Below are 56,211 nucleotides of genomic sequence, written 5' to 3' on the forward strand. Positions count from 1 at the left end.
AAGGCGAGCTTCCAGAACCGGACGGGCCGAGTTTCGTCCATATGGATTTCCGCCCAGCTAATATCATTGTAGATGAAGGCCAGGTTTCCGGCATGATCGATTTTGAAAGTGTGCGCTTCGGGTCGACAGAAATTGATTTCACTAAAATTCACCGTGATTTTTTAAAAGCAGACCCTGTCTTGCTCGACTCTTATGAGGAGGGCTATAATAGCATCCGGCCGATGATCGATTTGCGAGCCGTCTTGCCTTTTTATCGTTTCATTGATGCTTTTAACAGCATCGGCTGGAGCCAAAGGCGGGGCCTAAAGAAGAATTTTACGTTCTATGAAGCCAATTTGCGGATATTGAAAGAGATGCTGCAGTAGTGAACTTGTGTTGCAGAATAGCTTGTCTTAATATGCAAGAATAAACTCACCTTCCGATAATGCAATCAAAAGGAAATAGAGGTGTCGCATGGAAAATCAAACTTTTGTAGATTGGGACGGACAGATTATAAGCCTGACCTGGCAGCCCTATGAACAGCTCAAAGCAAGCGACCTCGTGACAAGTGTTCACGGCTACTGCTTTTTCGATGGAAAACTTGTGCTTGTTCAAGTAAATGGGCGAGGGTTTAATGTTCCCGGCGGCCACATAGAAAAAGGGGAGATTCCTGAACAGGCATTGCGCCGGGAAATATACGAAGAAGCATACATAGAGGGAGATCTCGCTTATATCGGTGCAATTAAAGTGGACCATTCGGAAAACGAGAGATTTATGGAAAATGGTAAATACCCAAAAATCGGATATCAACTTTTCTACCGAGTGGATATTACGAAATGTTTTCCGTTTTTGCGTCAACACGAGACCACCGCGCGCATTTGGGTAGAGCCGGAAGAAGTTCCATATGTGATGAATGACCATGAAATAGCGTTGTTAGTATTAAAAGAAGCGGTGGCGAACAAAAAAATGGGTTCAACTATTGAATAAAGATCAATATTTACAAAACGACTTCGCTCGTCTGTGCAAAGCCTCCATGGGCAATTGCACATTGGACAAAGCTTGAGAAAGATAGAAACGATAATAAAGAGACAGGAGGCAAATCAATGATTAAGGGCCTTTACGAAGCGCATTAACCGGTCCGGGATTTAAAACGGTCCATGCAGATTGTGTTAGAAGGCGAAATGTTTGTCGTTCAAAAAAATACGGAGCACAAGCCATTTGCCGAGTCGCATGCGAGCATCTTGCTAATTGAACCTAAAGGCGTCGTCAATACAGGCGATATTCAAAGTGGATAGACGGCAGAAAATGATGTGTGGATCTAAACGGTTTTTTCATGAAATTTGCGCTTTCGCCTTGTGAAATGCGATAGAATAACAGCATACTTTGATTTAGGACGTGATTTTCTTGCCGGATTGGACTTATCATACGATGTTTGAACCGGCACTTTCCCGCTTGCCGGCAAAAGACGGGAGAGAATTTATCCATAAGGGCATGCACAGAATTGCCTCAATTCCTGGCGGCAGCAAGTTGATTGAATATTTGGGGCACACGGCTCCAGCCAAGCAGCTGGAAACGGAGATTTTTGGGTTAAAGATCGCCAACCCCGTCGGCTTAAGCGGAAAAATCGACCCTTTGCTTTCCGGAACCAAGGCATTCAGCCATTTGGGAATGGGCTTTATCGAGGTCGGTCCGGTGTCGTGGGAACCAGTGGAAGCGGGTTCGCCATCATTCAGCGACTCAAAAGATCATTTGGTTTTTCCATACCATCTAGAATCACCGGGCCTCAAGCGAACGATCGATAAGCTCGAGAAGCTGAAACCGTTCAGTAAGCCGATTTTCATCCGGATAGAAAAAAGCGGTTCTTTGGAACAAACGTGTTCTTTATTGAACAAGCTGTCCGCGTATGGAGAAGCGTTTATCATTGAAGAGCCGTTCAGCGAGGAACAGCGGAAGTCTTTAAAAGAAGCGATTAACGGCAAGCCGATATTATGCGCTTATTCCGTGCGTAGAATCGATGCGGCTATTTTGGAGTTGGCGGTTACTGAGTCATACATAGATGGAATCGTCATCGATGAACTGGGAATAGACACGGGCGAAGGCATTGAATATCCGATCGAACAAGCTGGACTGCTGGCTGAACAAGTATCCGCCATCCGACAGCACAGCAAAGTGCCGGTCATCGTCTCGGGCGGTATCGTTGAGCCGAAAGATGCGCTGGCTTTATACGGGGCTGGAGTGGATTTAATGATGCTCTCTAGCGGGTATGTCAGGACCGGACCCGGATTGCCGAAACGCATCAATGAAGGCTTGCTCGACCAACGAACAGCTTCGCCTCCAGTGTACGATGGCTGGATTTGGCATTGGCTATTCGGATTGTTCATGTTCCTTGGCGGGGCCGCGGCCATGCTTGTCAGCATGACCCTCGTCCTCATGCCTTATGACGAGGCATTTTTGAACTTATCGCGAGAAGAACTTATGGCGATCAATCCGAATATTTACCGTTTCATGCAGCATGACCGAATGACCGTTGCCGGGACCATGGTGTCGGGCGGCATTCTCTATATGCAATTGGCGAGGCACGGGGTCCGTCACGGCCTGCAATGGGCGAAACGCGCCATACACTTTGCAGGCGTATTGGGATTCCTCGGCATTTTACTGTTCATCGGATTCGGTTATTTCGATTGGCTCCACGGCATTCTTTGGCTCATTCTATTGCCGTTTTTTTGGAAAGGCTACCAGGCATCGAAAAATCATAGCGGACATTCGTCTTCGCGCAACCGCACGAACCACCAAGCCTGGAAACAAAGCTTGTGGGGACAGCTGGCGTTTGTCTCACTCGGATTTGCGCTCGCAGCAGCCGGGCTTGTCATTTCGACGATCGGCGTGAACGGCGTATTCGTCCAAACCGACATCGCCTATATCTGCATGAGCCCTGAACAAATTGCTTCCATAAACGAACGGCTCATCCCTGTAATTGCACATGACCGTGCGGGGCTTGGCAGTGCCTTGATCAGTGTCGGATTGCTCGTGTTGATGCTCGCGCTTTGGGGATTCCAGGAAGGGCAGCGGTGGGTCTGGTACACGTTTCTGTTTGGCGGCCTGCCGGCGTTCGGTGCAGCCATCATCATTCATTACGTCATCGGCTATACGAGCTTTATCCATATCTTGCCAGCGTACGTGGCTTTATTGCTATTCGCAAGTGGGTTGATAATGTCCCGCAAGTTCTTTTTTTACCGATTATAATCCCGCACGAAAAAAAGACAGCCCCTTGGCTGTCTTTTTTATACTTCCTAAGCAACGAAAATGTCAAAGAAGCCAACAGGTTCGCAGTCGAAAATCCGCAGCGTTTCAGTCTCCGTTTTCCCGCAACTCTTCACGTTCCTCTTTCGCTTTATCGCGCGTTTCTTCTCTATGATCGTTGCCGCCGCTGCGAAGTTCTTTGCGCAAATCATTGGAAGTTTCTCGCGCAAATTGCCTCATATCGATCGCGGTCGCGCTAATCAGCTTGCGGACTGCCGCCCCGTCGATTTCGGCAGCTTCTTCTAATTCATAACTCAGTTCCTTGAATCGGGTTTCTTCGTCATATGTCGCATTGATGAATTCGGTCTCCTGGTCGTATAATTCGTTGATCCGTTCGGTTTCGGACTTGTACACTTTATTTAGATTCTCGGATTCCCATTGGTACCATTCGTTAATGATTCTCGTCGTTTCCTTCTCAAAAAATGCTTTTAGCTCCTGGTCATTGCGCACGGTAGAATAAGTGCCGTCGCCAGCATCAGCTACATCTTTCAATTGTTTCTGCCCATCATTTTCTACGTCGAAACCGATGATGTTGACTATCGCTTTTGCGCCGGACTGGTTCAATTGCTCCGCCTGTTTCACCGGGTTGCCATTGCACGTCTCCATGCCATCGCTCACCACATAGATCAGGTTTTCAGACTCCCCGCTCTGGTCATCGAAATGATTCTGTGCGGATGCCAAGGCAGAGGCAAGGGGAGTCCAACCCGCAGGTGAGAACGAATCGAGCGCAGCGGTGAACTGCTCTTCATCGAATTCGCCCAATTCGTACACTTCTTCAATCGCTTCGCAGGACTGTTCTTTATCTGCGGCTTTATCTGTCCCTTTATGGCCATATACCGTGAGGGAGACGTTTGCCGAGTTAGGCAGTCCACTAACGAAAGAATCGACTGCCTCTTTTGCGGATTGAATTTTAGGGATGCCGCCGACATCAGCTGCCATGCTGCCGCTGGAGTCAAAAAGAACAGCGATATTAACTTGTTGTTCAGGCGATCCTTGTCCATTCACTTCGCCCGGCTGTGCGCTTGCCGATTCAAAAGACGTATCGACATTGGAGATAAATTCCTCAAATTCCCGGTAATCTTCGCCGGCCAGTGCCAGCATTTCCAAATAAACAGCTTCTGCCGATTGCTTTTCAGTCTGATCTGCCATTTGTTCCAACACGGCGTCTTTCTCATACTGTTCACCGCTATACGGCGCATTTGCCAAATCCAGCTGCAATCGCTCTTCAACCGTTGAAAATTGAAGCGAAGATGTATCGACTTCATTGATTTCTACAGCCGATTCTTCCGTAGCAGAAGGGGAGTCGGCGGCCGTTTCTTCTTTTTGCTGTGCATTGTCATCTGCTGCAGAGCAGCCAGCCAACCAGAGAAGCGTTGCGGAGAGAATGAATAATTTGTTCGTTTTCATGATCATGTGAATAGAAGCACCTCCAGGTCAATGTGAAAAATCCATCAATGCCGCCAATAGAGTGGTGGCAAATATGTACAATTTAAATGGTAATATATTCTTATTATCTTTTTATTAATTTATGTTGTCAAATTAAGTATTGATAAATACATACCCATTTATCCGTAAAGCATTAAAAACCCCCTTTCCGTAATCGAGACGGGAAGGGGGTGAGCTGTTTGCAAAACAATTAATACGTTTTGATTTGTTCTTTTCGGACGGTGGATTCTGGATTATAAGCTTGATCCTGGCTTTTTTTCTTGTCCAGATATCTCATTAAGCCTGCTGCATTATTGCTGTACTGGTTGACTTGAAAACGGTTGGCGGGATCGTCTTCGACTTTTTTGGAAATGCCAGACGTAATGCTGCGGACCACCGAATTCATGTCGACGAATGAATTGATCGTTCCTTTTGCCCCGTCGACCAAGACGGCCACTTTCTCGGATTTTTGCTGGATGTCTTCTTTCAATTCATTTGTCGTGTGCTGCAAATGAGTCGTCTCAAGCATCAGTTTGTCCATGCGGCCTTTCAAGTTGTCTGCCGACCCTTTCATTTCTTTCATCGGCTCCTTGATGCCGGATAGCAGCATGACGACACCGACGACGGCGACAATCAGGCCAAGGACAATGATTCCAAGTGCTATGTAAAGCCAGATAATCGGATCCATATAAACTTCCTCCTTTTTAGTTTGTGTAGTAAGCCATACCCGTTTTAGGCAATCTTTAACACAAAACTTAGGAGAGTGGCCAATCGCTGTGGCAAGGAGCTTCAGGTCTATCGATACTTTTACTTGTGTGGATAGGGAATTCGCTTGCTGGAGCCTTCATTGAATAAAGGTGGGTGACGGCGCTGTTTTTTAGAGCCGGGGTTCAGCGGAAAGGATGAACGCAATATATCCGACGTCTTGGCTAAAGTTCCAATCCATGAAAATTTCATCAATCTCCCTCTGCAAGGAATGGTTCAACGGAGCGGCTTTCAGAAGTTTTTGTTCCAAAGGGCGTTTCGTCAATTTCAGGATTTCAATAAACCCTTCCTCAATTAATGCTTTTTCGATGCCCACCAAAACGCCGCTGCGCTTTAACAGCAAAGTTCGATTGCTCATCCACATGGTTTCGATCGTATCCGGGATGCGCGCAGCTTCTTCGTTGACCCGTTCCACTTGTTTATGGAAAATGTCGCGGTCTGCCTCTTCCGGCCATTCTAGTGGATCTTTAATGTCTTCTTCACCCATTACGCCAATGAACATGCCGCTTTTTAAGGTCAAGTTCCAGTCAGCGTATAGTTCGGTGAATTCCAGCTGGGTAATGGCCCAGAGCTCATTTAAAATTTCTGGTTTCAAGGCATTGAACATGAAATTGCGTGTTTCCAATACTCGTTTGCCTTCTTCTTGATCGAGCAGGATTTTTTCCATGGGGCTGACAAATCCACGGAAATGAATCGTAATATAAGGCCTTTTCATTGTGACGTAAACAGAAGCCGGGCCTTTGCCAAAATGTTGGCGCAGCAGATTTGAAATATACCCCGAAACTTCTGATTGAACAGGTCTTGCATCATGCATAATTACTGGCTCCTTTCCGGCGTATCGCTGCCGGCTAGTTCGTTATACTTTCTCTGTGTTTTTCTAGTCATTTAGAAGGCCTTTGGGAAGCGCTTTTCGAATCCCTGGGAGCTTTCGGCTTGTAAGGGCAAGAGGGATTAGTGGAGGCAGTCGTTGAATTGCATTTAAACGTCTATCCATTTGCTTGCTGCTTATAACATAAAAAAAGACGCCAAAAAGAATGATTCATTCTCTTTGGCGTTATTCCCAGCTCTATTGTCAGGTATATACTCTGCGCAATTCCAATATGGCAGCCTGTGCTGCATTTTTAACTTCCATTCAGCTAGCTGTCATGGAGGCCCGCAGGATGGCCGCGGGATGTGATTTAACTACTGTATAAAGAATTATAGCGAGAATGGGAAAAAATTTCAAGATTTGATTGCAGAATAAGCTCAAGCCACAATGCTTTTTGAAAAGGCTTCGCTATATGAATAGAAAGATAATCATCGTTCATCGATAGAGATCCTGGTATTGCTTCATGAATTTCCTATCAATCAATTGCTTGAGTTTCCAGGCCGATTTGCCATGCATGCTCCATTTGCCGTAAGTCAATAAAGCTTCACCGCCGCCTGTGGAGAGAATCGCAACATAACGTTTTTGCGGAATGAAGGAAGCCAATTGCTCTCCATCGAGAAAATGCAATAGGTTGTCCCATAGCACAGGGCCTTGGCGGACTGCATAGACGCCGTTTTTCGCAAGATCTGGATAGCGGTCGATCGAGACGCAGTCGCCTGCTCCGAAAACTTCCGGGTAACGTGTCGATTGCAGCGTCTCTTTGACAGCGAGAAACCCGGCGCGGTCTACTGGCATACCAGAGTGCTCGAATAGCGCCGAGCTTTTCGGGCTAGTCAGCCAAAGGACGCCTGATTGGGGGTAGGAGTCGCCATTGCTCGCGGTAACGGACATTTCATCAATCTGTTCTATTGTTATATCCGTAAAAAAAGGCAGCGCTTTTTTACGGGCGATTGCCTCCACTTTTTTGGAAGCGGCCGCTCCGTGAGCCGACAGCAACGCGCCGGAACTGAACAATAAAGCAGCAGAAAATTGGCGCGGCATGCGCCAGGCGTGAGTAGAAAAGGCCAACTCCACGCCCGATGCGCCGCCTCCCACAATGACCGGATTGGCGGATTCCCGGAACTTCAGCAATTGTTCCGGGAAATGGTAGTTGGGCTTGATTGGCGAGATGTATTTTTTTAGCGCTTCGGGGATATCGGCCTGTGACCCGATGTCGAAAGACACTGCATCATAAGAATAAGTCACGCCTTGCTGACCTGTTAGTGTGCGGGATTTTGGATCGATGGAACAGATGGTGTCTTGATAAAAAGCTACGCCGATTTTTTTGGCAAGTTGATTCAAGTCAATGCGAATGTCATCCAAACCGTAAACCCCTTCAGTGAAGCCTGAGAACATCCCTGAATAGTATTGATAGGGAGCAGGCGAGATGAGCACCAATTGCACATCTTCCCGCGGCTTTTTTGCGAATTGGGCAAGGCAATGTAAATGGGCGTGGCCGCCGCCGGCCAAGACGATAATTTTCATGTTCAACACTCCTTACGACAAAATCCGTTTGGCTTCGGCCATGCGCTGAAAAATGGTGAAAATCTGGACGGCGATAAACAATAGGGTGGTCGCAGTCAAATAATCTGTCAAGAGGATCATCAAACTAAATAAGATAAACCCTTCTGTCCGTTCTGCAAGACCGGCTTGATAATAGAATGATTTCATGCCTTGCTTTTCGGACAGTGCCCCGACGGTCAAGAAGACGGTCATGGCGACGATAATCGATGCGCTCAGTAACAATAAAGCCCACATCGAATCCGGAAAACGGAAAGCAAGGCCTAAGATGACGCTGATTTCCACCAGCCGGTCAAAACTGATGTCGAGGAGCGTTCCCCATGGGGACGGTTTTGTTTTTCTCGCCATTGTCCCGTCGACCACATCCAAAAAACCGGATAGCCAAAGCGCGATAAGCGCCAAGGCAGGCTGATCCAGGTAGATGAAGACACCTGACGACAAGCCGATGGCAAATGCCGTCTTGGTCACACCGTCAGCCGTCCAGCCTTTTTTCAATAGATAATCGGCAGTTTTATCGACTGCTGGTTGTACATGTTTTCTAGCATATGTATCAAGCATATGATTCACCTTTTCATGTAAAAGATATTCTAAGTATAGAGCATATCATCGTTTATACCCCCGACGGAACTCTTTAAACTGAGAGGATTTTTTATAAGCAGACTATTCAAGGGCAAATAAGGGTAAGTGTATAGAAGTCTTTGTTAAGATGTATTTAATTCACGACTAAGAAAGGATTTGGTAGAAATGGCCAAAAAATATGATATTGCAATTATCGGGGCAGGAGCAGCAGGCCTGACAGCCGCCTTCACAGCAGCTGGATTTTCAAAAAAGACCGTTCTCATCGACAAGAATCTGCCAGGCGGGGAATGTACATGGTCCGGCTGCATTCCGAGCAAATCGCTTATCAATATCGCGAAAGAAGTCCATCACGCCAAAAAGTATTCACCTGAGCTAAAAATCGATACTTCGGAAGTATTGAAAGACATCCAAAAGGTCATTCAAAAAGTATACGCCGGTGAATCGCCGGAAGTATTGAAAAAATCCGGCATCGACTTTCTCAATGCCTACGCCACGTTCACGGGGCCGAATACATTGGACGTGGAAGGGGAAACGATTGAAGCGAAAAAGATCATCCTCTCGACGGGCTCCACTCCGATGGTGCCTCCGATTGATGGCTTGAGCGAAGTCGATTACCTGACGAATGAAACGATCTTCAAACTGGAATCCTTCCCGAAAACGATGACCATTTTAGGCGCTGGCCCAATCGGTGTCGAGATGAGCCAAGCGCTCAACCGTCTCGGCGTTAATGTGACGCTGGTTGAAAAATCGGAGCGCATCCTGTCAAACGACGACGAGGAACTCGCGTTAATGGTCCAGCAGCGCCTTATCAAGGAAGGCGTGACAATCCATGTGGGCGCAGTAGCGGTAAAAGCTGCTCAACAAGGCAGTCAAATTGAATTGACAGTCGAGAAAGATGGCAAACAAATGGCCATTTCAAATGAAGGGCTTCTCGTTGCACTCGGCCGACAAGCGAACGTCTCGGGCTATAACCTGGAAACGGCCGGTGTCGAGTACGATAAGAAACGCATCCATGTGGATGAACATATGGAAACGACTGCCAAAGGCATCTATGCCATCGGAGATGTCGTCGGGCCTTATCAACTATCGCATATGGCGAACGCACAAGGCATCACCGCGACACAAAATGCCATTTTGCCGATCAACCGCAAAATGAATTACGACCATGTGACCTGGTGTACATACACCGACCCGGAACTCGGCCATTCTGGTTTGTCTGAAGCGCAGGCACGCGAACAATACGGCGACTCGATCCGTGTTTACGAACACGATTATGCGGATATCGACCGTGCCAATACGAAACAAGGCTCGATCGGCAAAGTGAAGATCGTACTCGATAAAAAAGGCTATATCCTTGGGGCGAGCATTCTCGGCGACAGAGCTGGCGAAATCATCAGCCAAATTCAGACACTGAAAACACTCGGCATCAATATGGGGAAATTGTCCAGTGTCATTCACCCGTATCCGACGTATAGCGAAGTGCTGGTGAAAATCGGCAAGAAAGTCTATGTCGATAATTTGCTGAATCAACCAGTAGTGAAAACTTTTAATAAAGCAAAAGACGGCGAGTTGCCTGTCGGAAAAATCGGCTTGTATGGAGCGGCAGCGGCGGCTGGGATTGGAATAGCCAATATGGCCATCCAAAATAACGCCAAGCCAAAACTTGGCGTAAAAAATGGCCGCCTCAAGGAAATGCCCTCGACTCCGAATGCCGTTTCCTCCCAGACGACTGACCGCGATAAATTCGTTCCAGCGTGGCCATACAACGGCAGCAAAGAGCAGGCGAAAAAGAACGTGATTGGCATGCTGAAAGGATACGAAGGCGTACGCATTGCGCAAGTGAACGACAATTACATCCATGCTATCGCGACAAGCAAACGGATGAAATTCAAGGATGACATCGAGTTCTACTTTAATGATGCAGCGCAGCAAATCGAGTTCCGCTCGGCTTCGCGCGTCGGCTATTCAGACGCAGGAGTCAACCGCAAGCGCTACGACGAAATGACAAAGCGCTATTCCAGCATTTCGACCCACACGCGTAATTCATGAATTACAAGCGCGTCATCAAATGGTTGCTGTTAGCTGTGGCAATTGCCTTGGCCATTTGGCTCAGCCGTTCGGTCTTTGACGTGGAGGCGGAAGGTCTGCGCAGCTGGATTTTATCGTTCGGGCTATGGGCACCAATCGTTTATATAATTGTGTATGCCATCAGGCCGCTCATCTTCTTTCCGGCCTCGATATTGTCGATTGCCGGCGGCCTGGCTTTTGGGGCTTGGATGGGGACGCTATACACCATCATCGGCGCAACTTTAGGGGCGATGTTGTCCTTTGTTGTCGCTAAAACGATAGGGAAAAGTATCGTAACAAAAGACTGGACAGGGAATGCCGCGAAATTCCAGGCGCAAATGGAACGCAACGGATTTCTGTATGTCCTGCTGTTCCGGTTGATCCCGGTCATCAACTTCGACTTGATCAGCTATATGGCGGCGATCGCTAAAGTGCGGTTCCCATCATTCGCACTCGCGACATTGATCGGCATCATTCCCGGAACGTTCGCCTATAATTTTCTCGGCAGCAGTTTTGTCAGTGGCAACCCGAAAGTCATTGCAGCGGCGGTTGTTGTATTCATCATCTTGACTGCCGTTCCGATTGTGATCCGCAACCGCTGGAGTCGACAAAACGGCAGCATACCGGATGGGCCCGAATGAGTGCGACACTTCGTGAATGCTTGGATGACTTAAAAGAGAAAGATGCAACATAAAAGAAATTAGGACGTGGGACCAATGAAACTATATCCAATAACGGCATTTAGCGTCATGGCGCTTGCTTTGTCAGCCTGTTCATCTGAAGAGGCTGGAAACGGAACCGAGACAGACAGCTTATTGACAGATGACTGGGCAGTGATTCAAGAAGCGGCACAAGGCCAGGAAGTCAATATGTACATGTGGGGCGGAAACGACAACATCAATAATTATTTAGATGAATGGGTCGCCCCGCGCATGGAAGAACAGCACGGAATTGAATTGACCCGTGTGCCGATGAATGACGCGCAAGACATCATCAATCAATTGCTCGACGAAAAAACGGCCGGTAAAACCGATGGCAGCATGGACATCGTCTGGATCAACGGCGAAAACTTCAAAGCCGCAAAAGACAAGGGCTTGCTGTGGGGCGACTTCACCGGGCAATTGCCGAATTTCAACGACTATGTCGATGCGGATGCACCGGAAGTATCCGAGGATTTCGGGGAACCGGTGGAAGGCTTGGAAGCACCGTGGGGCAAGGCGCAATTCGTATTCGTGCATGATGAAAGCCAACACGAAAATCCGCCGAAATCGATGGATGAACTCGCCGACTGGGTGCAAAAACACCCGGGGCAGTTCACGTACCCTGCACCGCCTGATTTTACAGGCAGCGCATTTATCCGCCACGTGTTGTACGAAACAACTGGCGGCCACGAGCAGTACGCCCAGCCCGCTGCAGAGATAGAAGATTTGGAACAGCGCCTCAAGCCGATGTGGCAATACTTGAATAGCATCGAGCCGTATTTATGGCGGGAGGGCGAAACCTACCCGGAAAGCTTGGCGAAACAAGACCAATTGTTTGCGAGCGGTGAAATTGGCATGACCATGAGCTACGACCCGGCACTCGCTGCAAGTGAAGTGTTGAAAGGGCGGTTCCCGGAGTCGACCCGCACTTATCTATTGGACGGGGGACACTTGCGAATACGCATTTCCTGTCGATTCCCTTCAACGCCTCGGATAAAGCGGGAGCGCTTGTCGCGATCAATGAACTGATGTCGCCAGCCGCCCAAACCGCCAAATTATCCCCTGAGAACTGGGGCGACTTGACGGCGCTCGATTTAGAGAAGCTGTCGCCTGAAGAGCAGCAAGCGATGAACGAAGTGGATCTCGGAAAAGCGACACTTCCAATAGAAGAATTGGAACAAAACCGCTTACCTGAATTATCTTCCGATTATATCGACATCATTGAAAAAGGGTGGACGGAACATGTGGCGAAAGAGTAAACCCTATCTTTTGCTGCTGCCGGCTGCCGGTGTAATCATCCTCCTGTTTTTCGGGGGATTTTTGATGGTTTGCTGAAAAGCTTCGGCTATTTTCCTGCGATCGGACAGACCGACTGGAACTTGGCGGCTTACGACAGGCTTTTAAGTTCCGGCGCTTTTTGGGAATCGCTGATGCTCACGCTGCGAGTTGCGGCACTGTCATCGCTCTTGTCTGCTGTCATCGGAGCGCTGGTCGCTATAGCATTGTTTTTCCTGAATGATGCCATGAGAACCAAGTCACCGAAAGCCTGGCATCGCCTGTTCCAATTGCCCTTGACCATACCGCACCTGGTCGCCGGTTATATCATCGTGCTGCTGTTTATGCAAAGCGGTTTTGTGTCGAGAATTCTCGCAGCGATTGGCTGGATCGACGACATCGCGGATTTTCCGGTGCTCGTCAACGACCCATTCGGCTGGGGGATCATTTTTACTTATGCGTGGAAAGAAGCGCCTTTTGTTTCGCTCATGCTGTATCCGGTGCTGTCACGCATCCACGGATCCTGGCGCGAAGTGTCACGTGTTTTTGGAGCGGGCAACTGGCCATTCATCCGTGAAGTGGTGATGCCTGTCATGATGCCGGCATGGACGGTTGCGACATTCATCGTCTTTGTCTTTACGTTTTCCGCTTTTGAAGTGCCGTATCTGCTCGGCGTCACTTATCCGAGTGTGCTGCCGGTTTATTCGTATCAGCTTTATACGAGCGGTACGCTTGCCGACCGTCCCGAAGCGCTCGCTATCAATATGATACTCGCGGCGATGACGATTTTGCTGGGCCTTGTTACGTATTACTTCAGTAAGCGCTGGAATGTGCTGAAGGGATGGGGATAATGAAAAAACATCCGAGGTTCCTGTCCTTGTTTTTATTCATTGGAGTATTCATTTTTGTCATCGTTCCATTTGTTCCCTTGATTTTCACAAGCCTGTCATTCGGCTGGCGCTGGCCGGATGTGGTTCCGCAAGCCTGGAGCCTTCGTGCATGGGAGTATGTCGTGAATGACGGGCGCACATGGCAAGCGGTCGGCATCAGCTTATCGATTGCGCTGATCGTAACGGCCATCAATATCGCACTTGCGATCCCGGCCGCCAACGCCTTGATGCGTTATCCGGTCCGCGGCAAATGGTTGTTTGAAGCGATCATTTTTTCGCCGATCATCATTCCGCCGTTTATCTCGGTCATGGGAATCCACTTAACTTTTTTGCGGCTTGGCTTGACGGAAACCGTTTTGGGAGTTGTGTTGGCGCATATCGCGCCGACCTTGCCGTATATGTTCCGGGCGCTCATGATCAGCTATCAAACCTTATCAACTGATTGGGAAGACCAAGCGCGCATGTTGGGGGCAGGCGCGATGCCGCGATTCTTTCATGTTGTGCTGCCGCATCTCGCCCCCGGCATAGTGGCTGGCGCGAGTTTGAGCGTCTTGATTTCCCTGAGCCAATACTTGATCACCTTCATCATCGGTGCCGGCCAAGTGGTCACTCTGCCCATTTTGCTGTTTCCGTTCATCAGTGGGGGAGATCCTGGCGTAGCGTCAGCTTATTCGTTACTTTATGCAGCGATCGCTATTTTGGCCTTGATCGTCATGGATGCAGCGTTAAGACGCTATTACCAGAGGAATAAAGCTACGAAAGAGCAGGCGAAAGGAGTGAAACCGTGAGCGATTTGCGCATCATCGATATACAAAAGCGCTACATATCCGCACAGGCAAGAGAAGAAAATCCATTCATGCTTCACCCGGTCCGGCTGGCCATTCGTGAAGGCGAGTTCTTTTCGCTTCTTGGCCCTTCCGGCTGCGGCAAGACGACTTTGCTGAAACTGGTCGCGGGCTTATTGGAAGCGGATGGCGGAGAGCTTTGGGTGGGGGATGAAAACTTGACGAACGTGCCCCCTGAATCGAGACGATTCGCCATGGTGTTTCAGCAATCGTTGCTGTTTCCGCATAAAACCATCGAAGACAATGTCGCGTTCGGCTTGAAAATGCAGAAAGTCGGCAAACAGCAGCGCTTGAAAGCCGCGCGTGAAATGCTCGAACATGTCGGTCTCAGTGGATTCGGCAGCCGCTTTCCCGACGAACTGAGCGGAGGGCAGCAGCAGCGCGTGGCACTCGCAAGGGCGTTGGTGGCTAATCCCCGCGTCTTGTTGATGGATGAGCCATTCAGCGCGCTCGATCCAGGACTTAGGCAAGAAATGCGCGAGCTGCTGAGCCGCATCCAAAAAGAATTTCGCGTCACCGTTTTGTTCGTGACGCATGACCGCGATGAAGCATTCGCGTTATCCGACCGGATCGCGGTCATGGGCGAAGGCAAATTGCAACAAGTCGGCAGTGCGCGGGAATTATACGAACGCCCTGAAACGACAGCGGTCGCGTCGTTCCTTGGCTTGCGAAATATCTTGGGCGGTGTGATCGAGAACGGCCATTTCGCCTCTTCCGATAAAATAATGGAAGCCGCTGTACATCTGCCGCTTTCAGACGGCGATTATTTCATGGTCATCAGGCCAGAAGCGATCAAAGCGTCGGAAAACGGTCAATCGGGCCACGCCCGGGTGAGGGGCGTTGTCCAGGAAATGAAGTATGGGCGCGGCATATACAGCCTGATAGTAAAAGTTCGAAAGCAGTTGTTGGAATGTGTGCTGACGACCGCACAAGCTGAAAAAACTGCCGTCGGAGAACCGATCGATTTGTTCGTGGATATGAAAGAGGTTTGGTTTCTGAAAGAATAACGCCAATTCAATCACAAAGCCCTTTGCCAATTCGAATGGCAAAGGGCTTTATAATTCCATCAGTTCAAAAGGCACACCCCATCCGCAATGGGGTGATCCTTCCATGCGTCTCGAGAAATTGGGTTATTTTTACTGATTATTTTTGCAGTAATCAATAGAACAAGTGTTCTGTTTGTGGTAAAATAAAGGTACAGCTGCATGAGGGCGGTTTGGCCATTCCCTATAGAAAGGGGGTGGTAGCATGACCATGGCAGAAGCATTTTCGCTTGTGTTCACGAGTGTCGGGTTGACGATTAGCGCATTGACGCTTGTCCTATCCTTGATTCTGGTCATTCCGAAAAAAAAATAACCGTCCCATTGGCGTGGGCTGACGGTTATTTCGTAAACCTATAGTGTCCAGCCGACCGCCCTCGAAAGGCGGCATGCAGCTGGCCGGATGCATACAGCATCCGGTTTTTTTCGTTACTTTCAGTATACTAAATTACAGCTATTTTGCAACTGTCTCATATCCAACCCCGATCATAAGGCACTGGGGCCTCGATATCGGCTCCAAGCTCACGTGCGGCGGTGTATGCCCAATACGGATTGCGCAGCAACTCGCGTGCCAGGAAGATGAAATCGGCACGGCCGTTCTGGAGAATTTCTTCTGCATGGCGTGGCTCGGTGATCAAGCCGACAGCGCCGGTTGCGATCGGTGTTTCTTTTTTGATCGTTTCCGCAAAGTTCACTTGATAGCCAGGGAACACCGGAATCTGTGCCGGCACGACGGCTCCTGAACTGACATCGATCAAATCGACGTGCTGCTGTTTCATCCACTTGGTCATCTCGACATATTGTTCAGGCGTCATGCCGCCGTCTGTGTAATCCTCTGCCGAAATGCGCACGAATAATGGACCGTCCCAAACGGCATTCACTGCGTCCAATACACGGCCAAGCAGGCGGTAGCGATTCTCGCTTGTCCCGCCATACTCGTCAGTGCGCTGATTGGTCAGTGGAGACAAGAACTGGTTGATCAAATAGCCATGCGCTGCGTGGATCTCGATTACATCAAAACCGGCTTTTTTGGCGCGAACGGCGCCATCCTGGAATGCTTGGACCGTTTCGTCGATTTCGTCTATCGTCATCGCTTTCGGTGTTTTGTATTTATCATTGAAGGCAATCGCACTTGGGGCCTGGATGTCGCCATCGACTGTCGCTTTTCTGCCGGCATGAGCAAGCTGGATGCCGGTTTTCGCGCCATTCGCTTTCATCAGGCGGACGATTTCTCCCTGCCCGTCGATGTGGGCATCACTCCATATGCCGAGGTCGCGGGAAGAAATGCGCCCGATCGGCTGCACGGCAGTCGCTTCGGTGATGATCAATCCGACACCGCCAACCGCACGCGTCGGGTAATGGACACGGTGCCAATCGGTGACATGCCCGTCTTCTTTATCGCTTTGGTACATGCACATCGGCGCCATGACGATACGGTTTTTGAAATGGACGCCTTTGAGCTCGAATTCTTCGAAAAGTTTTGCCACGTGTTATTCCTCCTTCAGTCTCTATACAAGAAATCAGTATACCGGAAAAGTGGTCCCACTTCGATTCGGAAGCCTTGCGCTCCTGGAGCTGCCCGATGCGCAGTTTCGCGAACCGATCAAAAAAAACCGTGAAAGCGGGTGCTTTCACGGGGCATGATGGATCCGTTATTCGAATTCTTTCCCAAGCTCACGGGAGCGGTTGGCAGCCGAAGTGACACAATCGCCGACGATGCGCTTGAAGTCGTTATCGTAAAGCGCCTGAAGTCCGGCAGCGGTCGTGCCGTTCGGGCTCGTGACGCGCTTGCGCAATTCGCCGAAATCTTCCTGCTGGAGCATTTCCGCTGCGCCGTCGAATGTTTGGCGGACCAACTTTTTCGCATCCGCTGAAGACAGTCCGTTATCGATCCCAGCCTGTACCATGGATTCAGCGAAATAATAAAGATACGCCGGTCCGCTGCCCGCGATGCCAGTCACCGCGTGCAATTGGTCTTCTTCCACGACCGTTACGCCGCCGATTGACGACAATAGCTTTCTCAACAAATGCTGCTGTTCTTTCGTGACGAATTTGCTCCAGGCGACGCCTGTAGCCGACTTGCCGATTTGCGCGGATGTATTCGGCATCGCGCGGGCAACGGCGAAATCGCCGACATGCTTTTGGATCGTCTCAATCGAAACGCCTGCCGCGACGGAGACGATAACGGTATCGCCAGTCAATTTCTCGCGGATGCCTTTCAATGCCACTTCGACATCTTTCGGTTTCATCGCAAGCAGGATGAAATCAGCATCTCCCAGTTCGGTCTTGTCGTCACAGACGATGTTGACCCCATATTCATCATGTAAAAATTCCAGTCGGTCCTGGTCCGACCGGTTCATGACAGAGATTTCTTCCGGTTTCATGATTCGTTTATTGATCCAGCCGTGGATCATGGATTCGGCCATCGAACCGGCCCCTACACATACAATTTTCATTCGTTCCACTTCCTTTTCTCAAAATAAAAAGCGCAATCATCCCTGTTATTCCAAGGACGAAAACGCTTGTTTCCGCGGTACCACCTAAGTTTGCACAATGCACAACTCGATATCCTTATCGCGGACAGACGGCCGTGTTTGCACGGCAGCTCAGAAGCAGGTTCAGGAAGGGAGCGGGGGTGCGGCGTTTCAGCGTTGGCTGCACTCTCTTGTGCCCATCACCTTCCGTACTAATCTTCATCTACGCTTACATATGTTATTGAATTATAGTCAATAGAATTTTATTTGTCAAATCAGCCAGCCGGCGTGACGCCGACTGCCATTCAGGGTATGATAAGTGAATAGACATTCAGTTTAAGGGAGTGGGAATGATGGAACCAATCAGAATCACCATCCCGACGCCGTTTGCGGTCGGGGATGTCAATTCTTATCTATTGAAAGGCGACGCGTTGACCTTGATCGACGCCGGGCCAAAAACGCCGGAAGCCTGGGAAGCGCTCAAGGCCGGATTGAAAGCGGCGAATGTTGCTCCTGAAGACATCGAGCAAGTGGTCTTGACCCATCACCATCCGGATCACGCGGGATGGGTCGACGGTTTCGAGGACGCGAAACTCTACGGCCATCCATACAATGACTTGTGGCTGCGCCGGGATGAAGCCTTCTTCGATTATCACGATGCCTTCTATCAGGAGCGCTTGAAGGAAGAAGGGGTTCCGGGTGATTTGATGTTCTGGATGAAGAAAATGAAACGCCCGCTCAACTTGATGGGCAACCGCCCCCTGGATATGGCGATCAATGAGGGGGATGCGCTGCCGGGGCATCCTGATTGGCATGTGATGGAAACCTTGGGGCATGCGCAGAGCCATCTATCGTTTTGGAATGCGGAAGCGCGCACGATGATCGGCGGCGACCATGTCATCGCGAAAGTGTCATCGAACCCGCTCATCGAACCGCCGTATAACCCGGAAGAAGGGCGCCCGAAATCCTTGCTGCAATACAACGCCTCCCTCAGCCGCCTGTTGAAAATGCCGATCAATGTCATCTACAGCGGCCACGGGGAAGATGTGCGCAATGTCCATGAACTGGTTTCCACGCGTCTTGAAAAGCAGCATCAGCGTGCGATGAAAGTATTGGCCATGCTTGACCGGTCACACGAACAGTCGGTTTACGAATTGACACAGCAGCTGTTTCCGCATGCCTACGAAAAGGAACTGGGCTTGACCCTGTCCGAGACGATCGGCCAGATCGATTACCTGCTCGAAGACGGCTTGATCGAAGAGCGGTTGAACGATCGGGGCGTTTTCGTCTACCGACAGGCGTGATGAACAGAGTTGCATGCACAAGCTTCAGCAGGTAAACTGAAAATTAAGAGTTGCAACAAGAATCTAAGCGTAAAGGATTGGGATAAAGTGAAAAAAGCTAGTGTATTTCTTGCAGGCTTCCTGCTATTGGCAGGTTGCTCCGATGATGCCGCACCGGCAGAGCCGACGGAGCCAGCAGGCAACGAAGAAGAACCGGAAATCGCAGTTGAACAGGAAGGCTTGACGGAAGAAGGCTTCATCACGCAAATCGGCAATGGCCGCATCCTTATCAACAATATATACTTCGCTGTACCGGAAGACGTTGAAGTCCAGTTTGCGGAAGGCGGCGAAACGACAGAGGCTGTCATCAGCGACCTCCGCACCGGCATGAAAGTCTCGACGGACTATACAGGGCCGCTCGAAGAATCATTCCCGATGCAGGGGGAAGCGGAAAAGATCACTATTTTGCAGGACGAAGAATCCAAGCGCCAATCGGAAGCTTTGCAGGCGTTTATCAATGAAGAGCAATTATCTAAATTGATCTTGATGGGCCAGCCCCTTGTGCGCGGCGATGAAATCGGGTTTTTATTCAATGATATGGAAACCGGTGACTTAATGGAAGTACGCATCGACATGAATACTCTGGAATATACGATGGGCAATGAGAAAGAGGAAGAACAAACGGAAGACACCGGGGAATAAGAAAGAAAGCGGATCTCGGGTGCGATGAAACCCGGACGGCAATGGGCCGTCCGGGTTTTTGCATGCGAAGAAACAACCGTTTCTTATAGTAGAAACCCGATTTTTGCATATTTCCTAAAAAACATGAAAATTTATGCGTATCTTTCCTTGCGTTATGAAAATTGCCATGTTATCATGTGTATATTCATCGCATATAACGCATAAAAATACAGGAGGTCATATTATATGAACAAGAAAATCGTACTCGCATACTCAGGTGGACTGGATACATCGGTGGCGATTCCGTGGCTCAAATCACAAGGCTATGACGTCGTTGCTGTGTGCCTCGACATCGGAGAAGGAAAAGATTTGGACTTCATCAAACAAAAAGCGCTACAGGTCGGAGCGGTCGAAAGCTATATGATCGATGCCAGAGACGAATTTGCTGAAGACTATGCACTCATTTCGCTTCAAGCCCATACATTATATGAAGGCAAATACCCGCTCGTTTCAGCATTGTCACGCCCGCTCATTTCCAAAAAACTCGTGGAAATCGCAGTGCAAAGCGGCGCGACGGCCGTTGCACACGGCTGCACCGGTAAAGGCAACGACCAAGTGCGTTTTGAAGTGTCCATCAAATCCCTGAATCCGGACCTTGAAGTCGTGGCGCCTGTTCGCCAGTGGGGCTGGTCGCGTGACGAGGAAATCGCTTATGCCAAACAGCATAACGTGCCGGTTCCGGTCAACTTGGATTCGCCATTCTCCATCGACATGAACCTATGGGGCCGTGCCAATGAATGCGGCATCCTAGAAGACCCTTGGGCAACACCGCCAGCAGACGCATACGACATCACCAATGCGTTAGAGGATACGCCGGATACACCGGACATCGTGGAAATCGAGTTCGTCAAAGGCGTGCCGACGAAATTGAACGGCGTCGACTATAAACTGACGGACCTGATCTTCGAATTGAACCATATCGCGGGCAAACACGGCGTCGGCAGAATCGACCATGTGGAAAACAGACTGGTCGGCATCAAATCACGTGAAATCTATGAAGCACCAGCGGCGATGACTTTGATCGCTGCGCATAAAGAACTTGAAGACATCACCTTGGTAAAAGAAATGGCCCACTTCAAGCCGGTCATCGAGAAGAAAATGACGGAATTGATCTATGAAGGGCTATGGTTCTCGCCGTTGCGTGTGGCACTTGAAGCTTTCCTGAAAGAAACTCAGGAATTCGTCAACGGCACCGTGCGCGTGAAATTGTTCAAAGGCCACGCCATCACCGAAGGGCGTAAGTCACCGAACTCCTTGTACAGCGAAGAACTGGCGACGTATTCAACAGATGATACGTTCAACCACGAGTCGGCAGTCGGATTCATCGAGCTTTGGGGCTTGCCGACAGTCGTGAACTCGAAAATCAACAAGAAAGAAGTTGCGGTCACCGCACAAGTCAAAGAGGAGGTACAGCTATGACCAAACTGTGGGGCGGTCGTTTCCAAAAGACAGCTGAACAGTGGGTCGACGAGTTCGGGGCTTCCATTTCCTTTGACCAGAAATTAGTGCTCGAGGATCTCCAGGGCAGCATGGCGCATGTCACCATGCTGTCTTCCTGCAAGATCTTGCCGAAGCAAGACGCTGACTTGATCTTGTCAGGGCTTCAGACGCTGAAGAAAAAGGCGGAGAATGGAGAACTCGAGTACAGCGTATCGAACGAAGACATCCACTTGAACCTGGAAAAACTCCTGATCGATGAGATCGGCCCTGTCGGCGGCAAGCTCCATACCGGCAGAAGCCGCAACGACCAAGTCGCGACGGATATGCATCTGTACTTGAAAAACCGCGTGACGGAAATCATCGAATTGATCGAAGCCTTCCAGTCGGCGATTGTCGAACAGGCGGAAGCGCATGTCGAGACGGTCGTACCGGGGTATACACATTTGCAGCGCGCACAGCCGATTTCATTCGGCCATCATTTGATGACTTACTTCTGGATGTTGCAGCGCGACAAAGAGCGCATGCAGGAATCCTTGAAGCGCATCGACGTCTCGCCGCTCGGTGCCGGGGCGATGTCCGGGACAAGCTTCCCGATCGACCGCGAACTGTCCGCTGAACTGCTCGGCTTCTCAGGCGTCTACCAAAACAGCCTGGATGCCGTCAGCGACCGAGACTTCATCCTGGAGTTCCTCAGCAACTCCTCGATGCTTATGATGCACTTGTCGCGCTTTGCGGAGGAGATCGTTCTCTGGTCGAGCGAGGAGTTCCGCTTTATCGAACTCGACGACACATTCTCGACCGGCTCGAGTATCATGCCGCAAAAGAAGAACCCGGATATGGCGGAACTTGTACGCGGCAAGACAGGGCGCGTCTACGGCAATCTGTTCGGATTGCTGACGACTTTGAAAGGCCTGCCGCTTGCCTATAATAAAGATATGCAGGAAGACAAAGAAGGCATGTTCGACACAGTCCACACCTTGATGGGATCGCTGCCGATCTTTGAAGGGATGGTCCGGACGATGAATGTCAATACCGCATCCATGGAAAAAGCGGTCAACTCCGACTTCTCGAATGCCACGGAACTCGCGGATTATCTGGCGGCAAAAGGCCTGCCATTCCGCGAAGCGCATGATGTCACCGGCAAGCTGGTCTTCACATGCATCCAGCGCGGCTATTATCTGAAAGATCTGCCGCTAGAGGACCTCCAGGCTGCAAGTGCGCTCATTGAAGACGATATTTTCGAAACCTTGCTGCCACAGACGGCCGTCAAACGCCGCAATTCACTCGGCGGTACCGGTTTCGACCAAGTTCATCATCAATTGGGACTAGCCAAGAAACTCATCGGGTGATCATTAGTCCACTTATATGCGCGCCTGTTTCGTTCGGTACAACAAACAGGCACTTGCGCCCGGCTCTCTTCCCCCTAAAGAGAGCCGGTTTTTTTATGGGCGGCAGGAAGGGAAGAAGAAATGTCCATAAAGATTTCACAGGCAATTTGGCGGTTTTTGCGCACCATCTCTGATAAGATAGAGTTCGTGAGAGAGAGGAGCGTGTTCGAATGGCAACCGATATTAATTTACTTTTGGCTTTCGGTGCCGGATTCTTAAGTTTCATCTCGCCATGTACATTGCCTTTGTATCCTGCATTTTTATCCTATATTACGGGCATGACCATGGATGAGATCAAAAATGACCGAAAAGTGATGCAGCGCCGCGGAATGTTCCATACTTTGTTTTTCCTATTGGGCTTTTCCACCATTTTCATCGCTTTAGTCTTCAGTACGTCATTCTTTTATGAATGGTTCGTGCGCTACGATGAATTGATCCGCCAAGTAGGCGCCTTGTTCATCGTCGTCTTCGGGCTGATGATCGTCGGTGTCTTCACACCGAAATTCTTGATGCAAGACCGCAAGTTCTCGTTCAAGAACCGCCCTTCCGGATTTTTGGGCACATTCGTCATCGGCCTCGCGTTTGCGGCTGGCTGGACGCCTTGCACCGGCCCGATTACAGCGGCCATCTATGCGCTTGCTGCGACTAATCCCGGGTCGGGGATCTGGTATATGCTTGCCTATGTACTCGGCTTTGCGATTCCGTTTTTCGTCCTGTCGTTTTTCGTGACCCGCCTTGGCTGGCTCCGCAAGCATCACAATACGATCATGAAAGTTGGCGGATTCATCATGATTGCGGTAGGGGTGCTGTTGTTCTTTGACGGCATGACGTACATCATCCGCATTTTGAGCCCGATTTTCGGGGATTTCCAAGGATTCTAAAAAGTAGGTGACGACATGGAAACCATTTCTACAATGGATCAATTCCAACAGAAAATAGATGGCCGCGAATCATTCCTGCTATTCGTCAAAACCGACCATTGCTCAGTGTGCGAAGGACTGAAGCCGCAAGTCGAAGGTTTGGAGCCCGATTCCACGATTCCGTTCTACCTGGTGAATGCGGCCCGAGTTCCGGAAATTGCCGGCCAATTGATGCTGTTCACGGCGCCAGTGGTCATTCTTTTCAAGCAAGGGAAAGAACAGCTGCGTTTCGCCCGTTTCGTGCGCATGGAAGAATTGGAAAGCCGCCTCGGCGAATTGGAGGCAGAACTGGATGGATGAATTATTCAACAGTATCCCGCCAGGCATCTTCCTTGCGGTGACGACGGTCGGGGCGCTCATCATGGGGACGCTCGCCATCATTGTCCGGTCGAAATCGGCGAAAAAGCCGGCGTCGGTCAAGAAGATCATCTTGCCGCCATTGTTCATGTCAACCGGCGCCTTGATGTTCATTTTCCCGTTTTTCCGGGTGGCGCCGCTGCAAATTATAGAAGCACTGCTCGTCGGGGCTTTGTTTTCGATCATCCTGATCCGCACGTCGGAATTCGAAGTGCGTGATGGGGAAATCTATTTAAAGCGCTCAAAAGCCTTTATTTTCATTTTACTGGGTTTGCTGTTGGTGCGCTTGCTCGCGAAAGTCATCCTCAGTTCTTCGATTGACGTCGGGGAGCTCGGCGGCATGTTCTGGCTGCTCGCGTTTGGCATGCTCGTGCCGTGGCGGCTCGTGATGCTGCGCAAATACCAATCGATTGCAGGACAAAAAAACGCTGTTCCCGAATAGGGAGCAGCGTTTTTTTAGCTTGTCGAGAAAGGCAAGAAGTCGTATTTCCCGAAGCTTGTCGCTCGCTTTCCGTGGGCTCGCGCCCAAGCCTCCTCAGCCGCTATGCGCCTTGCGGGGTCTCGGTCGTCTCGCTGATCCACCGGAGTCGAGCGAACGCTTCTCCAAATACTCGGATAGAGCATTGAGCTTCTAATACAGAATAAGTGATCTCCTTTTTATTCATAGCAAATCACAGATTTCGTTAGTAGTTTTTTATGTGGTCATTGTTCAAAATATTGCTCATAGGGTGTAAGGTCGATTTCCAGTTCCGCCATTTTTTTGCGCAAAAATTTGTGGTCGCGTTTTGGCGTTGCTTGGATATAGCCGCGGATGATATGTTGCATTTCCATTTTCTTGGCTTTTTCCTCAAGCAAAATTTCGCCGATGCGGCCTGCGATTTTCTGTTTCGCTACCGGGCGGAACAAGTCCGGGACCGGCTGCACGAGTTCATTCAATAGCTCTTTTTCTTCGGCTCCCCATAGGTGTATCGTTTTCTCTACATAGTATTCTTCCCAGTTCAAATCCGACAAGCCGTCTTCTTTTGGCATCGATTTCAGGAATTTCCGGAACATAAAATAGCCGCCGATCGCGAACAAGCCGACCAATACCACGACCCAGAATAATATGAACCATAAAAACCAGCCTTCTAATTCCACTTCGTCTCACCTCAATCATTCTCTCTACCATTATAGAAGCCCGCGAAAAAAAATTCACCTGAAATGTATCCTTTTTTCCCGTTTATGTCTATATAGCGAATGAAAGGGGGTGAGCAATATGGCATTCAGCGATTTTAAGAACGCAAGCATGCGCTTGACGTTCGACAACGGGCTTGATGAAAATGGGCGTTTGAAACGCAAAGTGAAAGCGTACCAAAACGTGGCGGAAGCGGCTACTGCCGATGGGATTTTCCAGGCGGCGCAAGTGTTGGAAACATTCGGCACAAAACCGCTTATGGAATTGGAGAAAATCTCCGGTTCAAGCATCTACCAATAATGAAGGGGGGTGGGGCACATGGCAAAGACACTGGAATTGATTTTTGAAACGGCCGCAAATAAAGCGGTCACTTTGACAGTCGATGAGCCGCGCGAAGATTTGACGGCGCAGGAAATCATTACCGGCATGCAGACGATCGTCGATCAAAATGTTTTCGAAGTTGGCGGCTCGCCGTTTGCACTGGCCAAAGGCGCGCGTGTTGTCGAACGCAACATTGTCGACTACGAAATTTAAAGAACAGGGCCTTCCCGCCAATGCGGGGAGGCTTTTTTTCGAAAGAAAGGAGGCGCTTCGATGCAGGAGTGGATGCAATGGATACAGGAACTGGGATTTCCGATATTCGTTTCGTTTTACCTGATGCACCGCGTGGAAGGCAAGCTTGTGGCAATCCACGACGCGCTCATTACGATGAAGGCGCCGTAATTCACAAAGTTGTGATTTCTGAAGCGGGAACACGGATTGTTTTCGCGCCTTTGTTCGGCTATGATATAGGCAGTTACGAGAGTGGGGGCAATTATATGAAGTGGAAATGGGCGGTGCTATTATCGGCACTGATGCTGTTTCTCGCAGCATGCGGCGCGGATACGGTCGAAGAGTTCAATTACACCGACCATCGCGGCGAACAATTGAGCAAAGAAGATTTGGAAGGGACGCCCTGGCTAGCGACATTTGTCTTCACGAATTGTGAGACGGTGTGCCCGCCGATGACGTTCAATATGGCCGATTTGCAGAAGCGAATCGAAGCAAGCGGATTGAGCGACTATAAGATTGTCGCATTCAGCGTAGATCCGAAAGAAGACACACCGGAGAAAATGCGGGAATACTTATCGCATTATCCGATTCCCGATGAAAACAAATGGCATTTGCTGACGGGCTATTCGCAGGAAGAGATTGCGGAGTTTGCCACAGAGAATTTCAAATCCTTGGTCAAGAACGACCCAAACAGTGACCAGGTGATCCACGGCACCTCATTTTACCTGGTTGACCAGCAAGGGAAGGTCATCGGCAATTACGATGGCTTTGAAAACGTACCGGCCAAAGAAATCATCGAGGACATGCAGCAATTGACGCAATGAAAAAAGCCGCCGAATTGAATCGGCAGCTTGAGGAAAAACCGGTCATTGGCCGGTTTTTTCTTTTGACAACAGGTCCCGGATTTCGACCAATAGCTCTTCTTTTTTGTCGAGCACTTCCGGTTCCTCTTCTGCCGGCACATCTTTTTTTCGCTTCATGCGCGTAAACAAGCGGATCACCAAGAAAATCGAGAAAGCAATGATGAAAAAGTCAATGACGGATTGTGCGAATGCCCCGTATCGTAATTCGGCCCCGTTAAAGGTATAAGTCCAATCCTCGACACTGAAGCCGCCAAGCAGTATCCCGACTGCCGGCATGATGATGTCCTCGACAAGCGAAGTGACGATCTTCCCGAATGCGGCGCCAATGACCACGGCGACCGCCAAATCAAGTACGTTGCCTTTTAAGGCGAATTTCTTGAAATCTTCCCACATGATCTATTCCTCCTTTCGCTGGTTATTCCTATAATGAGTTCTCTGCCGAGCGCAGTTTTCCTCCTTTGCAGGCGACTTTCGGACACGCGCAGGGAAGCTGTGGTAAACTGGGGCAAATGAAACTATAGGTGTGAATTTATGAAACCCAAAAAACGTAGAAAACCTTCACCCGTCTTCAAAGCCCTCTTGTTATTGGCGTTTTTTCCGGCGGCGATCGTGGCCTTCACGCTTGTTGCAGTGGTAGCGTATTCCTATTACGGCGATACAGTGAAAGAAACTGTGAAAAAAGGGCAAGAACGCGTATTCGAAGTGCCATTTCCCGAAGAAAACATCATCCTCTACCAGGAAGCGGCAGAGCGCTACGAAATCCCATGGACGCTGCTTGCGGCCCATCATCGCATCGAGACGAAATTCTCCACGATGGCCCCCTTGTTGTCGCCAGTCGGGGCAGAAGGGCATATGCAGTTCATGCCTTGCACATTCGTCGGCTGGAGCCATCCAACCTGTTCGGGTCAAGGTCAAGGAGAAATTCCACAGGCAGACAAGACCAACCCTGAAGTCATCGCGAAATACGGCGGTTATGGCGTAGATGCCAATGGCGACGGTCTGGCTGACCCGTACGACCTGGAAGATGCACTCCACAGCGCTGCTAATTATTTGGCGCAAAACGGGGCAGCAGAAGGGGACTTAGAGCGTGCGATTTACCGCTACAACCACAGCGATGAATACGTGGAAGATGTCCTCCATTACTATGGGCGCTTCGAAGAACAATATAATAATTCATAAAAAAAAAGAGTGGACCGGAGTCCACTCTTTTTTTATGCGCGTTTGCGCCCTTTGTTCATTGACCCAAGAATCAGGCTGAGGACGAAGACGAAAATCAATGCGCCGATCAATGCCGGGATGATCGCTACGTCCCAAATGACTGGCCCCATGTCGCCTAGGAGCAAGCCGCCTAGCCATGCACCGATGATACCTGCAATGATGTTACCGATGATGCCGCCAGGAATGTCTTTCCCGAGGATTAGGCCGGCTAGCCAACCGATGATACCGCCCATGATTAGATATAAAATGATTCCCATGTTTTTTCCAGCTCCTTCAAAATGTTTTATTGTTATGAGTGCTACACTCTAGGTATAACCATATTCAGGACTTTTAAAACATGAAACAGTAAAAATTATCGTATTTGGGCGCCCAAAATAGTTTCAAAGTGCCGCATGGCGTAGCGATGGCCCGCATCATCGAAGCTTGCGACGGCTTGTTCATGGATCACGATTTGAAAACCTTCATTATAGGCGTCAATCGCCGTATGCAACACGCAGATATCCGTACAGACGCCTATGATATGAAGTTCTTCAATATTACGTTCCCGCAACATCAGTTCAAGCCGTGTTCCGGCGAATGCACTATAACGGGTTTTGTCCATCCAGACAATCTTTTCTTGATGGCGGTCGTAAACTTCCTGGAGTCGGCCGTATAATTTGCGGCCATCTGTTCCTTTAATGTTATGGGGCGGGAAGAGCTTGGTTTCGGGGTGATAGGGGTCATTTTTTTCATGCAAATCAACAGGCATGACCACAAAATCACCATTTTCAATGAATTGTTCCGTAATGAAACATAGCGCCTCCTCGATTTCCTGTCCGGGTGCCCCGCACGTCAATGCGCCGTCTTGCGCGACGAAATCCACTGTATAATCCACTACCAGCAATGCTTTTTTCATCTTGATCGCCTCCTCTTTTTTCTAGTATACCCGTTTCTGACTGGCTTATTAAAGGAGGGGGGAAAGGAGCAGCAGGCAAGAATAAATACCTTGCCAATATTCTGAAAACTATATATAATATTTAAACAGAAAAGGGGTGTGTAGCATGCAATATGAAAACCTGGAAAAGCTCAATAGACAAGGTGTATGGTTTACGGTCATCCACACACTCATCATCTTCAGCTTCGCGTTCGATTTCGGCTTCCTTGCCTGAAATCCACTTGGCGCGCGCCGGATCTACAATTAAAGACGAATCCATAAAAATCCGCCCATTCCAAACGGAATAGGCGGATTTTTATGTGGGCGGATGAGCCTGCCGTTTCATGCGCACGAGCGAATCCTTCAGCATGCGGGAAGCGGATTCGAGTGAGACACCGAGAATTTCCTGGATCTCTTCCAGATTCTTGTGTTCAACCGCATATAAATGGTGGACATAGGCAAAACGAATATCTCCCGAACGCATCGGGGCGCCGACAAATTCGGCGAGTGCTTCCGTATAATCCGATAGGGAGCCCATCTGGAAATGGGTGAATTGGTCTTTCACTTTCGACGATAGCAGGAATGACGTGCCCCGCGTTTTCGCCCGTTCGATTCCCTGTTCCATCACGGCTTCTTCGTATTCATCAAAATGCAGCCTGCAATGATAACCGTCTTTCTTTTCGACGTCCAAATGGAGGCCATCTGCGTCATTCAGGAAATTATCGATGTCGATCGCCACCATATCGCGAAGCCGTAAGCCTCTCAAGTAAAAGACGTAAAGCAGTTTGGCATTGAGTGGCAGTTTCACGGATTTCAATACGTCCGGTTTCTTTTCCAAAAGATGCCCGTAATCGACTTCGATGTCGTGGGGCTTTAAATCAAGCTTGTGGTTCAATTTGAATTTCGGCATGAAATCGTTCGGGATCTTGCCGATCTGCCACATATAATCGAACCAGCGGCGGATGTAAATCAATTTGCGATTCAAGGTGCTGTCTTTGATGCCGGCTTCTTTTTGTTCCAATAGGAATCGCTGGATATCGGAAGGGCGGATTTCATGTGGCTCAACCGATTTTTTATAGGTTTTCCGCAAGAAGGCAAAAAGCGCGCGGATCAATTGGACTTCATGGACGACCGTGTTCGGGCTGATGCCGTTATCCAATCTGTATTTTTCATAACCGTATGGCATGGACATTCACCTCTTTAACTAGGTTTTATTCATTATACCAGTTTCAGGGCGTAATAGAACGTACTTTCCCTTATTCTCTGTGGCTCTGAATGAAAAAATCTGTTTTATTCATTCATAAGTAATAAACTACTTAAGGGTATTGGAAAAAAACAAAAAATCGCCAACAACCGGAGCAAATAGCAGCGAAAAACGAGTGATAATCGACAAAGAGGGTATAAAGAAAGATAATGGGAATAGAAATGAGGTGCTACATTTGCAAAATGAAGAAAACGCAAGAATCCGCCATACCATCTTGAAAAAAGTCGAACCATTCAGCGACGAAGACCTGAATGAGAAACCATCTGAGAGCGAATGGTCCGCCATGCAGATCCTGGACCATCTCCAGAAAATCGAAACGACGATTGCAGAAGGCGTCAAAAAGGCAGCAGAGAAAAACGAACGAAAAAAGGCCTGGAAGAAACCGATCCAGTTATCGGTCAGCCGCAAAGTCAAGGTAGATGCCCCGAAGCACACTGTACCGGAAGAACATTATTTCACACTAGATGAAATGAAAAAGAAATTGAATTCATCGAGAAACCGGTTATACGAGGTTTTCGCTTCGGTGGATGACGAAACGCTGAAAAATAATTCGATGCCGCATCCCGTGTTTGGCGATGTGCCGCTTATGCAGTGGTTTCCATTTGTCGGCTATCACGAGAAACGTCATTTGGCGCAGCTGGAAGAGACCTTAAGAAAAATCGATGAGAATAAGAAATAGTCATTCGAAAAACTTATCACAAAGTATAATTTTAATGTAATTTACTTATGCACATTGTTTCGGTATGATGGAAGAGGAGAAAAGAAGCGGTAACACGCCTTTTCAGAAGATTTAAAGGAGGAACACGATTATGGCAAAGAGTAGTTTGCACAACAGCCGCACATCGTTCGAGCTCAACGGCAAGACGTATAATTATTACCGTCTCGCTGCACTCGAAGAAGCGGGGATCGCGAAAGTATCTCGCCTTCCGTACTCTGTAAAAGTACTATTGGAATCCGTATTGCGCCAGCACGACGGATATGTCATCAAAGACGAGCATGTAGAAGAACTAGCGAAATGGGGCAAAGACGCGAACAAAGAAGCGGAAGTTCCATTCAAACCTTCCCGTGTCATCCTTCAAGACTTCACCGGCGTACCGGTTGTCGTTGACTTGGCAGCGCTTCGTTCAGCAATGGCTGAAATGGGTGGCGACCCGGACAAGATCAACCCGGAAATCCCGGTTGACTTGGTTATCGACCACTCGGTACAAGTTGACCGTTATGGCTCTGAAGATGCGCTGCGCGCGAACATGGAACTTGAGTTCGAACGCAACGCAGAGCGTTACCAGTTCCTCAACTGGGCTCAAAAAGCATACGACAACTACCGTGCGGTGCCACCAGCTACTGGTATCGTCCACCAAGTAAACCTTGAGTACTTGGCGAATGTTGTCCATGCTGTACCAAACGAAGACGGCACGTTCGAAGCCTTCCCGGATACACTCGTCGGCACGGACTCCCACACGACGATGATCAACGGGATCGGCGTTCTTGGATGGGGCGTCGGCGGGATCGAAGCGGAAGCAGGCATGCTCGGGCAGCCTTCATACTTCCCGATTCCTGAAGTTATCGGCGTGAAAATGACTGGCGAACTGCCAAACGGCGCAACTGCGACGGATTTGGCACTCAAAGTTACTGAAACTTTGCGTAAAAAAGGCGTAGTCGGCAAATTCGTCGAGTTCTTCGGGCCTGGCGTTACGACATTGCCGCTTGCTGACCGTGCGACCATTGCCAACATGGCACCTGAATACGGCGCGACTTGCGGTTTCTTCCCGGTAGACGAAGAAGCACTTACTTACATGCGCCTCACAGCGCGTACTGAAGAGCAAATCGCGATCACGAAAGAATACTTGAAAGCGAATGACATGTTCTTCACGGTCGACAACGAAGATCCGATCTACACAGACCTTGTGGAAATCGACTTGTCGACAATCGAACCGAACCTATCCGGCCCTAAACGCCCGCAGGATTTGATCCCGCTTTCTCAAATGAAGAAAGAGTTCAACACGGCGATCACGGCTGCTGAAGGCCCACACGGTTTTGCGTTGGATGAGAATGAAATCAACAAAACAGCAACTGTTAAATTCAATGACGGCAAGACTGCCGAAATGAAAACAGGCGCTTTGGCGATTGCTGCGATCACATCTTGCACAAACACGTCAAACCCGTACGTTATGCTCGGCGCTGGCCTAGTTGCGAAAAAAGCGGTTGAATTAGGCTTGACGCCTCCGCCATACGTGAAAACGTCACTCGCACCAGGTTCAAAAGTCGTTACAGGCTATTTGAACGATTCCGGCCTTCTTGACTACATGAACCAAATCGGCTTCAACTTGGTCGGTTATGGCTGTACAACGTGTATCGGTAACTCCGGCCCGCTTCTTCCGGAAATCGAAGAAGCAATCGTCGAAAACGACTTGCTCGTATCTTCTGTATTGTCCGGTAACCGTAACTTTGAAGGGCGTATCCACCCATTGGTAAAAGCAAACTACTTGGCATCCCCGATGCTCGTCGTCGCTTATGCGCTTGCAGGGACAGTGGACATCGACTTCGAAACGGACCCAATCGGACAGGACAAAGACGGCAACGATGTGTTCTTCAAGGATATCTGGCCTTCTAGCCAAGAAGTGAAAGATGTCGTACACAGCACGGTAACGCCTGAATTGTTCCGTAAAGAATACGAGCACGTCTTCACGGAGAACGATGCTTGGAACGCGATCGAAACAAACGACGATTCATTGTACGCATTCGATGAGTCTTCGACTTATATCCAAAACCCGCCGTTCTTCACGGGTCTTTCAAAAGAACCGGCACCGATCCAGCCACTTTCCGGCCTTCGCGTCATGGCGAAATTCGCTGATTCCATCACGACGGACCACATTTCACCGGCAGGGGCAATCGGAAAAGACACACCTGCTGGATTGTACTTGCGTGAAAACGGCGTTGAGCCGCGCAACTTCAACTCCTATGGTTCACGCCGCGGAAACCACGAAGTCATGATGCGCGGTACGTTTGCGAACATCCGCATCCGTAACCAAGTCGCACCAGGCACAACTGGCGGCTTCACAACATTCTGGCCGACTGGCGAAGTGATGCCGATCTATGATGCATGCATGAAGTATCAAGAGCAAGGAACTGGCCTCGTTGTACTAGCTGGTAAAGATTACGGCATGGGCTCTTCCCGTGACTGGGCTGCTAAAGGGACATTCCTTCTTGGCGTCAAAACGGTCATCGCGGAAAGCTATGAACGTATTCACCGTTCAAACCTTGTCATGATGGGCGTCTTGCCACTTCAATTCGTCAATGGCGAAAACGCTGAATCCCTTGGTCTTACAGGCCAGGAAACCATCAGCGTCAACTTGTCTGACGATGTGAAACCGCGCGACGTACTGACTGTCACAGCCACTGCTGAAGATGGCAAAGTAACGGAATTCCAAGTCCTCGCACGCTTCGATTCCGAAGTGGAAGTCGACTACTTCCGTCACGGCGGCATCCTGCAAATGGTGCTGCGCAACAAATTGCTAGAAGCATAATCAAGAAAAGGCTGCCTCCGGGCGGCCTTTTTATGTTGGGGAAATCACCACCTAGAAGATTCGCCCCTCCAAGCACAGAGGCTGAGAAGCCAGACTTTTGTGCTTATCGCTTTTGCATACAAGCCGATTCCAGGGCCTTGTGCTTTTTGATCCCACAGCATGTCCTGTATACTAAGGGGGAGGTGAAGAAAAATGTACATAAGCGAAAAAGAAATTGAAATCCGCTACGCGGAAACGGATCAGATGGGCGTCGTCTATCACGCCAATTACTTGATCTGGCTCGAGCTCGGGCGCACCCAATTAATCGAGGACCTTGGGTTTACGTATGCGGGGATGGAGTCGGAAGGCTTCTTGTCTCCGGTGACGGACATCTCCATCCAATACAAAGCGGCGCTACGCTACGGGCAAAAAGCATTCGTCAAGACCTGGGTGGAGTCCCATGGCCGCTTGCGGACGACCTACGGCTACGAAGTGCTTCACGAAGACGGCACGCTGGCTGCTAAAGCGACATCCGAGCATGTGGTGGTGAAAAAAGACAGCTTCCGGCCTGTCCCATTGGCCAAAGTGGCGCCGGAATGGGATGCGAAATACAAAGAAGTGGTGAGGGGGGCAGACCATGGCGTTCGGAATCCGACGACCTGAACTGGAACGCTGGAAGGAAGACGTGCAAGCCGGCCATATCTCGTTCCTTACCCATTATTGGGTGGACCATCGATTTCCCGGTTGCACAACAGTGACCAAAGTCGGCTGCAGCGACATCGACAAACTGGCCGATTGGGGCAGCAGCTACGGCCTGCAGCGCGAGTGGCTCGATTTGCGCAATGACTATCCGCATTTTGATCTATTCGGGGATCGGCAAGCGGAAATCCTGGAAGCGGAAGGGCATCTGGATCAATTGAATAGGCTAGTCAGCCGCAACCCGAATTTCAATGAATAAAAAAGAAGCATGACGCCGAATCGGCGTCATGCTTCTTTTGATTTGTATGAATAGCTCAATTCACCTAATGTGTCATCGACCGTGACATGGAGGTCATGTTCATCGAAATACCAATGATCGGCTTCTTCTATAAAGTAAAGCACGTTCCCTTCTTCAAGGCGGACAGCGGCTTCATAAGGGCTGTCTTTCGTGACCCCGAGCGAAAATCCCGGCTGCAGCCCGTCCCCGCCATAGCGGACGAAAAACCGCACCGCTTCCCCGGCCTCGACTTCCATTTCCTGATGGAACCAATCCCGTGCATCTTTGCTTAAATGGATTTCCATGCCAATACACCCTTTCCTGTTCTACCACTTGATTTTCGGTTCGGTGCCTGCGCGGATGCGCGCGATGTTCGCGCGGTGCCGGTAAATGATGAATGTGGCAAGTGTCAAAATCACGGCCAAGAATAGATAATCGCCGGTATTGATGGCGTAGATGAGAGTATAGATGACCGACACGACCGCTAGAATGATAGAGGACAACGATACCATTTTCGTGATCTTCAACGCAATCAATAAGACGGCCACGGCAAGTAAAAACAAGGGCCATTGGTAACCAAGCAGGATGCCGCCGGAAGTGGCGACGGCCTTGCCGCCCTTAAAGCGCGCAAACACCGGAAACATATGGCCGACGACCGCGATGACGCCGAGAATCAGCGGGTGAACGTCGGTCGCCATGACGAGTGGCAATAATGTCGCAGCCGTGCCTTTTAAGATATCCAGGACGGTAACGACAAGCCCCGCTTTTGCGCCCAGCACACGGAACGTATTGGTCGCCCCTAAATTGCCGCTCCCTTTAGTCCGGATGTCCGTGTTGTAGAAAAGTTTCCCGATCCATAATGCTGAAGGAATGGATCCGAGTAAATAAGCGATAAGTACCGGAAGAAAAATGTCCATGATTGACTCCTTTGGCGTACACTGATTTCTTTTTCTACAGTTTACCATGACCAAAGAGACGGAAACAATAGATGGCGGATTATTCAACAAACGCACGCGTTTCATGTATGATAGACTAAAAGGACAGGTGATTGTGTTGAAAAACCCGGACCGTAAAGAAATCAAAGAAGTACTCGACAATGCCAAGACCATCGCGGTCGTGGGCTTAAGCCCGAACCCGATGAGAACTTCCTACATGGTATCCAAAGCGATGCAAGATGCAGGCTACCGCATCATCCCGGTCAATCCGATGGCCGATGAAGTGCTGGGGGAGAAAAGCTATGCGTCGCTTGCGGAGATCCCGGAAGCGGTCGACATCGTCAATGTGTTCCGGCGCAGCGAGTTCTTGCCGGGCATTGCGGAAGATTTCCTGAAAATCGATGCCCCGGTATTCTGGACGCAGCTGAACGTCGTCGATGAAGAGGTCTTCAACCGCTTAAATGCTGCAGGATACACAGTCATCATGGACCGTTGCATCAAAGTCGAACACGCCATCCTGAAATAGCCGATTCACGAAGGGCGCCTAGCGCTCTTTTTCTATGAACATTGACAGGAACGCCCGGAATGGCATACGATTAAAAGAAGAGAGTATACGAACAAACGTTTGTTGGAGGGAAATAGATGGCTAAAACGAACAGCAATGCATACAACGAAGAAGCGATCCAAGTTCTAGAAGGGTTGGATGCGGTACGCAAACGCCCCGGGATGTACATCGGTTCGACCGATGCCCGCGGGCTTCACCATTTGGTCTACGAAATCGTCGACAATTCCGTCGATGAGGCGCTTGCCGGCTTCGGCGACCGCATCACCGTGACCATCCACGAAGACAATAGCATCAGCGTGCGCGACTACGGCCGCGGCATGCCCACCGGAATGCACAGAAGCGGCAAGCCGACCCCCGAAGTCATTTTGACGGTGCTCCATGCCGGCGGGAAATTCGGGCAGGGCGGCTACAAGACAAGCGGGGGCTTGCACGGTGTCGGCGCCTCTGTCGTCAACGCCTTGTCAAGTTTCCTCGAAGTGACGATCCACCGCGACGGGCGCAAATACCGCCAGCGTTTTGAAAATGGCGGCAAGCCCGTAACGACCTTGGAAGAGATTGGCAAAACAAGAGAATCGGGCACGTTGATTCATTTTTTGCCCGATGAAAGCATCTTTTCCGTATCCAAATATAATTACGACACGCTGAGCGAACGCCTGCGGGAATCCGCGTTCCTGATGAAAGGCATGAACATCGAATTGATCGACGAACGCAGCCAAACCGGCGAAAGCTTCTATTATGAAACCGGCATTAAAGCCTTCGTCGAATACTTGAACGAAGAAAAGGACGTCCTCCACCAAGTGGCGTATATGGAAGGGCAAAGCGATGGCCTCGAAGTCGAATTCGCGTTCCAGTTCAACGATGGCTATTCCGAAACGATTTTGTCGTTCGTCAACAATGTCCGCACGCGCGACGGCGGGACGCACGAAACCGGCGCCAAAGCGGCCATGACCCGCGTATTCAACGATTACGCACGCAAGATCAATTTATTGAAAGACAAAGACAAGAACCTCGAAGGCTCCGACATCCGCGAAGGTTTGGCCGCGATCGTCTCGGTGCGCATCCCGGAAGCCTTGCTGCAATTTGAAGGGCAGACGAAGAGCAAACTCGGCACGAGCGAAGCCCGCAGTGCCGTCGATGCGGTCATCTCCCAGCAATTGATGTATTTCCTCGAGGAGAACGCAGAACACAGTGCTTCACTCGTCCGCAAAGCGATACGGGCGTCTCAGGCGCGTCTCGCCGCACGAAAAGCGCGCGAAGATGCCCGAAATGGCAAGAAACGCAAGAAATCCGATACTTTATTGTCCGGCAAATTGACGCCGGCGCAGTCACGCAACGCCAAAAAGAACGAATTGTACCTCGTCGAGGGCGACTCGGCCGGCGGATCGGCGAAACAAGGCCGCGACCGGACGTTCCAGGCGATCTTGCCGCTGCGCGGGAAAGTCGTCAACACCGAAAAAGCGAAATTGGAAGAAATCATGAAAAACGAAGAAATCGCCACCATCATCCACGCAATCGGCGGCGGCGTGTCTTCTGACTTCTCCGTAGACGACATCGCCTATAACAAAATCGTCATCATGACCGATGCCGATACCGACGGCGCGCATATCCAAGTGCTTTTGTTGACGTTCTTCTACCGTTACATGAAACCGCTCATTGAGGCGGGCAAAGTGTTCATCGCCTTGCCGCCGCTCTACAAAGTGTCCAAAGGCACAGGCAAAAAGGAAGTCGTCGATTACGCGTGGACCGAAGCGGATCTCGACGAGTCCATCAAGAAAATCGGCAAAGGCTATATGCTCCAGCGCTATAAAGGCCTGGGGGAAATGAACGCCGACCAATTATGGGAAACGACAATGAACCCCGAGTCACGCACCTTGATCCGCGTGACGATCGAAGACGGTGCGCGCGCCGAACGCCGCATCACCACCTTGATGGGCGATAAAGTCGAACCGCGCCGTAAATGGATCGAACACAATGTCGACTTCGGCCTAGAAGACGACAGCAACATCCTAGAAAATGATTTGATTCACGCTGAGGAGGAACTCGTATGACACAAACCGAACGTTTCCAAGATCTGCCCTTAGAAGAAGTCATCGGCGATCGGTTTGGCCGCTACAGTAAATACATCATCCAGGACCGTGCGCTGCCGGATGCCCGCGATGGGCTGAAACCCGTGCAGCGCCGCATCCTGTATGCGATGCACCACGAAGGCAACACCAACGACAAAGCATTCCGGAAATCTGCCAAAACGGTCGGGAACGTCATCGGCAACTACCACCCGCACGGCGACAGCTCGGTGTACGAAGCGATGGTGCGGCTCAGCCAGGACTGGAAAATCCGCCATATGCTGGTCGAAATGCACGGCAACAACGGTTCGATGGATGGGGATTCGCCGGCCGCGATGCGTTACACGGAAGCGCGCCTGTCGGCGATTTCCGGTGAACTATTGCGTGACATCGAAAAACGCACCGTTGAATTCATCCCGAATTTCGACGACGTGGACGTGGAACCGACCGTCCTCCCGGCGCGTTTCCCGAACTTGCTCGTCAACGGTTCGACCGGGATCTCCGCGGGATATGCGACCGACATCCCGCCGCATGCACTGCATGAAGCGCTCGATGCCGTCCTTATGCGCATCGACAAGCCGGATGCGACGGTCGACGAATTGATGACCGTCATCAAAGGCCCGGATTTCCCGACCGGCGGCATCATCCAAGGCGTCGACGGCATCAAGAAAGCTTATGAAACCGGGCGCGGCAAGATCGTCGTCCGCTCGAAAGCGGCCATTGAGCCAATCAAAGGCGGCAAAGAACAGATCGTCATCACGGAAATCCCGTTCGAGGTGAACAAAGCGAGCCTCATCAAGAAAATCGATGACCACCGCTTTGACCGCAAACTCGACGGCATTTCCGAAGTGCGCGATGAATCCGACCGCACAGGCCTTCGCATCGTCATCGAATTGAAAAAAGAAGTGCAGGCGGCCGGCATCCTGAACTATTTGTACAAAAACACCGACCTGCAGATCAGCTACAACTTCAATATGGTGGCGATCCATCACCGCCGCCCGACCATGATGACCTTGCCGACGATGCTTGATGCCTATATCGAGCATCAAAAGGAAGTCGTGACAAAACGCTCGGAGTTCGACTTGCAAAAAGCAAGCGACCGCATGCACATTGTCGAGGGCTTGATCAAGGCCTTGTCGATTCTCGATAAAGTGATCAAGACCATCCGCGCGTCCAAAGACAAGCGCGACGCGAAAAACAATTTGATTACAAAATTCGAGTTCTCGGAAGCGCAGGCGGAAGCGATTGTCTCCTTGCAGCTCTACCGCTTGACGAATACCGATATCACCGAGCTCAAAAAAGAAGAAGAAAGCTTGCGCAAATTGATTGCCGAGCTGACGGGCATCTTGACGAGCGCGACGAAATTGAAAAACGTCATCAAGAAGGAGCTGCAGGCGATCCGCAAGAAATTCGCGGAACCGCGGCGTTCCGAAATCGAAGAAAAGATTGAAGAATTGACCATTACGCGTGAAATCATGATTCCGAGCGAAGACGTGATTGTCACCGTGACAAAAGAAGGCTATGTTAAACGGACGAGCACCCGCTCCCATGCCGCATCGAACGGCAAGGACTTTGCCATGAAAGACAGCGACCACCTGTTGTTCGAAGGCACACTCAATACGCAGCATACCGTGTTGATCTTCACGACGGGCGGGAATTTTGTGTTCCAGCCCGTCAACGAACTGCCGGATATCAAATGGAAAGACCTCGGCCAGCATTTGTCGAGTATCGTGACGCTCGATTCCAACGAATCGGTGCTTGCGGTGTTCCCGTTCGAAGATTTTGAACAAGATGCGACCATTTTGACTGTCTCCAAATTCGGCCAAGTGAAGCGTTCGGCGCTGAAAGACTATCACGTGCAGCGTTATTCCCGCGCGATCAAGACGATGAACTTGAAAAAAGGCGACATTATGATTTATGCAGGATTAGTCACTGGCGAGACGGAGTTGTTCCTGGCGACGAAAATGGCATATGGGGTCCGCTTCCCGATCGAAGAAGTGCCCGTAACAGGGCTCCGCACGGCAGGCGTCAAGGGCTTGAACTTAAAAGAAGGCGATGAAGCGGTCTCTGCGGTCTTAATCGACCCGGCACTTCCGCAAGATCTCGTGCTCGCGACGCAGCGCGGAGCCGCCAAGAAAATGAAGCTGGCGGAATTCGAAAGCGGCAGCCGTGCCAAACGCGGCGTCATCATGCTGCGGGAATTGAAATCCAATCCCCACCGCGTCGTGGCTGTCATCGGCTCGACAGGCAAAGAAGAAATCCTGCTCGAGACGGCCAAAGGCGTGCGCATCCCAATTGCACCGGGACGCCTGAAAACGGTCGACCGCTATTCCAACGGTTCGTTTATCGTAGACGAAGCGACAGACGGCACCGTCACGGCGGCTTACCGGATACCAATTCATGAATAACCCTGAAGAACGTTGAATGAATCGATTCATTCAACGTTCTTTTTTTTATCTTCTGTATGCAGCGCGGCATTCATGGCGGGAGGAGTACTGACCGGCACTTCCGAATCAGCCCGCATTGAGTGGCCGTCGGGAGGGGGCTTGGAGTCAAGCGGTGCTATAGTCGTTAATCAACGATCCGTTCCATCAAACAGCAAGCAGTGGCAGGTGGAGGTCTTTTTGGAAACCGAATGTGGATGGTTAAAACCGAACCCACCCGGACGTGGCGGACAGATACCGCTTGAGGTCTCCGAAAAAAGCGAATGCGCCGCTCTATCGGGTGGCCTTGACCACGCTGTCGTCTCGGCTGCGCATTTTAGCTGACGGAGGAAATTCTGAGTCGCCTATAGGCAAGCACGTCTTGTGCTATAACACAGCCGGTAATTTATTTCATTTTTGCACCAATTCCGAAACTTCCGTTGACAGCCTGTGTTCGCCTTTCTATACTTGATATATAACAGCAGAACACAAGAGACACGAGAGGGGTTTTTGAAATGATCGTACCATTGACACCGCTGGACTGGAAACGACGCGCGGTAAAGTATTACCCGGAGAAAGTAGCCGTCATCGACGGAGACAAGCGTTTCACATACAAGGAGTTCGCACGCCGCTCCGACCAGCTGGGGATCGCTTTACATAACGCCGGCATCAACGAAAAAGACCACGTGGCAGTGATGCTGCCGAATACCCATTATATGCTTGAAGCCTTTTACGGCATCACGCCGCTCGGTGCGGTCATCGTGCCGCTCAACTACCGGCTGTCCGCCAAAGATTTAGGCTATATCATCAAGCATAGCGATGCGAAGATGCTGATTGTCGATGCGGAGTACGCCAAGATCATCGAGGACATCCAAGGAGACTTGCCGATCGAGAAATACATCATCGTGCCGGCAGAAGGCCATGAGACGAAGCTGAATGGCGTCGACTACGAGGAATTCATCGGCAGCGTTTCAGGCGAGGAGCAATTGCCTGCTGTCGAACTGGATGAAAACCAGATGTTGTCGCTCAATTACACAAGCGGCACCACGTCGAATCCAAAAGGCGTCATGCAGACGCACCGGACGAATTATTTGAACGGGGCGAACTTCCTGCATCATTTGGAGATCAAGTTCGACGATGTTTATTTGCATACGTTGCCGATGTTCCATACGAACGGCTGGGGTGGGGTGTGGGCGATCACAGCGGCTGGTGCCACGCACGTATGCTTGCGCAAGGTCGATCCGCCGCTCATCCTCGATTTGTTCGAAAACCACGGCATCACCTCGCTATGCGGCGCGCCGACGGTCGTCAATATGCTCGTCAACGAGCCGAAAGCGAAAGAGGTCGATTTGAAGACGAAAATCCGCATGGGCACAGCCGGTGCACCGCCAGCTGCGGCGCTCATCGCCAAAGCACAGGATATCTTGGGCTTGAACATGATGCATGTCTACGGATTGACCGAGACCTCGCCGTTCATTCTCTATTGCGAATGGAAAAACGAATTCGACGACTTGGATGCCGAGCAACAAGCGAGCATCAAGGCGCGCCAGGGCATCGAACTGGCCTTCAACGGCGAAACGAAAGTCGTCAACCAGGAAGATGGCCGGGAAGTTGCCTGGAACGGCAAGGAACTCGGGGAGATCATCACCCGGGGGAATGTCGTCATGGCCGGTTATTACAAAGACCCGGAAAAAACCGCGGAAGCGATCCGCGATGGCTGGTTCTATACAGGGGACCTCGCGGTGACGCATCCGGACGGCTTTATCGAAATCCAGGACCGCATCAAGGACATGATCATCTCCGGCGGCGAGAACATCTCCTCGACTGAAATCGAAGGCGTGCTCTATAAGCATCCGGCCATTGCAGAAGTCGCGGTGATCGCCGTGCCGGACGAGAAATGGGGCGAAGTGCCAAAAGCCATTATCGTCTTGCATAAGGGAGCGGAAGTGACCGAAAAGGAAATCCTGGATTATACGCGTGAAAACATGTCGCGCTTCAAAGTACCGAAATCGGTCGACTTCGTGGAAGCCTTACCGAAGACGGCGACCGGGAAATTGCAGAAGTTCCAATTGCGGGAAATGTATTGGGGCGGCGGCAAGAAAGTTAATTAAAGAAAGCTGAAAAGCGAGTGAACCCTCTTGAGGGCGCACTCGCTTTTTTTGTTACTGCGTTCTTGATTTCGGCGCGCTTCGCTTTCGGAAGAGCGCCGCCGATATGAAAATAAACAAGGCAATGCCAATACTGCTGTATAGAACGGGACGGGGCATCCACAAAGTCAATCCGAAGGCGATGGCGATTTCAATCGATACCGCAGGCAGTTTTCCGAGCGAGCTGGCCGAAAAGAACGCCGGAGCGGAAATAGTGGTCAGTGCAGCTCCCGCTGTGACCGCGCCGGACGGGGCGAAAGGCAGCAAGCGGAACGCGATGATCGCCCAAAATACAGTGGTTTTCTTTTGACGCAGGAAAAACCGAAACCACCGGTGTTGCTGCCAAGCGGCTGGGATGTGCTTTGTCCCGTATCGGTACAGCCAAAAGCCGAACAGCGCCCCGATGATTTCCCCGCTGATGGACAGTATGCTTCCGCCAACCAACCCGAAGCGGTCCAGGTTGACGGGGGTGATGAAGATGCTCGGGATGATTCCGATCGCGCCAATGGCGATATTGCCGAGCAGCAGCATGCAAAATTCCAAAAAGCGGGCCATCAATTCCATCGACACAGCCCTGCCTTTCTAGACAGCGATATTGTGTGTATCATCGATCAGCCTCCACGTACTGCTGTTGGCGAAAGCGTTTTGGCGTTATGCCCGCATGGCGTGTAAAAGCGGCGTGAAATTGCGTAGCGCTCTTATAACCGCATAGCCCCGCAATGTCTGGCACGGTTTCCTCCGTGTCGAGCAGCAGTTGCCTTGCCCGGTCCATGCGGCAGCTAATGGCGAATTGCAGCGGTGTCTGGCCGACCATCTCCTTGAAATGGCGGCTGAAATGGAATTTGCTGAGGCCAGCCTCTGCAGCGATGGCATCGAGTGAAAACGGCAAGTGGCAAGTTTCTTCCATGTGGTGCAAGATACGCCCTATGTGGGAAGAGGGCGTGTGTTGATGCGGTTGATCCGCCGGACCTAGTGTCGCTCCATACAACCAGCCAAGCAAAAGCTGCGCTTGTTTTGACGAAGCGGGGCTGTTTTTTTGAAGTTCACGCCTCAGTTCCTCGATTAGCGATGCGAGAAACCCCGGATGGGCCGCATCGCTGAAATGGAGCTGGCCAGTTCGTGAATGGGCAGGATGCGTGACCAGCAGTTTCTTGCATCGCTGCTCACTGCCGGAAGAAAAAGACAGCCCGCACCATGTGCCAGGAGGAATCAGCACGAGCGTTCCCGCGCTGAGCGTCAAGCGTTCACTCGTTAGCATCAGTTCGAGTTCCCCCGATTCCACCCACAGCCATTCCGCCATTTGTTGGTGGCGGTGGAGCGGGACGTGTAATGCGTGACCGGTTCGGACCGTGATCGATTCTATTGCGTGTAATTCAACAGCACGCGTCATGTTCAGCCAACTTTCTAAATCGGGAATATGTCTATTATAGCAAGATTCCAGAAAGATATCGGAAAATTTTCGGGGATTACACTCGATTTCCCTAAAGGGACGGCAAGAATCAATAAGCGGACGAGATTCCATCAAGAACCCGTTTCCGCTATCCGGGAAATGGGTTTCGGATAGTGACCGTTATGTAAGCAAAAAGAGGCTTCCGGTTATCCGGAAGCCTCTTTAAAAAATTTGTGATTGTTCAGCACACGGAATCGTTGGATTTCGGCACCGATAAGCCGAACAATGGCCGCAAATACAGCGCGAAAAACGTGCCCGCGAGTGCGAGAATGCCCCAGATATAGCCATGCAGGCTAAAGGAGGCGATGCCGCCGAAATACGCGCCGATGTTGCATCCGAACGCGAGACGCGCCCCGTAGCCCATCAGCAAGCCGCCGACAACGGACGCCCAGAAGTTGCCCAGCGTGATTTTGGTGAACTTGAACAAGCCGCCAGCTGCTGATGCGAGAAACGCACCGAGGATGACCCCGAAATTCAACACGGTCGTGGAATCGGCGAAAATGGACGATTCGAGCATTGCGGCGTTCGCTCCTTGCCAGTAGCCCCAGCTCGCGACGTCCACGCCGAAGAACTCTGCAATTTTCGATCCCCATAACGCGAAGGCGGAGGTGATGCCCCAAGGCGTTCCGCGCGTCATCAAGGTTAATGCATTCAATACAGCAAGTGCGATCGCTGCGGCGAACAACGGCCAAGATCCACGGAAAATGCGTTTCCATCCAGTCGAAGTCGGAAGCGGCGCCATTTTCGGTGCGCGTTTCTTTTTCTCGATGATCACCGTGATCCAAGCAATCAGGCCAAACAACGCGATTGAGACGAGCCATGCGCCGCCATAACCTAGCCCCGTGGACGTTGCGAGTGATACCGGTTCAAAAGCCGGCATGTCCTCTGTCCAAAATGGCAAGTGATACGCGCCGACCGTCGTTCCGATAATGAAGAATAAGAGCGTGATGAACATGACCGAACGCCCGCCGCCGATTGCATACAGCGTACCGGAAGCGCAGCCGCCGCCGAGCTGCATGCCGATGCCGAAAATGAATGCACCGACGACCAAGCTCACGCCGACCGGGGAGACATACCCCGAGACACCGGTGCCGAAGAACGAATAGCCATATGCGAGAATCGGGGCGAAGAGCGTAACGGCCACTGCCAACATGAGCATATGCGAGCGCATCGCCTGGCCGTTGCCGACCGACATGAAGCGGCGGAACGCGGAGGTAAAGCCAAACCGTGCATGGAATAAGGTATAGCCGAGCAACAGCCCGATGCCAAGCAGCACAGTTTGTGAAATATGCTGAGTGGCGAGTAAATACACCGTCAACAGCGCCGCTACCGCGATGCCACCGGCAATCAAGGATTTCTGCGGGGCGTTCAAGGCGGTCGTGTCCCGGTAGACGGGATCGTGTACTTCATTGACGGGTTGGACCCGGGTGCTAGTTGTCATGTAAAACATCCTTTTCTGAGTGATATAGTAGGGAATAAAACATTATATTAAAGGAGCGTTTCAGGAAAGTCAACGGAGCGGCTCGGACATAGGGAGGTTTGTAAAAGAAGGGCCAGGGAATAGAAAGATACTACTGACTGCGGATTTATACGGGGTGTTGAGAAAAAATGCCAACACACTTAATAGAACTTGTTCCATGTTCCGGGCGGTTGTTGTTTTAGGAATGGAAGCGAGGTGAAGCATCATGGACAATAGGTTGTGGATCAATTTGCCGGTGAAGGATTTGCAGGCGGCCCAGGCCTTTTATGAACAAGCCGGATTTTTGCTACCAAAAGCGGATTCCAGCAATGCACAGCAGGCGGCGTTTTATTTAGAGGGCCAGCATCTCTATGTGATGCTATTTCCGGAAGATAGCTTTAAATCTTTTACGCAGCAAGAGATCGCGGATACATCGATCGGCTCTGAGGTATTGTTTTCGTTATCGGCAAAAACCCGTGAAGAAGTCGATAACTTCATATTCCGCATCGAACAGGCAGGCGGCACCGTCTTTGCGCCGCCGGGTGAACGAAATGGCATGTACGGAGCGGGGTTTTCAGATGGCGACGGGCATCGCTGGAACTTTCTCGTGATGGATGTTTAACCTGATAACTTAATATGAAACCGGAAGCACTTGAGAAGGTGCTTCCGGCTTTTTGCAGTGGAATGAATTTCCGTGTGGAATGAATAGCCGCATATTAAAAAGAAGTTAAGGAAAACGGAGCGGATTTGCGATACGATAGAACAATAGACCAAACTTTTCGAATATTTCTGGATGAGTTTTTTCATGCAGCTAGGAGCTGATGCATAGTGAACAATAAATTCCTTTTCGCGTTTCTCGTCATCGTTACCACCAGTTTGATGGGTTCTTCGTTTGCGGTCGGCAAAATCGGCCTCGTACACGTCTCGCCGCTCCTGTTGGTCGGGATCCGTTTCACGATTGCAGGCATCTTGATGGCCATATTCGTCAAGCTGTTCCGGCGCAAGCACCCGCAGCGGCGTGCCGAATGGCTGCATATACTGGTCATCGGCTTTTTCCAGACCGCAGGCGTCATGGGCTGCATTTTCCTGAGCCTGCGGACGATCACGGCCGGGGAATCCGCCATTTTGACGTTCACCAATCCGTTATTGGTGGTGATTTTCGGCACGGCCGCACTCGGCATCCGCTACCGCATCGTTCAATGGGGAGGGGTGCTGCTCGGGTTTTTCGGCGTCTTCATCACGATGGGGAGTCAAGTGACCTTGGAAGTCGGCACGTTGTTCGGCTTTGGCAGCGCCGTGTCCTGGGCAATCGGCACGCTATTGATCAAGCATTGGGGCATCCAGCTCGACACGTGGGTGCTGACAGCGTATCAAATGCTGTTTGGTGGCTTGATTTTGCTGATAGCAAGCAGCTTATTGGAAACCCAGCGATTGGCGCTCAATCCGGAGTCGCTGTTCATCATTTTCTGGCTGGCGATTCCGGCGTCGATCATCCAATTTGCGATTTGGTTTTTCCTATTGCAAAACGGCAATCCCGGGAAAGTGAGCGCATTTTTGTTTTTGGCGCCATTTTTTGGCGTCATCACGGGATGGCTCATTTTAGGGGAACAAGTCGGGGTGTCGCTGATCGTTGGCGGGGCGTTAATCTTTACAGGCATTTTCCTGGTGAATTGGCCGGAAAAGCGGCAGCAAGCGGCTATTCCTGGAAAAGCCCTATAAAAGGCTGCGGTAGCGAATATGTGTAAATGAAGGATGCGGATCAGCCAACTATAGAAGGATTATGGATTCAGGACGGCAGCAAAAAGCCAGCGGGAGCGGTTTGTGGCCACAAAACATCAAACAAAATGAAAAGATGCTGAATGACTACAGAAATGCAGCGATCCATAAAGAACTGCACAATCATCAACAAACTGACAACTTAAGAGCCGGGTTGTGATGTATTACATTGGCAAACAACTAAACCCAAACCAGATTGGCTGGTCAATAGCTGAATCGGTTTGGGTTTTTAAATTACCTTATGAGGTTCAGTAACGCAGGAGTCATTGATAGAACGATAAAGTCACTCAAACAAACGCAGAATCCAGAAAATCGAAAACAGCCGATTTCAGCCAAAAAAATCGGTTTCGTCTCACTGTCATAAGTATACTTATTAAATGAAACACAACTTCCTATAATTTATATTATGTAAACTAAATTTTATTTTCACCAAAACGCTCCGTTTTCACTAAGCTCCCCTCTGCTTACCGTTCCGGTTATACACTCACCGAAGCAACAAAAATCCCGCGCATGACTTTATTGCACGGGATTCTTCCTATTAACTAAATATGATTACTGCGCTTCATGTCCCGTATCGCCTGGATCGACAACCTGACCAGTAAGATGACGCACAGGAACAATCCGCCATATGCTGCCGTATTCAAGTAAATTGCGTATACGGTATCGATGAATTGTGCAATCGCCAATAAGGCTGCTGAAATCACGCCAAACGTAATCCCCGACATCAACAAGACGAATCTTGAGAATAATTGCATGACAAAACCCGAATTATGCTTATCGGAAAACACATCATGGTGCAGAATGACCTTGCCGCCTTCTACACGCCGGATGAGCTGGTCGATGCGTTTCGGCAATTTGGCCACTTCCGGCAATATGAGCACCAATTCCTCTTCGATACGTTCCTTGGTGGCGCGTGGCTGTTTGAATGGTTTTTTCAATACCGATGTTTTGTATTCCCTTGCAAAACTCTTCGCTTCCGTAAACATGTCAAAGTCAGCATCGATGGTGTGCAAAGTGCTGTCAAGGCTGATCAAGGACCGTAGCGCAATTCCCACTGATGGATAGAACGCCAAGCCGAATTCGCGGATCATATCGAATAATGAATGAATCAATTCTGCTGTCGGTATCCGGTCGACATAGGAAATCTTCAGCAAAATCTCCCCGATGGCTTGTTCAAAGCGATGATTGTCGATTTTCTCGCTGTTTTCCACGAGTTTCCTGACGGCATCATGGACGATGCCTGCATCGTTTTGCTGGATGCCGATGATGAAATGGTTGAGCGCTTCCTGCTGGGCCTCTGTCAAGCGCCCGACAGAACCGAAATCCAGCAAAACCGGTTTGCCGTCCGTTTCATCGATAAAAATATTCCCCGGATGCGGATCTGCATGGAATATGCCGGAAAATAGCATTTGTTCAAGGAATGAAAACAGCACCGTGCGTCCGAATTTTTTCGGCTCCACATTGAAATGGCGGAATACAGCGTCTCCTTTAGAAATGCTTTTACCCTGGAAATACTGCATGACGATGATGGTCGAATTGCTGTATTCCCTGTAGACTTTGGGGATTTTGACTTGATTCTTGCTGCCTTCCAATGCATTGCTTACTTGGATCATATTGCGCATTTCAATTTCGAAATCGATTTCCTCGCGCAAGCCATTGGCAAATCCCACAGCCAATTCACGGAAGCCGATGTTTTGTGCCCAAGTGGATTTGCTGGATACCCATTCGGCGAATTCCACGAGAATGTCCAAATCATCCCGCATGATGGAACTCACTTCCGGCCGTTGCATCTTGATGATGACTTCTTCATTGTTCTTTCTCAGTACGCCGCGGTGGATCTGGCCGATCGATGCTGAAGCGAGCGGTTCTTTATCGAGTTTCGAAAACACTTCTTCAATCGGCTGCGACATGGATTTTCTCAGGATTTCCGATACTTGTTCCTTCGGCAGCGCTTTGACATTTTGCTGCAACTGGCTGAGTTCTTCAATGAATACCGGCGCGAACAAATCCGTCCGAGTCGACAGCACTTGGCCGAACTTAATGAACACGCCCCCACTTTCTTCAAGAGTCCTGCGGAACGCGACCGCCAGTTCCCGATTGTTTTCACGGTGCCGTGCGTATTTCAAAGTGCTGGAAATGCCATTCTTGACGGCGATCTCCAGAACCTTGCTCAAACGCTTCTGGCGTCTCCAGCGGTTGCGCAGCCGTTTCCAGAAGAACTTGCGGTTCGTGATGCGCTCGCCACGGTCGCCCAGTTCAATCGGGTCAAATAACTCAAGAATCAAATAAAAGAGCATCGATATCATCAACATGCTGCCGACCCAGATGACGGTGCTCGTATCTGTCAGCATCGTCGCAAAGACGTCGTTCATGTATTCTGTATAACGCAAGTACGAATACCAATACACAAAAGTCGTCAAAACGATTCCCAGTGTGACAGACAAGATCCGCTTGGTGAAATTCACTTTCGACCCCATCAACCGGCCGCTGACGAAATAAATGAAAATCGCGATGATGAGCATTTCAGCGATCATCCGTATAACTATAGCCATTCGTGTACCCCTTTCCATGCATCAAAGAAGCTGTGGTGATTCGTCGGTTCACCTTTTGTGGAATCGACCAATATCGCTTCCCTATAACTATTTTCGAGCTGCCGGTAACTCCTTCCTGCTTTTTCTTTGCAGCGAATGAAGTTTGCTTGTTGGCTTGTTTTATTATTTTTCATTGAACCTTATGTAGTTTGTTACATTTACTTTTTCTTTAACCTCCATTTTCTGTTGAGCCTTGTTTTTCAATTTTCACGTTCCGCTTGATCCTTGACCCTGTTCATGAAGTTCAATACGGTATTGCGGGCCGCTTTCTTGCTGCCTGCCAAAAGCATCATCTTTCCAGTGACGTTCATGCCCTTGTTTTGTCCTTCATAGACAAAACGCGTGCGTTGAGCCGATTCTTTTTCCAACGTGAATGCATAGCGCACCTTGAACATCTGCCCCATCACAAAAGCGGTCTCGCGGTATTTTCTCCCAGGCTCATCCACGTACGAGAGCGTTTCGACGATATAGCGCTGCTGCTGTTTGCCCTCCGTATATACTTGCGCATGTTTAGCGCCTGTCGCATCATTTTTCCCCTCGAGCAACTCATGCGATTCGATTTTCGGCATGATGCGCTGGATCTGTTCGTCCTGAAACAGCGACCATACTTGCTCAATCGGTGCCTCGATGAGCATTTCCTCTTTCCATTTGACCATCTTTCCCATCCTTTCATGAACTCTTTTCTACAATTACTGTAAATACCTACCGTTGCCTTTTAATTCCGTTACAATGGAAACAGCAAAACGATTATGGAGTGATTTGATGAGAACCTCAACGATTCTGTTTATTTTTCTACTGGTGATGCATCTATTGACCGTCCTCAATACCTTATTGTTCGGCGGCAATTTAAATGATCTTGTGTTCTGGTTTAATTCCGCCTTATTTATGGCGGCGCTGGCTGTGTTAGTTTACCGTCGCGGCATATTCGATGCCAAGGAAGCGCCTCCGTCCGAACCTGCCAAAAAACGCAAATAATTTGGTGCCAGCAGCAATTCATCCATCCCCTGAAAAAACTGCCTGAAATGGGCAGTTTTTTTTCATTCAATTCTTTTCATATGACTTAAGAATTTCTTCACATTTACCGGACAGCATGCCAGACCCTGCGAAGCCTTGCAGCAAGCCTTTGACAGTCAAGTTCGTGAATTTAAGGCCCAAGCCCGCTGCCTGCTGTTCAAAAGCTTTTATGTCGCCGCTATAGCCGCGGATCAATTGCGTGAACCCCTGGAGTTCAGCTTTTGACAAATCATGCACCACAATGGCTTCATGGACGGTCGGCTCATGCATTCTATCTTCCAATACCTCCCCAAGCAACGCCAATAAAGTCCGGTTGTGAAACTTCAGCTTTTCGATTTCCTTATGCAAGCTTTTCAGTTCACTTTGTTCCATGTGTCAAGCTCCTTTTAGCTTTTTGCGATCACTTTGCCTTGGCATCCAACACTTCGAGATGGTCGATGAAATTATATTTTTGGATCTCCCAGCGCTCGCTGGCATACGCCAAGTGATTCATGCCTCCATTTTGCAAACGGACTTCACCATCGTATTCACCGTGCGCCAATTGTTCAAGGATGGCATTGATGACGCCTCCGTGCGCCACGACGAGCACACGTTGGTTCCCGAAGCGTTCATTGAGCTGTGCAAGTCCCGTCGACAGCCTGCCGTGGAATTCTTCTGGCTGTTCCTGGCCAGGATAATTTTTGTCGGGATACAAGCCGTAACGCTCCTTTGCTGTCATGCCTTCTGCTTTGCCAAAATGCTTTTCCTGGAACTCCGTCATTTCGAAGATCGGCAATCGCATCGTTTCATTAATGATCACCGCGGTCTCTTTGGCGCGTTTGAGAGGGCTCGTCACAATGACGTCCCACACTTCTCCTGTCAAATGAGATGCACATGCGCGTGCTTGCAGCTTCCCTGTCTCGTTCAGTGGCACATCCGTCGTCCCTTGGATGCGCCCAATCTTATTCCATTCTGTTTCTCCGTGCCGAATCAGGCAGATGGTCGTCATCGTACTCTACTTCCCTTCCAGTGCTAGTTGATTGATTGCTGATAGCCATCAATCTTCGCGTTGTTTTATTTTGCGTTCCTTGCTCCAGCGCCAGAACATGATCGCTTCCCCGATCACGACACCGATTGCCCCAGAGGCAACCAAGGTTGAAGGTTCGGGATCATCGTTGATGAGAAATGCGATGATCACGCCCAGCACAAGCCCGCTCAAAAGAACGGCATAAGCATTTTTCCTAGATTTGAGGTAATCCACTGTCTCGCATCCTTTCAGCTTGTCTGTCTTTCCATCTTGCCGAATTTACCCGGAGAACGCAAGAATTGTCCGCATTCTTCCGTCTGGCTATTGGCTTTTCTTGTTGGCTATTTTCCAATATATATAATTCCTTATGTAATATAGTACATTTACTTGTTTAGTATTAAAATAGAGCCGTCACCGACCCTATTTCGTCTCGACGACGAAGGAAGTCATTTTCGTTATTTTTGGCTCCCCTTCCCCTTGCCATTCATAGAAGTCGCAATAGCAGTATCTCCTTTCCCTTTCGTTGCCGCCTTTTGAAGTCATGACACCTTTTACGACCCCTTCCCGCCCTTCTGTAATGATGGTATCGATCTCAAACTCCATTTGTGTATAATCCTCCATCCCAAAAGCTGCATCGACCAACGCCTGCCTCCCTTTCAGCGGCATCGCCCCGACCATGATCCATTCCACATCATCGGAGACATGCTGTTCGATGAAGTCTCTCTTGCCTTTGAAAAACGCCTCATTGAAATCCTTTAAAAAGTCGCCGGTGCTGCTTGTGTTCATGCTTTTCCCTCCTTTAGGCTATCGTAGCAATGCTAGTTAATAAAAACACAGAAATTTTTATCAGAATATTCACTTAATGATATTTTACTCCCTTTGCTATTGCCTGCCTAGTGGATTGTTTTATTCCCGGCAAATTTTTCCGTCTTACCGGCGAGCTAGATTCCCCCTCAATCGGTATAATAGGAATAGGCTTTGAACAGTGAGAATCAGGAGGATACAAAAGATGGCCCACAAAAAATTTTTCATCACCGCGGAAGAAGGCTTGCATGCGCGGCCCGCTGCGGCGCTTGTCAGTGAAGCGAACCGCTTCGAAAGCGAACTCTCGCTCGAATTCAAGGATACGAAAGTCAACATGAAATCCATTCTTGGCGTCATGGGGCTTGGGATTCCGACCCGCTCCGACATCACGATTCATGCGGAGGGTCCAGATGAACAAGAAGCAATTGCCGGCACATCGGCCCTATTGCTTGAAAAAGGCATGATCGATGCCGATTCCTAGAAAATCCGGCTAAAAAATCTGGACTCTTGCTGGCCACGCGCCATCATAAAAAACGCCATCCGGTGATAGACCGGATGGCGTTTTTTCATTTATGCAGCTGCCGTAATATTTTTCTTCAGCAAACCGACGAGGATTGCCGTTACGAATGAACCGGCGAGTATGGCGATCAAATACATCAAGATGCTGATCAATCCGCCATCCACCAAACCGATGACGAAGACGCCGCCATGGGGTGCACGAAGCCCGATATCGAATAGCATGACGAGCGCCCCGGTCGTTGCCGCGCCTGCGATGGCCGACGGGATGACACGCGCCGGATCGGCTGCAGCAAACGGGATGACGCCTTCGGTGATGAAGCTCGCGCCGAGGACATACGCCGTCTTGCCCGCTTCACGTTCCGGTTTGGTGAACTTCTTCTTGAACATCGTTGTCGCGATGGCAAGGCCTAGCGGCGGGACCATGCCCGCTGCCATGACCGTCGCCATGAAGTTGAAGTTCTGCGCATCGAGCATGGCGATACCGAATGTGTATGCGGCTTTATTGACCGGACCGCCCATATCGACTGCCATCATGCCGCCAAGGAGAAGGCCGACAAGAACCAAGTTGGTGCCGCCAAGCCCTTCTAGGAATGCGGAGATGCCCGTATACACTTGCGTCAGTGGAGGGTTGATGAGCATCATGATGACGCCTGTGATCAGAATGCTGAATACCGGGTAGAACAACACGGGTTTCAACCCTTCCAGGCTTTGCGGAATGCCCGAGAACACTTTCTTCACGAGAAGCGTCACGTAACCGGCAAGGAAGCCGGCGATCAAACCGCCGAGGAAACCGGAACCGCCGCTCGCTTCTTCAACGCCTGTAACCGTGATGGCAAGCAAGCCCCGATCATCCCTGGAGCGAAGCCGGGGCGGTCGGCAATGCTCATCGCGATGAAACCGGCAAGGACAGGGACCATCAGGAAGAACGCCGTGCCGCCGCCGATCGTTGACAGCATCGCAGCGAATTCATTGTATTCCGGGCTATTCGGGTCTGCCGCGTTGATGCCGAAGAAGAACGACAAGGCGATCAAGATTCCGCCGCCGACCACAAATGGCAGCATGTTCGATACGCCGTTCATCAAATGCTTATAGAAGCCTGATTTCGTTTCAGTGTCGGCATCCGCATCTTTGGTGCGGTCATGCTTATAGACAGGTGCATCTTGTGCCAGTGCGCGGTCGAGTAATTGATCCGCTTCGTAGATTGCTTTACCGACTTGTGTCTGGATGACGTGTTTGCCGTCGAATCTTGCCATTTCGACTTTCGTGTCGGCTGCGACGATGATGGCATCCGCTTCCGCGATTTCTGCATCGGTCAAGCGGTTTTTCACGCCGCTCGAGCCGTTCGTTTCCACCTTCAAGTTGATGCCGCGCTCTTTCGCACGCCCGTTAAGCTTTTCTGCCGCCATATACGTGTGCGCGATGCCTGTCGGGCAAGCCGTAACCGCGAGGATCTTGCCGCCTCCAGCTGATGTACCGGCAACCGGCGTGGCCTCAGGTTGTTCCGGCCCCTCCACTTCCGCTTCTTTTGCGGAAACGATATCGAGCACTTGTTGCTTCGACTCGGCTTCTAGGATATTGACGCGGAATTTCTCATCCATCAAGAACGTCGCCAGGCGCGATAAAGCTTCCAAATGGTCATCATTCGCCCCGGCTGTCGCCGCAATCATGAAGAACATTTGCGCAGGCTGGCCGTCCAAGGATTCGAAATCGATCCCTTCGAACGAACGGCCGAACGCGATGGCTGGCGTTTTGACCGCTTCGGATTTGGCATGGGGGATGGCGATCGTATCGCCGATGCCCGTCGTGCTTTGTTCTTCGCGCGCCAGGATATCTTTCGTGAATTGCTTTTTGTCATGCAATTTCCCGGCCTGGTCCAGTTGCCCAGCCAGTTCGTCCAATACTTCCTGTTTGGAACGGGCTTTCAGATCCAGGATTATGGTGTTTTCCGTCAATAATTGGGTAATTCTCATTTTGTCACATCCTTTTCTTCGAATGGGGTTACGGCCACTTCAGGAAGCAATCGTTCGACATCCGGCTGTTCGCATAGATCACTGCGGAAAGCGGTGGCGCTTCCGCTTGCGACGCCGTATCGGAATGCTTGTAAGGGGTCATTGTGCTGAATATACGACGCGATAAATCCTGATACTAAGGAATCTCCTGAACCAACGGTATTGACGACTTTGCCTTTTGGCACATTCGCTGTATAGCGAATACCACGGGAAGCATAGATGGCTCCCGCCCCGCCCATGGAAACGACGACATGCTCAACTCCTCTGTTCACCAGCAGGTTGGCATAATGGAACGCTTGGGCCTCGGTGTTAATGTCCACACCGAAAATCTCTCCGAGTTCATGCTCATTCGGTTTAATGAGAAATGGCTTCGAATCCAGTAATTCCTCTAATGCAGGGCCGGACGTATCGAGTACGAAATGGATGGCCCGCTCCTGGCAACGGGCGGCGAGATCCTTGAAGAATTGGGTCGGCACCGATGGCGGCAAGCTGCCCGCCAAGATGAACCAATCGCCTGCTTGCATAACGGCAATTTTTTCTGTCAATTGTTCAAGCTGTGCGTCCGTTAATACCGGGCCCGGCCCGTTCAATTCGGTTTCTTGGTCGGTCTTGATTTTGACATTGATCCGCGTGATGGCGCCGGTGTCGATAAAATCGGTCTCGATGCCTTCTGCGTCCAGGAATTCTTCAATAAAATGGCCCGTAAAGCCGCCTGCAAATCCGAGCACGCGGCTCTTCATGCCGAGCCGGCTGAGTACGCGCGAGACATTGATGCCTTTGCCGCCGGGATAATAATACACTTCCTCTGACCGGTTCAAAGCGCCGCTTTCAAAATGCGTTAAATACGCTGTGTAATCGATGGATGGAGCAAATGTGCATGTGTAGATCATCGTGTCACCACCTTAATCGTCGTGTGCCGTTCGATGCCATCGACTGCTGCTTCCGGCAAACTGTCGATGATCAGCGCGGATCGGCTTAAGCCGAAGATGTGCGCGAAACTGACATTGCCGTATTTCGACTGGTCCGCAAGCACATAACAGCTTCTCGACAAGTCGCAAGCTCTCCGCTTGACGGCCGCTTCTTCGGGGTC

Annotated in this window: 59 protein-coding genes and 2 pseudogenes (2 of these 61 only partly in view); 35 read left to right on the forward strand and 26 right to left on the reverse strand. The window is 50.3% G+C overall.

Annotation, left to right across the window (positions count from 1 at the left end; all coding sequences use genetic code 11):
* The 4 genes and pseudogenes from BBI15_RS08295 to BBI15_RS08305 form a co-directional block, all read left to right on the forward strand.
* A protein-coding gene (locus tag BBI15_RS08295) for a phosphotransferase family protein (protein ID WP_068869134.1) crosses the window boundary here: on the forward strand, nt 1-365 show its end. It extends 499 nt beyond the left edge of the window; the window shows 365 of its 864 coding nt (coding positions 500-864); its start codon lies off the left edge, out of view; the stop codon is at nt 363-365.
* Between the two features lie 88 nt (nt 366-453).
* Nucleotides 454-966, forward strand: coding sequence for an NUDIX domain-containing protein (locus BBI15_RS08300; RefSeq protein ID WP_068869135.1), 513 nt, complete (start codon nt 454-456; stop codon nt 964-966).
* 185 nt (nt 967-1,151) lie between these two features.
* A pseudogene (locus tag BBI15_RS16635) lies at nt 1,152-1,274 on the forward strand (cupin domain-containing protein); the annotation flags it as partial.
* A gap of 109 nt (nt 1,275-1,383) precedes the next feature.
* A complete protein-coding gene (locus BBI15_RS08305) occupies nt 1,384-3,222 on the forward strand; it encodes a beta/alpha barrel domain-containing protein (RefSeq protein WP_068869136.1) in 1,839 nt (612 codons plus the stop codon).
* A gap of 105 nt (nt 3,223-3,327) precedes the next feature.
* On the opposite strand, the gene BBI15_RS08310 is transcribed toward BBI15_RS08305, so the two are convergent.
* The 5 genes from BBI15_RS08310 to BBI15_RS08330 all read right to left on the reverse strand — a co-directional run bounded on the left by BBI15_RS08310 (nt 3,328) and on the right by BBI15_RS08330 (nt 8,455).
* Nucleotides 3,328-4,692: a vWA domain-containing protein gene (locus BBI15_RS08310; protein WP_068869137.1), complete on the reverse strand. Its 1,365-nt coding sequence runs from the start codon at nt 4,690-4,692 to the stop codon at nt 3,328-3,330.
* Nucleotides 4,693-4,915: 223 nt separating this feature from the next.
* Nucleotides 4,916-5,392: a DUF948 domain-containing protein gene (locus tag BBI15_RS08315; RefSeq protein ID WP_068869138.1), complete on the reverse strand. Its 477-nt coding sequence runs from the start codon at nt 5,390-5,392 to the stop codon at nt 4,916-4,918.
* A gap of 189 nt (nt 5,393-5,581) precedes the next feature.
* Nucleotides 5,582-6,283, reverse strand: a complete 702-nt coding sequence (locus BBI15_RS08320) for a Na-translocating system protein MpsC family protein (RefSeq protein WP_068869139.1) — start codon at nt 6,281-6,283, stop codon at nt 5,582-5,584.
* Between the two features lie 489 nt (nt 6,284-6,772).
* Nucleotides 6,773-7,861, reverse strand: a complete 1,089-nt coding sequence (locus tag BBI15_RS08325; protein WP_068869140.1) for an FAD-dependent oxidoreductase — start codon at nt 7,859-7,861, stop codon at nt 6,773-6,775.
* Between the two features lie 12 nt (nt 7,862-7,873).
* The gene (locus BBI15_RS08330) at nt 7,874-8,455 is read right to left on the reverse strand and encodes a CDP-alcohol phosphatidyltransferase family protein (protein WP_068869141.1); all 582 of its coding nucleotides are present in this window, start codon (nt 8,453-8,455) and stop codon (nt 7,874-7,876) included.
* A 186-nt stretch (nt 8,456-8,641) separates the two neighbouring features.
* Between BBI15_RS08330 and BBI15_RS08335 the strand changes: the two genes are divergently transcribed.
* The 7 genes from BBI15_RS08335 (at nt 8,642) to BBI15_RS08360 (ending at nt 15,261) form a co-directional block, all read left to right on the forward strand.
* On the forward strand, nt 8,642-10,525 hold the full coding sequence (locus BBI15_RS08335; RefSeq protein WP_068869142.1) for an FAD-dependent oxidoreductase: 1,884 nt from the start codon (nt 8,642-8,644) through the stop codon (nt 10,523-10,525).
* A complete protein-coding gene (locus BBI15_RS08340; protein WP_068869143.1) occupies nt 10,522-11,184 on the forward strand; it encodes a TVP38/TMEM64 family protein in 663 nt (220 codons plus the stop codon). The genes BBI15_RS08335 and BBI15_RS08340 overlap by 4 nt, the downstream gene beginning before the upstream one ends.
* A 75-nt stretch (nt 11,185-11,259) precedes the next feature.
* Entirely contained in the window at nt 11,260-12,273 is a 1,014-nt protein-coding gene (locus tag BBI15_RS08345) for an ABC transporter substrate-binding protein (protein ID WP_237150848.1), read from the forward strand.
* Nucleotides 12,273-12,503 carry a hypothetical protein gene (locus tag BBI15_RS16640; protein ID WP_237150849.1) on the forward strand — a complete coding sequence of 77 codons (231 nt, stop codon included), beginning with the start codon at nt 12,273-12,275 and terminating at the stop codon, nt 12,501-12,503. Before BBI15_RS08345 ends, BBI15_RS16640 begins: the two co-directional genes overlap by 1 nt.
* Nucleotides 12,504-12,572: 69 nt before the next feature.
* Nucleotides 12,573-13,370 carry an ABC transporter permease gene (locus BBI15_RS08350; protein ID WP_237150850.1) on the forward strand — a complete coding sequence of 266 codons (798 nt, stop codon included), beginning with the start codon at nt 12,573-12,575 and terminating at the stop codon, nt 13,368-13,370.
* Nucleotides 13,370-14,197, forward strand: a complete 828-nt coding sequence (locus BBI15_RS08355) for an ABC transporter permease (protein WP_068869144.1) — start codon at nt 13,370-13,372, stop codon at nt 14,195-14,197. The genes BBI15_RS08350 and BBI15_RS08355 overlap by 1 nt, the downstream gene beginning before the upstream one ends.
* Nucleotides 14,194-15,261 carry an ABC transporter ATP-binding protein gene (locus tag BBI15_RS08360; protein WP_068869145.1) on the forward strand — a complete coding sequence of 356 codons (1,068 nt, stop codon included), beginning with the start codon at nt 14,194-14,196 and terminating at the stop codon, nt 15,259-15,261. The genes BBI15_RS08355 and BBI15_RS08360 overlap by 4 nt, the downstream gene beginning before the upstream one ends.
* 503 nt (nt 15,262-15,764) lie before the next feature.
* Here BBI15_RS08360 and namA read toward each other — a convergent pair.
* Both namA and proC read right to left on the reverse strand, forming a co-directional pair.
* Nucleotides 15,765-16,781 carry an NADPH dehydrogenase NamA gene (gene namA / locus BBI15_RS08365; protein WP_068869146.1) on the reverse strand — a complete coding sequence of 339 codons (1,017 nt, stop codon included), beginning with the start codon at nt 16,779-16,781 and terminating at the stop codon, nt 15,765-15,767.
* Between the two features lie 165 nt (nt 16,782-16,946).
* Nucleotides 16,947-17,750: a pyrroline-5-carboxylate reductase gene (gene proC, locus BBI15_RS08370; protein ID WP_084632799.1), complete on the reverse strand. Its 804-nt coding sequence runs from the start codon at nt 17,748-17,750 to the stop codon at nt 16,947-16,949.
* A gap of 371 nt (nt 17,751-18,121) precedes the next feature.
* Between proC and BBI15_RS08375 the strand changes: the two genes are divergently transcribed.
* The 7 genes from BBI15_RS08375 (at nt 18,122) to BBI15_RS08405 (ending at nt 24,339) form a co-directional block, all read left to right on the forward strand.
* Nucleotides 18,122-19,072: an MBL fold metallo-hydrolase gene (locus BBI15_RS08375; RefSeq protein WP_068869147.1), complete on the forward strand. Its 951-nt coding sequence runs from the start codon at nt 18,122-18,124 to the stop codon at nt 19,070-19,072.
* An 87-nt stretch (nt 19,073-19,159) separates the two neighbouring features.
* Nucleotides 19,160-19,753, forward strand: coding sequence for a DUF3221 domain-containing protein (locus tag BBI15_RS08380; RefSeq protein ID WP_068869148.1), 594 nt, complete (start codon nt 19,160-19,162; stop codon nt 19,751-19,753).
* Nucleotides 19,754-19,978: 225 nt separating this feature from the next.
* Nucleotides 19,979-21,211: an argininosuccinate synthase gene (locus tag BBI15_RS08385; protein WP_068869149.1), complete on the forward strand. Its 1,233-nt coding sequence runs from the start codon at nt 19,979-19,981 to the stop codon at nt 21,209-21,211.
* Nucleotides 21,208-22,581 carry an argininosuccinate lyase gene (argH, locus tag BBI15_RS08390; protein ID WP_068869150.1) on the forward strand — a complete coding sequence of 458 codons (1,374 nt, stop codon included), beginning with the start codon at nt 21,208-21,210 and terminating at the stop codon, nt 22,579-22,581. Before BBI15_RS08385 ends, argH begins: the two co-directional genes overlap by 4 nt.
* Nucleotides 22,582-22,790: 209 nt before the next feature.
* Entirely contained in the window at nt 22,791-23,501 is a 711-nt protein-coding gene (locus BBI15_RS08395; RefSeq protein ID WP_068869151.1) for a cytochrome c biogenesis CcdA family protein, read from the forward strand.
* Between the two features lie 15 nt (nt 23,502-23,516).
* Nucleotides 23,517-23,840, forward strand: coding sequence for a thioredoxin family protein (locus tag BBI15_RS08400; protein ID WP_068869152.1), 324 nt, complete (start codon nt 23,517-23,519; stop codon nt 23,838-23,840).
* On the forward strand, nt 23,833-24,339 hold the full coding sequence (locus tag BBI15_RS08405; protein WP_068869153.1) for a CcdC family protein: 507 nt from the start codon (nt 23,833-23,835) through the stop codon (nt 24,337-24,339). The genes BBI15_RS08400 and BBI15_RS08405 overlap by 8 nt, the downstream gene beginning before the upstream one ends.
* A 260-nt stretch (nt 24,340-24,599) precedes the next feature.
* Here BBI15_RS08405 and BBI15_RS08410 read toward each other — a convergent pair whose 3' ends face one another.
* Nucleotides 24,600-25,034, reverse strand: coding sequence for a DUF2621 domain-containing protein (locus BBI15_RS08410; protein ID WP_068869154.1), 435 nt, complete (start codon nt 25,032-25,034; stop codon nt 24,600-24,602).
* A gap of 118 nt (nt 25,035-25,152) precedes the next feature.
* On the opposite strand from BBI15_RS08410, the gene BBI15_RS08415 reads away from it, so the two are divergent.
* The 4 genes from BBI15_RS08415 to BBI15_RS08425 all read left to right on the forward strand — a co-directional run bounded on the left by BBI15_RS08415 (nt 25,153) and on the right by BBI15_RS08425 (nt 26,447).
* Nucleotides 25,153-25,371, forward strand: coding sequence for a DUF1659 domain-containing protein (locus BBI15_RS08415; RefSeq protein ID WP_068869155.1), 219 nt, complete (start codon nt 25,153-25,155; stop codon nt 25,369-25,371).
* Nucleotides 25,372-25,389: 18 nt separating this feature from the next.
* Entirely contained in the window at nt 25,390-25,605 is a 216-nt protein-coding gene (locus tag BBI15_RS08420; RefSeq protein ID WP_068869156.1) for a DUF2922 domain-containing protein, read from the forward strand.
* Nucleotides 25,606-25,665: 60 nt separating this feature from the next.
* On the forward strand, nt 25,666-25,794 hold the full coding sequence (locus tag BBI15_RS16260; RefSeq protein ID WP_082799150.1) for a YvrJ family protein: 129 nt from the start codon (nt 25,666-25,668) through the stop codon (nt 25,792-25,794).
* Nucleotides 25,795-25,889: 95 nt separating this feature from the next.
* Entirely contained in the window at nt 25,890-26,447 is a 558-nt protein-coding gene (locus tag BBI15_RS08425) for an SCO family protein (protein ID WP_068869157.1), read from the forward strand.
* A gap of 42 nt (nt 26,448-26,489) precedes the next feature.
* Here the strand turns inward: BBI15_RS08425 and mscL are convergent, their stop codons facing one another.
* Nucleotides 26,490-26,879 carry a large conductance mechanosensitive channel protein MscL gene (gene mscL, locus BBI15_RS08430; protein ID WP_068869158.1) on the reverse strand — a complete coding sequence of 130 codons (390 nt, stop codon included), beginning with the start codon at nt 26,877-26,879 and terminating at the stop codon, nt 26,490-26,492.
* Between the two features lie 138 nt (nt 26,880-27,017).
* Here mscL and BBI15_RS08435 point away from each other — a divergent pair, with 138 nt between their 5' ends.
* Nucleotides 27,018-27,665, forward strand: coding sequence for a lytic transglycosylase domain-containing protein (locus tag BBI15_RS08435; RefSeq protein ID WP_068869159.1), 648 nt, complete (start codon nt 27,018-27,020; stop codon nt 27,663-27,665).
* A 32-nt stretch (nt 27,666-27,697) separates the two neighbouring features.
* Here the strand turns inward: BBI15_RS08435 and BBI15_RS08440 are convergent, their stop codons facing one another.
* The 3 genes from BBI15_RS08440 to BBI15_RS08450 form a co-directional block, all read right to left on the reverse strand.
* A complete protein-coding gene (locus tag BBI15_RS08440; RefSeq protein WP_068869160.1) occupies nt 27,698-27,961 on the reverse strand; it encodes a GlsB/YeaQ/YmgE family stress response membrane protein in 264 nt (87 codons plus the stop codon).
* A gap of 95 nt (nt 27,962-28,056) precedes the next feature.
* On the reverse strand, nt 28,057-28,599 hold the full coding sequence (locus BBI15_RS08445; RefSeq protein WP_068869161.1) for a cysteine hydrolase family protein: 543 nt from the start codon (nt 28,597-28,599) through the stop codon (nt 28,057-28,059).
* A 334-nt stretch (nt 28,600-28,933) separates the two neighbouring features.
* Nucleotides 28,934-29,803 (reverse strand): site-specific integrase, encoded by an 870-nt coding sequence (locus BBI15_RS08450; protein ID WP_068869162.1) that lies wholly within the window; start codon nt 29,801-29,803, stop codon nt 28,934-28,936.
* 244 nt (nt 29,804-30,047) lie between these two features.
* Here BBI15_RS08450 and BBI15_RS08455 point away from each other — a divergent pair, with 244 nt between their 5' ends.
* From BBI15_RS08455 to BBI15_RS08470, 4 genes are all read left to right on the forward strand, one after another.
* Entirely contained in the window at nt 30,048-30,560 is a 513-nt protein-coding gene (locus tag BBI15_RS08455; protein ID WP_237150851.1) for a DinB family protein, read from the forward strand.
* A 130-nt stretch (nt 30,561-30,690) separates the two neighbouring features.
* Nucleotides 30,691-33,405, forward strand: coding sequence for an aconitate hydratase AcnA (acnA, locus tag BBI15_RS08460; protein WP_068869164.1), 2,715 nt, complete (start codon nt 30,691-30,693; stop codon nt 33,403-33,405).
* 192 nt (nt 33,406-33,597) lie between these two features.
* On the forward strand, nt 33,598-34,047 hold the full coding sequence (locus BBI15_RS08465; RefSeq protein WP_068869165.1) for an acyl-CoA thioesterase: 450 nt from the start codon (nt 33,598-33,600) through the stop codon (nt 34,045-34,047).
* Nucleotides 34,022-34,342 carry a hypothetical protein gene (locus BBI15_RS08470; RefSeq protein WP_068869166.1) on the forward strand — a complete coding sequence of 107 codons (321 nt, stop codon included), beginning with the start codon at nt 34,022-34,024 and terminating at the stop codon, nt 34,340-34,342. The genes BBI15_RS08465 and BBI15_RS08470 overlap by 26 nt, the downstream gene beginning before the upstream one ends.
* Before the next feature lie 26 nt (nt 34,343-34,368).
* Here the strand turns inward: BBI15_RS08470 and BBI15_RS08475 are convergent, their stop codons facing one another.
* A complete protein-coding gene (locus BBI15_RS08475) occupies nt 34,369-34,665 on the reverse strand; it encodes a HesB/YadR/YfhF family protein (protein ID WP_068869167.1) in 297 nt (98 codons plus the stop codon).
* A gap of 21 nt (nt 34,666-34,686) precedes the next feature.
* Entirely contained in the window at nt 34,687-35,277 is a 591-nt protein-coding gene (gene plsY / locus BBI15_RS08480; protein WP_068869168.1) for a glycerol-3-phosphate 1-O-acyltransferase PlsY, read from the reverse strand.
* Between the two features lie 130 nt (nt 35,278-35,407).
* Here plsY and BBI15_RS08485 point away from each other — a divergent pair, with 130 nt between their 5' ends.
* The 4 genes from BBI15_RS08485 (at nt 35,408) to BBI15_RS08500 (ending at nt 42,457) form a co-directional block, all read left to right on the forward strand.
* The gene (locus BBI15_RS08485; RefSeq protein ID WP_068872553.1) at nt 35,408-35,821 is read left to right on the forward strand and encodes a CoA-binding protein; all 414 of its coding nucleotides are present in this window, start codon (nt 35,408-35,410) and stop codon (nt 35,819-35,821) included.
* Between the two features lie 116 nt (nt 35,822-35,937).
* Nucleotides 35,938-37,908 carry a DNA topoisomerase IV subunit B gene (gene parE, locus BBI15_RS08490; RefSeq protein WP_068869169.1) on the forward strand — a complete coding sequence of 657 codons (1,971 nt, stop codon included), beginning with the start codon at nt 35,938-35,940 and terminating at the stop codon, nt 37,906-37,908.
* Nucleotides 37,905-40,331 (forward strand): DNA topoisomerase IV subunit A, encoded by a 2,427-nt coding sequence (gene parC, locus BBI15_RS08495; RefSeq protein ID WP_068869170.1) that lies wholly within the window; start codon nt 37,905-37,907, stop codon nt 40,329-40,331. Before parE ends, parC begins: the two co-directional genes overlap by 4 nt.
* A gap of 530 nt (nt 40,332-40,861) precedes the next feature.
* Nucleotides 40,862-42,457, forward strand: coding sequence for a long-chain-fatty-acid--CoA ligase (locus BBI15_RS08500; protein ID WP_068869171.1), 1,596 nt, complete (start codon nt 40,862-40,864; stop codon nt 42,455-42,457).
* A gap of 51 nt (nt 42,458-42,508) precedes the next feature.
* Here BBI15_RS08500 and BBI15_RS08505 read toward each other — a convergent pair whose 3' ends face one another.
* From BBI15_RS08505 to BBI15_RS08515, 3 genes are all read right to left on the reverse strand, one after another.
* The gene (locus BBI15_RS08505) at nt 42,509-43,057 is read right to left on the reverse strand and encodes a TVP38/TMEM64 family protein (protein ID WP_157101639.1); all 549 of its coding nucleotides are present in this window, start codon (nt 43,055-43,057) and stop codon (nt 42,509-42,511) included.
* Between the two features lie 40 nt (nt 43,058-43,097).
* Nucleotides 43,098-43,883 carry an AraC family transcriptional regulator gene (locus tag BBI15_RS08510; protein ID WP_068869172.1) on the reverse strand — a complete coding sequence of 262 codons (786 nt, stop codon included), beginning with the start codon at nt 43,881-43,883 and terminating at the stop codon, nt 43,098-43,100.
* Between the two features lie 241 nt (nt 43,884-44,124).
* Nucleotides 44,125-45,384: a YeeE/YedE family protein gene (locus BBI15_RS08515; RefSeq protein WP_068869173.1), complete on the reverse strand. Its 1,260-nt coding sequence runs from the start codon at nt 45,382-45,384 to the stop codon at nt 44,125-44,127.
* Between the two features lie 244 nt (nt 45,385-45,628).
* On the opposite strand from BBI15_RS08515, the gene BBI15_RS08520 reads away from it, so the two are divergent.
* Nucleotides 45,629-46,024: a VOC family protein gene (locus BBI15_RS08520; protein ID WP_068869174.1), complete on the forward strand. Its 396-nt coding sequence runs from the start codon at nt 45,629-45,631 to the stop codon at nt 46,022-46,024.
* Nucleotides 46,025-46,230: 206 nt separating this feature from the next.
* Nucleotides 46,231-47,121, forward strand: a complete 891-nt coding sequence (locus BBI15_RS08525; RefSeq protein WP_157101640.1) for a DMT family transporter — start codon at nt 46,231-46,233, stop codon at nt 47,119-47,121.
* A 599-nt stretch (nt 47,122-47,720) separates the two neighbouring features.
* On the opposite strand, the gene BBI15_RS08530 is transcribed toward BBI15_RS08525, so the two are convergent.
* Nucleotides 47,721-49,730: an ABC1 kinase family protein gene (locus BBI15_RS08530; protein ID WP_068869175.1), complete on the reverse strand. Its 2,010-nt coding sequence runs from the start codon at nt 49,728-49,730 to the stop codon at nt 47,721-47,723.
* Nucleotides 49,731-49,969: 239 nt separating this feature from the next.
* A complete protein-coding gene (locus BBI15_RS08540; protein WP_068869177.1) occupies nt 49,970-50,425 on the reverse strand; it encodes an SRPBCC family protein in 456 nt (151 codons plus the stop codon).
* Nucleotides 50,426-50,531: 106 nt separating this feature from the next.
* Here BBI15_RS08540 and BBI15_RS08545 point away from each other — a divergent pair, with 106 nt between their 5' ends.
* Nucleotides 50,532-50,744 (forward strand): hypothetical protein, encoded by a 213-nt coding sequence (locus tag BBI15_RS08545; protein WP_068869178.1) that lies wholly within the window; start codon nt 50,532-50,534, stop codon nt 50,742-50,744.
* A gap of 66 nt (nt 50,745-50,810) precedes the next feature.
* On the opposite strand, the gene BBI15_RS08550 is transcribed toward BBI15_RS08545, so the two are convergent.
* From BBI15_RS08550 to BBI15_RS08565, 4 genes are all read right to left on the reverse strand, one after another.
* Entirely contained in the window at nt 50,811-51,155 is a 345-nt protein-coding gene (locus BBI15_RS08550; RefSeq protein WP_068869179.1) for a hypothetical protein, read from the reverse strand.
* A gap of 28 nt (nt 51,156-51,183) precedes the next feature.
* Nucleotides 51,184-51,771, reverse strand: coding sequence for a histidine phosphatase family protein (locus BBI15_RS08555; protein ID WP_068869180.1), 588 nt, complete (start codon nt 51,769-51,771; stop codon nt 51,184-51,186).
* A gap of 48 nt (nt 51,772-51,819) precedes the next feature.
* Nucleotides 51,820-52,023, reverse strand: a complete 204-nt coding sequence (locus BBI15_RS08560; RefSeq protein ID WP_068869181.1) for a hypothetical protein — start codon at nt 52,021-52,023, stop codon at nt 51,820-51,822.
* Nucleotides 52,024-52,209: 186 nt separating this feature from the next.
* Entirely contained in the window at nt 52,210-52,575 is a 366-nt protein-coding gene (locus BBI15_RS08565) for a nuclear transport factor 2 family protein (RefSeq protein ID WP_068869182.1), read from the reverse strand.
* 223 nt (nt 52,576-52,798) lie between these two features.
* Here BBI15_RS08565 and BBI15_RS08570 point away from each other — a divergent pair, with 223 nt between their 5' ends.
* Nucleotides 52,799-53,074, forward strand: a complete 276-nt coding sequence (locus BBI15_RS08570) for an HPr family phosphocarrier protein (protein WP_068869183.1) — start codon at nt 52,799-52,801, stop codon at nt 53,072-53,074.
* A gap of 89 nt (nt 53,075-53,163) precedes the next feature.
* Here the strand turns inward: BBI15_RS08570 and BBI15_RS08575 are convergent.
* The 3 genes and pseudogenes from BBI15_RS08575 to BBI15_RS08585 form a co-directional block, all read right to left on the reverse strand.
* A pseudogene (locus BBI15_RS08575) lies at nt 53,164-55,082 on the reverse strand (PTS fructose transporter subunit IIABC).
* Complete coding sequence (pfkB, locus tag BBI15_RS08580) at nt 55,079-56,011, reverse strand: 1-phosphofructokinase (RefSeq protein WP_068869184.1); 933 nt, start codon at nt 56,009-56,011, stop codon at nt 55,079-55,081. The pseudogene BBI15_RS08575 and the gene pfkB overlap by 4 nt, the downstream one beginning before the upstream one ends.
* Nucleotides 56,008-56,211 carry the end of a DeoR/GlpR family DNA-binding transcription regulator gene (locus BBI15_RS08585; RefSeq protein ID WP_068869185.1) on the reverse strand. The gene runs 549 nt beyond the window's last position, so the window shows 204 of its 753 coding nt (coding positions 550-753); its start codon lies off the right edge, out of view — the gene reads right to left on this strand; the stop codon is at nt 56,008-56,010. Before BBI15_RS08585 ends, pfkB begins: the two co-directional genes overlap by 4 nt.

The organism is Planococcus plakortidis (assembly GCF_001687605.2).
GTDB classification, from domain to species: Bacteria; Bacillota; Bacilli; order Bacillales_A; family Planococcaceae; genus Planococcus; species Planococcus plakortidis.

What these genes read in the sequence shown, in the direction of transcription:
- BBI15_RS08555 (WP_068869180.1), bottom strand. Translation starts at nt 51,771, where the DNA reads ATGACGACCATCTGCCTGATTCGGCACGGAGAAACAGAATGGAATAAG.
- BBI15_RS08550 (WP_068869179.1), bottom strand. Translation starts at nt 51,155, where the DNA reads ATGGAACAAAGTGAACTGAAAAGCTTGCATAAGGAAATCGAAAAGCTG.
- BBI15_RS16640 (WP_237150849.1), top strand. Translation starts at nt 12,273, where the DNA reads ATGTCGCCAGCCGCCCAAACCGCCAAATTATCCCCTGAGAACTGGGGC.
- BBI15_RS08530 (WP_068869175.1), bottom strand. Translation starts at nt 49,730, where the DNA reads ATGGCTATAGTTATACGGATGATCGCTGAAATGCTCATCATCGCGATT.
- BBI15_RS08510 (WP_068869172.1), bottom strand. Translation starts at nt 43,883, where the DNA reads ATGACGCGTGCTGTTGAATTACACGCAATAGAATCGATCACGGTCCGA.
- BBI15_RS08405 (WP_068869153.1), top strand. Translation starts at nt 23,833, where the DNA reads ATGGATGAATTATTCAACAGTATCCCGCCAGGCATCTTCCTTGCGGTG.
- BBI15_RS08415 (WP_068869155.1), top strand. Translation starts at nt 25,153, where the DNA reads ATGGCATTCAGCGATTTTAAGAACGCAAGCATGCGCTTGACGTTCGAC.
- BBI15_RS08395 (WP_068869151.1), top strand. Translation starts at nt 22,791, where the DNA reads ATGGCAACCGATATTAATTTACTTTTGGCTTTCGGTGCCGGATTCTTA.
- BBI15_RS08505 (WP_157101639.1), bottom strand. Translation starts at nt 43,057, where the DNA reads ATGGAATTGATGGCCCGCTTTTTGGAATTTTGCATGCTGCTGCTCGGC.
- BBI15_RS08450 (WP_068869162.1), bottom strand. Translation starts at nt 29,803, where the DNA reads ATGCCATACGGTTATGAAAAATACAGATTGGATAACGGCATCAGCCCG.
- BBI15_RS08470 (WP_068869166.1), top strand. Translation starts at nt 34,022, where the DNA reads ATGGCGTTCGGAATCCGACGACCTGAACTGGAACGCTGGAAGGAAGAC.
- pfkB (WP_068869184.1), bottom strand. Translation starts at nt 56,011, where the DNA reads ATGATCTACACATGCACATTTGCTCCATCCATCGATTACACAGCGTAT.
- BBI15_RS08465 (WP_068869165.1), top strand. Translation starts at nt 33,598, where the DNA reads ATGTACATAAGCGAAAAAGAAATTGAAATCCGCTACGCGGAAACGGAT.
- mscL (WP_068869158.1), bottom strand. Translation starts at nt 26,879, where the DNA reads ATGTGGGAAGATTTCAAGAAATTCGCCTTAAAAGGCAACGTACTTGAT.
- BBI15_RS08425 (WP_068869157.1), top strand. Translation starts at nt 25,890, where the DNA reads ATGAAGTGGAAATGGGCGGTGCTATTATCGGCACTGATGCTGTTTCTC.
- plsY (WP_068869168.1), bottom strand. Translation starts at nt 35,277, where the DNA reads ATGGACATTTTTCTTCCGGTACTTATCGCTTATTTACTCGGATCCATT.
- BBI15_RS08545 (WP_068869178.1), top strand. Translation starts at nt 50,532, where the DNA reads ATGAGAACCTCAACGATTCTGTTTATTTTTCTACTGGTGATGCATCTA.
- BBI15_RS08345 (WP_237150848.1), top strand. Translation starts at nt 11,260, where the DNA reads ATGAAACTATATCCAATAACGGCATTTAGCGTCATGGCGCTTGCTTTG.
- BBI15_RS08340 (WP_068869143.1), top strand. Translation starts at nt 10,522, where the DNA reads ATGAATTACAAGCGCGTCATCAAATGGTTGCTGTTAGCTGTGGCAATT.
- BBI15_RS08540 (WP_068869177.1), bottom strand. Translation starts at nt 50,425, where the DNA reads ATGGTCAAATGGAAAGAGGAAATGCTCATCGAGGCACCGATTGAGCAA.
- BBI15_RS16260 (WP_082799150.1), top strand. Translation starts at nt 25,666, where the DNA reads ATGCAGGAGTGGATGCAATGGATACAGGAACTGGGATTTCCGATATTC.
- BBI15_RS08445 (WP_068869161.1), bottom strand. Translation starts at nt 28,599, where the DNA reads ATGAAAAAAGCATTGCTGGTAGTGGATTATACAGTGGATTTCGTCGCG.
- BBI15_RS08330 (WP_068869141.1), bottom strand. Translation starts at nt 8,455, where the DNA reads ATGCTTGATACATATGCTAGAAAACATGTACAACCAGCAGTCGATAAA.
- BBI15_RS08310 (WP_068869137.1), bottom strand. Translation starts at nt 4,692, where the DNA reads ATGATCATGAAAACGAACAAATTATTCATTCTCTCCGCAACGCTTCTC.
- acnA (WP_068869164.1), top strand. Translation starts at nt 30,691, where the DNA reads ATGGCAAAGAGTAGTTTGCACAACAGCCGCACATCGTTCGAGCTCAAC.
- BBI15_RS08385 (WP_068869149.1), top strand. Translation starts at nt 19,979, where the DNA reads ATGAACAAGAAAATCGTACTCGCATACTCAGGTGGACTGGATACATCG.
- BBI15_RS08400 (WP_068869152.1), top strand. Translation starts at nt 23,517, where the DNA reads ATGGAAACCATTTCTACAATGGATCAATTCCAACAGAAAATAGATGGC.
- BBI15_RS08420 (WP_068869156.1), top strand. Translation starts at nt 25,390, where the DNA reads ATGGCAAAGACACTGGAATTGATTTTTGAAACGGCCGCAAATAAAGCG.
- parC (WP_068869170.1), top strand. Translation starts at nt 37,905, where the DNA reads ATGACACAAACCGAACGTTTCCAAGATCTGCCCTTAGAAGAAGTCATC.
- BBI15_RS08570 (WP_068869183.1), top strand. Translation starts at nt 52,799, where the DNA reads ATGGCCCACAAAAAATTTTTCATCACCGCGGAAGAAGGCTTGCATGCG.
- proC (WP_084632799.1), bottom strand. Translation starts at nt 17,750, where the DNA reads ATGAAAATTGTATGTGTAGGGGCCGGTTCGATGGCCGAATCCATGATC.
- BBI15_RS08315 (WP_068869138.1), bottom strand. Translation starts at nt 5,392, where the DNA reads ATGGATCCGATTATCTGGCTTTACATAGCACTTGGAATCATTGTCCTT.
- parE (WP_068869169.1), top strand. Translation starts at nt 35,938, where the DNA reads ATGGCTAAAACGAACAGCAATGCATACAACGAAGAAGCGATCCAAGTT.
- BBI15_RS08565 (WP_068869182.1), bottom strand. Translation starts at nt 52,575, where the DNA reads ATGAACACAAGCAGCACCGGCGACTTTTTAAAGGATTTCAATGAGGCG.
- BBI15_RS08375 (WP_068869147.1), top strand. Translation starts at nt 18,122, where the DNA reads ATGGAACCAATCAGAATCACCATCCCGACGCCGTTTGCGGTCGGGGAT.
- argH (WP_068869150.1), top strand. Translation starts at nt 21,208, where the DNA reads ATGACCAAACTGTGGGGCGGTCGTTTCCAAAAGACAGCTGAACAGTGG.
- BBI15_RS08515 (WP_068869173.1), bottom strand. Translation starts at nt 45,384, where the DNA reads ATGACAACTAGCACCCGGGTCCAACCCGTCAATGAAGTACACGATCCC.
- BBI15_RS08440 (WP_068869160.1), bottom strand. Translation starts at nt 27,961, where the DNA reads ATGGGAATCATTTTATATCTAATCATGGGCGGTATCATCGGTTGGCTA.
- BBI15_RS08475 (WP_068869167.1), bottom strand. Translation starts at nt 34,665, where the DNA reads ATGGAAATCCATTTAAGCAAAGATGCACGGGATTGGTTCCATCAGGAA.
- BBI15_RS08500 (WP_068869171.1), top strand. Translation starts at nt 40,862, where the DNA reads ATGATCGTACCATTGACACCGCTGGACTGGAAACGACGCGCGGTAAAG.
- BBI15_RS08435 (WP_068869159.1), top strand. Translation starts at nt 27,018, where the DNA reads ATGAAACCCAAAAAACGTAGAAAACCTTCACCCGTCTTCAAAGCCCTC.
- BBI15_RS08520 (WP_068869174.1), top strand. Translation starts at nt 45,629, where the DNA reads ATGGACAATAGGTTGTGGATCAATTTGCCGGTGAAGGATTTGCAGGCG.
- BBI15_RS08335 (WP_068869142.1), top strand. Translation starts at nt 8,642, where the DNA reads ATGGCCAAAAAATATGATATTGCAATTATCGGGGCAGGAGCAGCAGGC.
- BBI15_RS08325 (WP_068869140.1), bottom strand. Translation starts at nt 7,861, where the DNA reads ATGAAAATTATCGTCTTGGCCGGCGGCGGCCACGCCCATTTACATTGC.
- BBI15_RS08355 (WP_068869144.1), top strand. Translation starts at nt 13,370, where the DNA reads ATGAAAAAACATCCGAGGTTCCTGTCCTTGTTTTTATTCATTGGAGTA.
- BBI15_RS08320 (WP_068869139.1), bottom strand. Translation starts at nt 6,283, where the DNA reads ATGCATGATGCAAGACCTGTTCAATCAGAAGTTTCGGGGTATATTTCA.
- BBI15_RS08300 (WP_068869135.1), top strand. Translation starts at nt 454, where the DNA reads ATGGAAAATCAAACTTTTGTAGATTGGGACGGACAGATTATAAGCCTG.